The sequence below is a fragment of the Candidatus Nitrospira bockiana genome, assembly GCF_965152565.1.
Genome location: NZ_OZ224215.1, coordinates 3,217,185 through 3,273,683 on the forward strand (window position 1 = coordinate 3,217,185; position 56,499 = coordinate 3,273,683).

Sequence of the window (56,499 nt, forward strand, 5' to 3'; positions counted from 1 at the left end):
GGTTCGTGGACCTCGCCAAGCAACTCGAGGACATGGGCACGGATACGCTGTGCATCAAGGACATGGCGGGCCTGTTGGCGCCGATGGACGCCTATCAGCTCATGAAGCGGCTGAAGGCCGCCGTGCGCGTCCCCATCCATCTGCACACCCACTACACCTCCGGCATGGCCTCCATGTCCGCGCTGATGGCGATCCTCGGCGGGCTCGATATTCTGGATACCGCCATCTCGCCGCTCGCCGGCGGCACGTCGCATCCGCCGACGGAGACCTTGATCGCCGCCCTTCGCGGCACGCCGTACGATACCGGGCTGGAGTTGCCGAAGTTCACGCCGATCGCCGATCACTTCCGCGCCGTCCGGAAAAAGTACCATCAGTTCGAGAGCGATTTTAACGGCGTGGACGCCGAGATCCTCAATTCACAGATCCCCGGAGGGATGCTCTCCAACCTCGCCGCACAGCTCGCCGAGCAGAACGCTCTGGACAAGATGAAGCAGGTGATGGACGAGATCCCGCGCGTCCGAGCCGACATGGGGTATCCCCCGCTGGTGACGCCGAGCAGTCAGATCGTCGGGACTCAGGCCACGCTGAACGTGCTGACCGGCGAGCGCTACAAAGTCATCACCACCGAGACGAAGAACTATTTCTTGGGCCTGTACGGCCGCCCGCCGGGGGCGCTCAACCGCGAGGTGCTCGCACGGGCCGTCGGCGACGAGGAACCGATCAAGGGGCGGCCGGCGGACCGCCTGGACCCGGAGCTCGAGAAGGCCAAGAAGGAGTTGGGGGACAAAGCCGCCTCGATGGAGGACGTCCTCTCGTTCACCTTGTTCCCCTCGATCGCCGGAGACTTTTTCGAAGAGCGCGCGCGGGGTGAGCTCAAACCGGAGCAGTTGGTGCCGGCGCCGGAGAAGGGGCCCGCGGTCGCGCACGAGCTTCACCTGGCCCCCGTGGAATTCAACGTGACGGTGCACGGCGAGACGTACCATATCCAGGTGTCGGGATCCGGCCGCAAGACCGACGGCCGGAAGCCGTACTACATCCGGGTGAACGAGAAGCTCGAAGAAGTTCAACTCGAGCCGATCCAAGAGGTCTTGGCCGGGGTACCGGAGACGCAGGACACGGGCCCGCGCCAGGGGCCGAAGCGACCGCGGCCGTCGAAGCCGGGGGACGTGGCGCCGCCGATGCCCGGCCGGGTCGTCAAGGTCCTCGTCTCGGTCGACGATCAGGTCAAGCAAGGCGATCCGCTCCTGATCATCGAGGCGATGAAGATGCAGAGCCGGGTGCCGGCCCCGATCGGCGGGACGGTCCGGGCCGTCTACGTGAAGGATGGCGACGACGTCAAGACCGACGAGACGCTGATTCAGTTGGAGTAGCGCGTTGGATCGGCCGGACGCGCCCCTCTGGTGGTTTCTTCCCTCCCTCGCATTTCCGGTGGTCTTGGCTTTCCTGCTCTCGGCCTGCCGCAGCCACACCGACATCCCGGCCTGGTTCGACGGGATCCAGCGCCAGCCCCTGAAGACGATCCTCGTGCAGGGTCATCGCATCGCGTACCTGGACGCCGGGGACGGCCCGCCGGTGATCCTGGTGCATGGCTTCGGGGGATCGATGTGGCAATGGGAGTACCAGCAGGAGCTGGCCTCGACCCACCGCGTCATCACGTTGGACTTCCTCGGGTCGGGCCTCTCGGACAAGCCCGACCTCGCCTATACGCCGACCGAGCTCATCGAATTCCTGCGCGCGTTCATGGATGCGCTGAACCTGCCGCACGCGGCGCTCGCCGGCAACTCGATGGGCGCAGGGATCGTGATGGGGATGGCGCTCACGTACCCGGAGCGTGTCGATCGGTTGGTGCTGATCAGCGGACTGCCCGACCGTGTCCGCGACAGGCTGACGAGCCCGCTGATCAAGAAAGCCCTCGACAACTGGCTCCCGGTGTGGATGGTCAACCTCGGCAACCGCCTCTCGGGCCGTTCGGTGACGCGCCGGGTCCTCAGTGAGATGGTCTACGACGAGTCGCTCCTGACCCCGCTCGTCATCGATCGGTCCAATCGCAACCGCAAGCGGCCGGGGCTCCTCAAGCCCATCCTCACGATGGCGAAGCATCTCCCTCTCTGGGAGGAGGGGCTCGCGCGTCGGATCCACGAGATTCGCCACCCGACCCTCGTCGTCTGGGGAGACAAGGATGAAGTCTTCCCGCCCGGCGTCGGCGAGGACCTCCATCGACGGATCGCCGGCGCACGATTCACGCTCGTCCCCGCTGCCGGGCACATCCCCATGTGGGAGCGGCCGGAGCTCGTCAATCCCGAGCTCAGGCGCTTTCTCCAGCCGTGACGTGCGCGCCTTGACTTGCACGCCGGCCTCGTGACACGGTAATTGCCGTGAGATCCTGAGGAAGGAGGAGGACCCATGAACAAGACACTGCTCGCCCTCGTCGGTCTGATCGCCATGACGAGCGCCGGCTGTACGATGAGCTTCAACCGTTCCGCCGCGGACGGCTTCACCTATCAGAACATCCCGGTGGCCACGTCGACGGCGACGCCCGGCGAGGGCCACACGGTGACCTTCAAAGGCACGCCGCTGCCGCTCGAGGGGCCCGGCATCACGATCGGCGAGCCCTTGCGCGACGCGCGACTGGCCAAGGACGACCTCTCGCTCGTCAACATCGCCGACACCAAAGGGAAGGTCCGGATCATCAGCATCGTGCCCTCCCTCGACACGAAGGTGTGCGAGCAACAGACGCACTACCTGAGCGAGAAGAACAAGGGCTTGGATCAGCGAGTTCAACTGATCACCGTCAGCGTCGACACCCCGTTCGCGCAGAGCCGGTTCGCGAAGGAAGCGAAGATCAACAACGTCCTGTTCCTTTCGGATTACCGTGGCGCCGAGTTCGGCAAAACGTACGGTCTCCTCGTGAAGGATCCGCACGTCCTGGCCAGGACGGTCATGGTCGTGGATCGAGACAACGTCGTCCGCTATTTGCAGGTCACGCCCGAGCTTGCCCAACTCCCCGACATGGAGGCGGCCTTTCAGGCGGCGCAGCGGTTGGTCCAGGGATAATCGAAGAAGGTTACGGGTGAGGCTCAGGTTGAGGACGGATCGGGCTGAGCCGAGAAGAAAGAGGGGATAGGAAGAAGGGTGAGGGTGAGGCTCGAGGTTGAGGACCGATCAGGCTGGGGCAGGAGGAAAGGAGCGGAGAAGAAGGTCGAGGTTCAGGCTAAGGTTGAGCACGATTCAAGCTGGGGCGCAAAGAAGGGATGAGAAGAAGGCTCGGGCGGAGAAGAAAGTGAGCTGATCACTCGGCGTCGGAGGAAGTTCTCGTACTGCCGCTATTGCCAGATTGCGGTGCTGCGGTATGCTTCTCACTGGGAGACGTTCCTCACCCTCATCCTTAACCTGAGCCCGCTCCACGATGGCGCACTATGAGATGCTGGTGATCGGCACCGGCCCCGCGGGCCAGAAGGCTGCGGTCCAGTCGGCCAAGCTCGGCAAGAAAGTCGGCATCATCGAGCGCAAGCAGACGGTCGGCGGCGTCTGCATCAACACCGGCACCATCCCGAGCAAGTCCCTGCGTGAAGCCGTCCTCTACCTCTCCGGTCTCCATCAGCGCAGCCTCTACGGCGAGAGTTATCGGTTGAAACGGGACATCACGATGGAAGACCTCGCCTTCCGCTGCCAGCACATCATCACCGAGGAGATCCACATCATCGAGCACCAGATGGCGCGCAATCACGTAGACCTGATCCATGGGACTGCGGCGTTCGTGGACGCGCATCGCCTGGCCATCAGCCGCCCGGACGGCACCGTCATCGAGCATACGGCCGATCACATCGTGATCGCGGTGGGAACGCGGCCGGCCAGGCCGGCGGAGGTCCCGTTCGACGGTCGCACCGTGATCGATACCGATGAATTGCTGACGCTCAAATCCCTGCCCAGCTCCCTGGTCATCGTCGGCGGCGGCGTCATCGGCTCCGAATACGCCTCGATCGTCGCGACCATGGGCATCAAGGTGATGCTGATCGATCAGCGTCCTCGTTTACTGGAATTCGCCGACGGCGAGATCATCGAAGCGCTCCAATTCAACATGGTGAAAACCGGCGTGAGCCTGTATCTGAACGAACAGGTCGTCCGCATCCGTAAGGTGGCCGACGGACAGGTCGCACTCGACCTGAAGAGCGGCGAGCAGTTGTCGGCCTCGACGGTGATGTACTCCGCGGGGCGCGTCGGGGCGAGCGACGGCCTCAACTTGAAGGCGGTCGGCATCGTTCCGGACGCGAGGGGCCGCCTCAAGGTCAACGAGCACTTTCAGACCGCCGTGCCCCACATCTATGCCGCGGGCGACATCATCGGCTTTCCCGCCCTCGCCTCGACCTCGATGCAGCAGGGCCGGTTGGCCGCCTGCCATGCGTTTGGGCTGCCCTGCGAGGTCAAGTCGCAGTTGCTGCCGTTCGGCATCTATACGATTCCCGAAATTTCCATGGTCGGTCCGACCGAGGAGCAGTTGGGGCAGGACAAGGTTCCCTACGAGGTCGGGATCGCACGCTACCGGGAAATCGCGCGCGGCAAGCTGATCGGGGACGAGATCGGCATGCTGAAGCTCCTCTTCCACAAACAGAGCCGCAAGCTCCTGGGCGTCCACGCCATCGGCGAGGGCGCCACCGAGTTGATCCACATCGGACAGGCGGTGATGGCGCATGAGGGAAAAATTGATTACTTCGTCGACAACGTGTTTAATTACCCCACCTTAGCGGAATGCTACATGGTCGCCGCGCTGGCCGGCTTGAATCGACTGCCGCGCCCCTGGCTTCCACAATCCCTGGCGACCACGCAAGTCGGCACCGCCTGACCCTCAACGGTCCTCATCGTCGGCATGGCCAAGAAACCCAGCCGCAAGGCGTCCTCAGCCTCCGTCCCGCGTCCTCCCCGTCCCCGTGAGGCCGGCGGAGCACGTCCCCGCCCGCCACGGCCCTTGGTCACGCTCGCGCTCGAATGGTTCCTCAACCCCGATCATCTTCCGTTCGTCGTCGCCAAGGAGCACGCGTTTTTCCGGGACGAGGGCCTCGACCTGTCCATCGTCGTCCCGACGGTCCCGGAGGAGTCGCTGGACCTCGTGGCCCGAGGCAAAGCGGACTTCGGCGTCGGCGAGCAGACCAACCTGATCAAGGCCCGCGCGCACGGCGCCCCGCTGATCGCCATCGGCCCGGTGTTGAACGACACGGTCGTCTGCTTGATGTACCGGAAGGACGGCCCGATCCAACGCTTGGAAGACCTGCGCGGTCGCCGCATCGGCTGGCCCGGGCTCGAGATCGATCTCCCCGTGCTCGGGACCATGTTGAACGCCGCCGGCCTGACGCACGACGACATCCACCCCGTCGATGTCGGGTTCGCCTTGACGGACGCGCTGCTGTCGGGCCGGGCCGACGCGGTATTCGGGGCGTTCGTGAATTACGAGCAGGTCGAGGCACAGCTCCGGGGAGCGGCCATCGAGTTCGTCAGCCCCACTCGGTTCGGAGTCCCGCCGCTCTATCAACTCGTCCTCTTCACCTCGGACACCGTGCTGCGGCGACGGCCGGATCTCGCGCGCGGCTTCGCTCGCGCCGTGTCGCGCGGGCTCGCCTTGACCCATGAGCACCCGCACGAGGCGTTGGGCCTCTATCTCAAGGCCCATCCGCTCGCCGATCCGGCGCTCTCGGCCAAAACGTTTCAGGCCACGCTGCCGTACCTCCCCGAAACCTTGGACCAGGACGCGGACCGGTGGCAGAGGGTGCAGGACTGGCTGATCGCCCGAGGCGTCATCTCCCGGCCGATCCCGCTCCACCGCTTGTTTACGAACGCCTGCGTCCCGCGCAAGGGCTGAGTCACCCACTGGAGGAGAACCAATGTCGTTCAGCGACCAGCTTCGAAAACGCGCGCGGGCGATGTGGGACGCGCAATTGACTCATCCCTTCGTCGTCGCATTGGGCAACGGCACCTTGCCCGAGCGGAAGTTCAAATACTACATCCTCCAAGACGCCCGGTTCCTGGGCGACCTGGCCCGGGTCTTCGCCGCCGGAGCGCAGCGAGCGCCGGACGCGGAGTCGGCCTTGCGCTTCGCCAAGCTCGTCAACGAGACGATCATCACCGAGCGCGGGCTGCACGAGCGGTACGGCAAGCAGTGGAAGATGACGCCCAAAGCCATGGCCTCCGTCCCGATGGCGCCGACGAACTATGCGTACACCCGTCATATGCTGAGCGTGGCGCACACCGGGACGGCGGCTGAAATCACCGTCGTCGCGCTCCCCTGCGCCTGGATCTACTGCGTCGTCGGCCGACATCTCTTGCGCCACGGCCCGCCCAAATCTTCTCATCCCTATCGGGACTGGCTCCTGCTCTACGCCTCTCCGGAATTTGCGGAAGTACAGCGGTGGATGCGGGCGAAGGTCGACCAATGGGCCTCTGAGGCGGGCCCCGCGGAAAAGCGCCGGATGGAAGAGGCCTTCGTCATCAGCTCGCGCTACGAGTGGATGTTCTGGGAGATGGCGTGGAAGGAAGAGACGTGGCCGGTGTGATGCGGCGGGTCCTGTCGCGGACCAGCCCGGCCGTGCTCACTCCCGCGGATAAAGGTGGCGGCGGGGGCGGGGGCGCCTCTCCGCTCATGGGGCAGCGCACCGGGGGCTGATCGGACTTCCGCTTGGCGGATCAACTCGCGGTTTCCCCTGCTTCGCAGGAATACCGCTTCGGACAGGATCCGCCACCGCCGCAGCGGCGGTCGCTCCAGGTCGAGATCATTGACGCCCCCGATGCGCTGAGCACGCTTCGAGCGCACCCCGCCCCCGCCGCGATGGTGTTTGATGGAGCCCCACGAGAGAGAAGGTGACAATGGCGGCCTAGCGCCCCCGGTCGGCGCCGCCCGCCTGCTGGTCCCGGCCCGAAGGATGAGCACGCGCGGATGAAGGGGGTCAGCAGGCTGCACGACTCATCCCGCCTCGATGACGATTACTTACTGACGTGTTTGACAACGGCCAGTGAGAGAAGGTAAGGGTTCTCGGCTGTCACCACAAGCTGAGCCGGGAGCACAGCGGGAGAGCAGTCGCATGAGCGGTCAGCGTAGACAGGACAATTGATCACCAAAGCGGTGGCCCTATGGCGTTGAAACAAGTTCTCACCATCGCCGGCTCCGATTCGGGCGGGGGCGCCGGCATTCAGGCGGACATCAAGGCGATGTCGGCGAACGGCGTGTTTGCAATGTCGGTGATCACGGCGATCACGGCGCAAAACACGGAAGAGGTGACGGAGGTCTTCGAGCTGCCGGCCTCGATCGTCGAGGCGCAGTTGGACGCGGTGTTCGACGATTTCGAGGTCGCGGCGGTCAAGACCGGTATGCTGTCCTCGGCCCGGATCGTGACGACCGTGGCGAAGATGTTGCGGCCGCAGAAGGTGGTGAACCTCGTCGTCGATCCCGTCATGGTGTCCAAGAGCGGGCATGCGCTGCTCGAGCCCGACGCCGTAGAGGCGCTCAAGCGGGAGCTGATCCCGCTCGCGCTCGTCATCACCCCGAACGTTCAAGAGGCCGAGCGGCTGTCCGGCATGGCGATCAAATCGCTGGCCGAGGCGCGCCAGGCGGCGAAGGTGATCCACCGGCTGGGCTGCAAGAACGTCCTCATCAAAGGCGGCCACCTGCTGGCCGAACGGGCGACCGATCTGCTCTACGACGGCCGGTTCTTCAACATCTATAAGGGCGAGTACATCGACACGCCGCACACGCACGGGACCGGCTGCACGTATGCCTCCGCGATCGCCGCGCAGCTCGCCCGGGGCAAGTCGCTGCCGGAAGCCGTACAGACCGCGAAGGCGTACGTCACGGAGGCGATTCGGCACGGTCTCGCCATCGGTCACGGCAAAGGTCCCACCAACCACTTCTATTTCCTGCCTCAGTAGCCAGGAGGTGACATGAGGCACCTGCTGTTTCGTCCGCCGATGTTCTTGTTGGCCGGGTTTTTCTGGCTCTTCCTCTCGTCGATCCTCGGATTGGCCCTCTTCCTCGGCATCGTCACGGGAAGGCCGCTCCCGCCGGTCCTGCGTCTCATCCATGTGCACAGCGCCTTGGTCGGCGGGGTGGCCCAAATGATCCTGGGGGCCATGCTCGCCTTCATTCCTCCGCTGCTGATGACGGGCCGAACCCGGCCTGAAGCGCATCCCGTCCTGTTCACGCTCATCAACCTGGGGACGATCGTCATCCTGATCGGCTTCGGCCTCCATGACTACACGTTCGTCGGCATCGCCGGCGGGGTCATCCTCGTGGCATTCCTCACGCTGTTTCTCGACGCCGTCCGCCAGTCGCGATCGAGCCTGGTCTCGCCGCCCCTCAATCTCTGGTTCTACGGCGTCGCGCTCGTCGCGCTCCTTGCCGGCTTGGGCATGGGCGAAGGGATCGCCCTGCGCCTGTTTCCCTCGACCTTCGTGGGACAGGGACGGCTGGCGCACATCCACCTCAATCTCCTCGGCTTCGTCACGCTCACGATCATCGGGACGATGCACAATCTCTTTCCCACCGTGCTCAATACCCGCCTTCATAGCGCCCGGCTGGCGCAATGGACGTTTTTCTTGCTCCCCACGGGGATAGCGGTCCTCGTCCTCGGGTTCCTGACCGGCTCGACGTGGATCCAGATCGGCGGCGGGACCGTCGTGCTCTCGGCGGTCGTCCTCTACGGGATCAACATCTTCAAGACATGGACGGCGGCCGGACGACCCGGCGGGATCGTCTCCGACCATTTCCTCCTGGCCACGCTCTTCCTGTTGCTGGTCGTCCCTGTAGGGATCCTCGTGAGCGTCAATTCGCTGTGGGACCCGCCGGCGGTTCCCTTCGGCACCTTGCATCTCGTGGCTTACTCGCACCTCGCGCTCGTCGGCTTCATCGTTCAGACGATCATCGGGGCGCTCTCGCATCTCTTGCCGATCGGTCTCGCGCTGAACCGGGTGCCGAGCAACAAGAAGCGGGGGCCGTACCTCGCCCATCTGACCCGGATCGCGGAACGGTGGAGGATCACGCAGGTGAGCGCGGTGACGTTCGGCACCTTGGGACTCGCGATCGTGGCCGCTCTGGTCTGGCAGTTCAACCTGGGCTCCGTCACCGTCCAGGTGGCCGGGTGGATCAGCGCCGCGCTCTTGCTGCTCGGCCTCGGGCTGTTCGGCGCAAAAGTCGCCCTCCTCATCGCAGAGCCGCCGCCCGCGTGATCCATGTCCGCCGCCTTCATCCTCTACAGCGATTTCAACTGTCCGTTCTGCTACGCCTTCCAGGAACGGCTTGCTCTGATGGGAGCCGCCGCGCGGGTCGAGTGGCGCGGTGTCCAGCACGCGCCCCGGCTTCCCCTCCCCATGGTGACGGCGGGCCCGGCCTTTGCCCGAGAACTGGAACGGGAAGTGGCCGCAGTCCGGCGTCTGGCCCCGGAGATTCCGATTGCGCTGCCGCAAGGCAAGCCGAACACCGGTCCTGCGATTCAGGCCGTCGCGACCGCCTGCTTCCAGGACGCCCGCCGGGCCGAAGCGCTCGCGACCTCGTTCTATCGGGCGTTCTGGCGGGACGGAAAGGACATCTCGGATGCACAGGTGATCTCAGCATTGACAACGACGGCGGGCTTTCCGGCCCTCACGCCGACGACGGAGGCCAAGCGGACCGCGGGCCAGTGGTACGCGGCCTGGCTGGAAGAAGGCCGCGGCAGCGTCCCCGATCTCATCCGCCGTGACGGTGAAGCCTTGACCGGCCTCGTCGCTCCCGATGTCCTCGAGCGCTTTCTCTTCGCGTGGTGATGTCTATCAGGCGAGGGCGGAGGGTGTTAGAATGCGAAACATGGAACACGCCGTCACGTTCTACGATGCCGAGGGTCACCGCATTGCGGGTCTGCTCTCCACGCCTGCCGTCTCGACCGATCGCGTCGCCGTCCTCTGTCACGGCTTTCTTTCCTCGAAGCAGAGCACGACGAACAAGACGCTCACCCGCCTCTTGAACGAACGGGGCATCGCCACGTTCCGGTTCGATTTTTTCGGACAGGGCGAGAGTCAAGGGCCGTTCGAGGACATCACCGTGAGCGTGGCGCTCGGTCAGGCTTCAGCGGCGCTCGACCTGGTGCGTGAAAAGGGGTATCGGCGGGTCGCCCTGATGGGCTCGAGCTTCGGGGGGCTCGTCGCAATCCTTACGGCGGCCCAGCGCCGCGACCTGGCCGCACTCGCGCTCAAGTGCCCGGTGCCGGACTTCCCGGAGACGCTCCGGCTCGAGTTCGGCGTCGCGGGCATGCAGCACTGGAAGGAGTCCCACGAGGTGCCGGACGTGACCGGCGGCCCGGGGCTCGTCCGGTTGAAGTACCGACTCTATGAAGATGCGCTGACGTACGACGCGTACAAGGCGGCCGAGTCGATTCAGGCGCCGGTCCTGATCGTGCAGGGCGACTGCGACGAACTGGTCCCGCTGCATCAAAGCTGCCGGGTGTTCGAAGCGGTGCGGACGGAGAAGCACCTGGAGATCATCCCGGGGGCCGACCATGGATTTACAAAGGGTGACGACTTTCGTAGGATGACGACGCTCATCGCCGAATGGTTCGTCAAGCACTTGGGATAGGACGTTGAGTCAGTTAGGTCGGTTGAGTCCGTTGTGTCCGTTGACTCGTAACGGACCGAACCGACTAAACGGACTAACCCGACCAAACTGACCTAACGGACTCAACGGTTGTTTGCGTCTCTAAGGTGTTGCCATGCCGGGCATGTTGCGTGAAGAGCAGCTCGAAGTCCTGAAGGTCCTGTACCCCTGGTACAAGGAAGAGGTGTTCCGGCGGCGTGAGCAGATGATGCGGCTGACGGCGTTCGCGAGCGCGTTTCTCGTGCTGCTGCTCGTGACGATGCTCGCCGTGCCGGCCCGCCCCCGCCCCGACTTCACGACGGCCCTCTTTGCGATCACCGGCGTGGCGCTGTTCTCCGCGGTCTTCGCCTATCTCATCCTCCAGCAGCGGAGCCGGCACCGCATGGCGAAGCAGGCGCTGATCGAAATCGAGCGGATCCTGGGGCTCTACGACCAAGACCTCTATATCCTCGGCAAGACCCTCTATCCCGAGGATTGGCAGACTCAGTGGCTGAGCGACCGGAGCGTGACCATCTATCTGGTCGTGCTCACCGCGCTGACGGTGCTGGTCATTGCCGCCGTCCTCCTCCGGCCGTAACTCCTCGGCACGTCTTCTTCAACCTTAGCCTGAACCTTGTATCTTTCACCTGATCTTTTACTATGACGCGAGCATGAACCCCGGACGTGATAGGCCGATGAACCTTCGGTCCCGTAGACCGTGGTTGAGCGTGGTCGTCACGTCCTTGCCTCCCCAAGCTCGTACAGTTGCCTGGGCCGTGAGCCCGCATCGTGGCAAGGCCGAGCGAGTCGGAGGCCTTCACGAGGAGGAGCACCCATGACTGACACGCCTCGCTTTGTTGGCATTGACGTCTCCAAGGAGCAGCTTGACTGCGCCGAGCGGCCGTCGGGGGCGCGGCAGGTGGTGCCGTACACCGAGGCCGGTCTCAAGGCGTTGGTGGAGCAGTTCCAAGCCGCGCGTCCGGTCGCCATCGTGGTCGAGGCGACGGGGCGCCTCGAACTGCCGCTGGTGAGCGCCCTGGCGGCTGCGGGGCTGCCGGTCTGCGTCGTCAATCCGCGGCAGGTGCGCGATTTTGCCAAAGCCACCGGGCGGTTGGCCAAGACCGATGCGCTGGACGCCGCCGTCCTGGCGCAGTTTGCCGAAGCGGTCCGGCCGGCGCCCCGGCCGATCGCCGATCAGGCCACCCAGGAGCTGCGGGCGCTGCTGACCCGCCGGCGGCAGCTCCTGGACATGCGGACCGCCGAGCAGAACCGCCTGGGGACGGCGCCCCGGCGTGTGCAGCGCCAACTCGAGGCCCATCTCGCCTGGCTGGACCGCCACCTTGCCCAGGTCGATGAGGAGCTCTCGCAGTTGATCCAGTCGCTGCCGCTGTGGCGCGCAAAGGAGGATCTGCTGCGCAGCGTGCCGGGCGTTGGCCCGGTGATGAGCCGCACGCTCCTGGCGGAACTCCCGGAACTCGGCACCCTGAGCCACAAACACCTGGCGGCCTTGGTCGGGGTGGCGCCGCTCAACCGCGACAGCGGCACGCTGCGCGGCCGGCGCACCTGCTGGGGCGGCCGCGCCCCCGTGCGGCAGGTCCTCTATATGGCGACGCTGGTCGCGGTGAAGTGGAATCCGGTGATCAAGGCGTTCTATGGCCGACTCCGGGCCGTCGGCAAGGCGCCCAAGGTCGCCCTGGTCGCCTGCATGCACAAGCTCCTGACCATTCTCAACGCGATGGTCAAACATCAATCACCGTGGCGAGTCAGCTCGCCCGCTTGACAATCAAGACAGTTGCTCAACCTCAACCTTCGCCTTTGGCGCAGCGGAAGCCGATGTAGCTGTTCCGGGTGTTCGGCGGGAGCTTGAAGCGCCCAAACGTGAGGAGATATTTCGGCAGCTCCGACCACGCGCCTCCGCGGAGGACCTTGAACATGCCGTGCTCCGGCCCTTGGGGATTGCGCTCGGGGCTGGCCTCGTAGTAGCTCGCGCCGTACCAATCCTGTACCCACTCCCAGACGTTTCCCGCGAGATCGTGCACGCCGTACGGGCTCTTCCCTTTCTCGTAGCGCCCGACCGGCATGAGCGTTTGCGCATAACTGAACCGCGCGCCGATCGCGAAGTTCGCCAACTCGGGCGTCGGGTCGTGGTTCCCCCAGGGATAGCGCCGCTCGTCGGTTCCCCGTGCCGCTTTTTCCCATTCGGCCTCCGTCGGCAGACGCCGGCCGGCCCACCGACAATAGGCCTCGGCGTCCGCCCAATCGACCCCGATCACCGGCCGGTCGCCGTGCTGGGTGAGGTCCACCGTCTCCCAGAACAGCGGCACGGCCCGCCGGGTCTCCTTGAGGAACGCGGCGTAGCGCGCGGTCGTGACCTCGTAGAGGTCGATCCAATACACGTCCAACCAGACGCGATGGCGCGGTCGTTCGTCCTCCAGACCCCGGAGGCCGTCGACGCCCATCCAAAACTCACCCGCTGGAATCAGCACCATCGGCGCCTCGGCGGGCTGAGCCGGCGGCGCCTCTTTCTTGAGTTGCCGGAGACGATCGAGTTGGGCATGGGCCGGGACGAGCCCGGCGGTGACGGTCAGGACCAGCAGCAGGGAGGCGAGGATGAGCACGTGCATCGGCGGGGCGACGGTTCAGGGCGACGGCTTATCGAGCATCCAACACCTCGCGGATCTTCCTGGTCAAGGCCAGCGGGCTGAACGGTTTCTGGAGAAACGCGACGTCGGAGTCCGCGACCGCGCTGTGCAGGGCGGCGTCGTCCGTGTAGCCGGACATGAACAGCACCTTCGGAGTCCCCGGCTCGCCGGACAATCGCTCCGCCAGCTCGCGGCCGCTCATCCCGGGCATGACGATATCGGTCAGCAGGAGCTGGATCTCCCCGGGGTGTAAACGACAGATGCGAAGCGCTTCCTCCCCGTCCGACGCTTCCAGGACCCGGTAGCCGTTCAAGCGAAGGAGGTTCTTGAGAAAGCCTCTGACGCCCTGCTGATCCTCCACCACCAGGACGGTCTCGGAGCCCTTTTGCGGCTCCTGGGCCTCCCGTCTCTCGGGGGGCGCATCGACGGCCGCCTCACTGACCGGGAGGTAAATGATGAAGCTCGTCCCTCGGTCCGGCTCGCTCTCCACCGTGATCGCGCCCTGGCTTTGCGTGACGATGCCGTAGACCGTCGCGAGGCCGAGCCCCGTCCCCTTCCCCTGATCCTTGGTGGTGAAGAACGGCTCGAACAGGCGCGCCTGAGTGACGTCGTCCATGCCGCAGCCGGTGTCTCGAACGGTCAGGCGGACGTATGGTCCGGGCGCCAACCTCCCGAGCCCTTCGCAGGCCGTCCCATCGGATCGGACGTGCGCCGTTTCGATCCGGAGCAGGCCGCCGTCGGGCATTGCATCACGCGCGTTGATGGCGAGATTCAAGAGCACCTGTTCGAGCTGGCCCGGGTCCGTCTTCACGAAGGCCGGCCGAGGGTCGAGCGCCGTCTCGAGGACGATGTGTTCGCCGATGAGCCGCTGGAGCATATCGAGCAGATCGGTGATCACGGCGTTGAGGTCGAGCACCTCCGGGCGCAGCACCTGCTGCCGGCTGAACGCCAGCAACTGCCGCGTGAGCGCCGATCCCCGGTCGCCCGCGAGCTTCACCTGCTCGGCGTATTTCCAGAGCGTCTCGTTGCCGCGCAGGTGGTATTGGAGGAGCTCGCTATACCCCGAGATGACGGTCAAGAGATTGTTGAAGTCGTGCGCCACGCCCCCGGCCAGGCGACCGATCGCTTCCATTTTCTGCGCCTGCCGGAGCTGCTCTTCCAGGTACTTGCGCTGCGTGATGTCCAGGGCGATGCCCGCCAGGACCTTCTTGCCCGACCCGTCTTTGAAGGGAAACTTCAAGACGAGCCAGTGTCGGAGCGTGCCGTCGGCGGCCGGAGCCACCTCCTCCAGCTCGACCGGCTTGTCGCCCTGCAACACCATCCGATCGGTCTCGCGGAACTGCCGTGCGATGTCCTCCGGCCACAGCTCGGCATCGGTCTTCCCGATCCAGTCCCCGACCGGCTTTCCAAAGCACCGGGCGAACGGCTCGTTGACGTACAGATGCCGGCCCTCCTCATCCTTGATGAACGCGATCGCCGGGCTATGATTCATGAACACTTGGAAGCGCTCCTCGCTGGCTCGCAACGCCTCCTCGGCCTGTTTTCGATCCGTGATGTCGATGGAAATACCGCCGACGAGCATGACGCCGCCCGGCCGCAGGATCGGAAATTTGGTGACGAGCCCCACGTGCGGGCCGTCCTGGAGCAGGAAGGTCTCGGTCGTCCGGATCTCGTGGCCGCTCGCCAGGACCCTCCGGTCGTTCTCCACGAACTGGTCAGCGATGTCGGGCGGGAACACGTCGTGGTCGGTCCTTCCGAACCAACGCGCGGAATAGAGGGAAAACACCGACTCGAAATATTTGTTGGTGTAGAGATACCGGCCCGCGGCGTCCTTGATCCAGGCAAATCCCGGCAGATTGTCCATGAAGGAGGTGAACTGCTCTTCGCTGTGCCGGAGCGCCTGCTCGGCGCGCGTCTGCTCGGTGACGTCGCGCGCGAGGATCAGCTCGGCTCGGCGATCGCCGAAGGCCATCGTGTGGCCGGCGATCTCGACGTCGATGATCGTCCCGTCCTTCTTGCGGTGCCGCCAGAGCCCGGCATGGCCGTATCCCTCCTTCTCCCTCGCCACGCTCCGGAGCAGCGAGGGGACGTCCTCCGGAGGACGGATGTCCCGGATCGTCATCGCGAGAAACTCGTCGCGCGAGTAGCCGTAGTGGTACACGGCCGCCTGGTTGACCTCGAGGAACGCGAGCGTGTCCAGATCATAGACCCACATGGGATTCGGATTGCGTTCGAACAGGAGCCGATACCGCTCTTCCGAGGCCCGCAACGCTTCTTCGCTCCGCCGGCGATCGGTGATATCCATGGCGATGCCGATCATCCGCACCGGCGTCCCGGAGACACTCCGGTACAGCTTACCCTTCATGGCGATCCAGTGCACGGTCTCATCCCGCCACCGCGTTCGGAACTCGACGGCGTACTCGGTGTCGTGCCGGAGCACCTGCTCGACGGCCCGTGCGACCCCGTCGCGATCATCCGGATGGACGGCATCGAGAAACGCCGCGTACGTCACCTCGCTGCCCCCGGGCAGACCGAACAGCGGGGTCAGGTTGTCCGAGCACGTCACCCGGTCAATGACGATGTCCCAGTCCCACGTTCCGAGATTGGCCGCATCCATTGCCAGGCGGAAGCGCGCTTCGCTCTCACGGATGATCTTGTCGGAGCGCGTGAGCTCATCGGCCTGCCTCCGCAGCTCGGCGACGGTCTTGGCGAGCTGGTCCGCCTGCACGATGACGGTCTGCTCGTGGACCGCCAGGAGCTGCTCGAGCGCCTGGGCTCGGGCTTTCAACCGTTCCATCTCCCGGCCGATGTTCCCGGCGCCGCTCTCCGTCGGCCGCGGCTCGTTCATGAAATGTACGTCGCCTCCCCTTCGAACGGCAGCAGGGCGATCTTCGAGCAGAGCGCGATGGTCTTGAACAGGTCGGCGACCTCCCGGGACACCGTCACCCTGGCAAAGAGGATGACGGCGAAGATCTCGCCGGACGGCAGCAGGCTCCCGAACCCCAAGACCGAGCGGACCCCGTAGGGCACGACGAACTCCTCTTGAAGCGGAATATACGGGCTGTCGGACGCCTCGGCGACGTGGAACACGTTGAAGGCGGTCTCGTTCCGATCGACGAGGAGCTCGGACCCCGGCTGGAACCAGGCGCCGACGTCGACGCCGAACTGGGTGAGGAGTTGGGAGAACATGGGAAATTGCGCGACGAACTGGTCTCCCACGATGGGAATCGCCTTGAAGCGCGCCGAGTGCTCCCGGCTGTTCCACTCCGGCTGTTGCCCGGCGCTCGCCATGAGCACGAAGCACTTCCGATGGGGCTCGATGGGCGTTCCATTCACCTTGCGGGAGGCAAATTGCTGCAAGGCGGGACTGATCCGGTCATAGCGATGCGTTTTGAAGAACCGCACCAGCAGGCAGGCGGGCCGGCCCGCGGCATCGAGGAGATGATCCCGCAGATACCGGACGATCCGGCCCGCGACATCGTCGAAGGAGGTCGCCTCGCTCCCGAGCCTGCGGATCGCCGCTCCGCACTCGGTCATCTCCTTCAAACCGAACTGCTCGAGGGGATACATCCTATGGTCCGGGTCCTCGATCGGCTCGGGCCTCATCTGGCCCCCGACGACGGCGTGTGCGGCGTCACGCCTGCGGTTGGGCGGCCCGCCGGCGGCGCATCCACCCCCTCACTGAGCATAGCCGCCCACGATCCAATGCCGGTCGTCGAGGACGTCGACGAGGAGACGCGTCAGGTTCATTTCCGCAAGCTGGCCGGCCACCTCGTCTTCGGTGAACGCGGCCCGCAAGGAGTTGAAGAAATCACGCCGGAGAATCGCCGGCTCACCCGCCGCGTAGCGATCGACGATCGCCTGCGCGGCTTCCGGAGAGTCGGGGCGGATCAGGTCCATGATGAGGACGAGCCCGCCCGGCTTCGTCCATCGCTTGACGGCATACCAGAACTGCAGGGGATTGGCGAGATGATGCAGCAGGCTGTTGGAGATGACGGCGTCGGCGGGCTCCGGTAGGCACAAGCTCTGGACCCGCTGGCATTGCACCGTGATCCGGTCCGCCAGCTCGGCCTCCTCGACCGCCCGTTCCGCCAGACGGACCATGGGCGGGGAGGCATCGATGCCGGTGACTCGACAACCGGGAAGCGCCCGAGCGAGCCTGATCGGGATATCGGCGGGACCGCATCCGAGGTCGAGGACGTGGCCGGCCGTGAAATCGGGATAGGCGGCGAGGAAATAGTCGACGAAGGCCTGATTCTCGTGGCTGAAGTCGGCGGCCGCGTACGCCGCGGCCTGCTCGGGATCATCCATGACCTCCGGTTCCAGCTCCCGCAGCATCCCTACCTCATTGGTGACCTTAATCCTGCCATAATTTCAAGAAACGACAAGTGCCAAGTGGACGGTCCTTCCCCACATTCACCCCTATTCCTGCTAGGGGCAAACAGGCGGTGACGTCGCCGCCGGGCGCCGGAACGAGAGCGCCAGCCAGCCGTCGCGCGCCTGGAGCCACGAGGCCGCGAGCCCGACCTCGGCGAAAGCGGCGACGATCTCCTCCCGATCGCCCTCCAAGACGCCCGAGCAGGCGAGCCGTCCGTCGGCCGTGAGCACCGCGGCCAAGGAGGCACGCAGGTCCAGGAGGGTCCGGCGATCGAGATTCGCCAGCACCAGATCATACTCCCGCCCCCAATCCGTCCCCGTCCGCAAGGTCAATTCGGGACCGAACCGATTGTCGACCGCGTAGCCGTGCGCACAGTCGACCGCCACGGGATCGGTATCGACACCCACCGCCCGGGCGGCCCCCAGTCGCAACGCCACCATGGCGAGGATCCCGCTCCCCGTCCCCACGTCGAGCACGCGCTCGCCGCCGCGCACGTGGGCCTCGAGCCATTCCACCAACAACTGAGTGGTCGCATGGTGGCCCGTGCCGAACGCTTGCTTGGGATCGAGGATCAACTCGACGTCGCCGGGATGGAGCGACGCCGCCGCCCAGCTCGGCCGGATGACGATCCGGCGACCGATGCGGAACGGCTGGACCGACCGGGCCCAGACCGCATTCCAATCCTGGTCGGCAAGCGTCTCGATCGCGATGGGGAGATCCGCTGCGCCGGCCGTGAGTCGGTGCAGCGCGGCTTTGAGACCGTGCAGCCGATCGGGATTCCAGTGCTCGCGCGGCCAGTACAGATGCACGGCGTCCTGGTCCTGCCAGGCGCCGGACAGCGCGGGGTCTTCGAGCAGCCCCATGAGCTCGCCCGCATCGACCTGGCCGGTGATGCGGACGTCGATCCATTCGCGCGCCGGGGCGTTCCGGTTGACGCGCTCAGGGTGAACGGGTAAGGTCGTTTTCATGTCGGAGACGACGTCAGGAGACGCCCGCGAACGCCTGTTGCGGCGCACGTTGGCGCGCCTCGATCGGCTGCTCGCGCAAGGGGCGGCGGTCAGCAGCCGCTACACGCGTTGGCGCCTGGCGATCTTCCTCACCGGCGCCGCGGTCTGCATCACATTCTTTCATCAGCGGTGGTTTCACCTGGGGAACGCGTCGCTGGTCCTGTTCCTCGCGATCTTCTTGATCGTCGCGCGCTATCATAGCAGGCTCGAGGACCGGTTGCAGCGCCTGCGCGGCTGGCGGCACCTCAAAGCCGTCCATCTGGCCCGCCTCCATCTGGACTGGCCGGCCATCCCGTTTCGGCCGGTCCCGGTCCCCGAGGGCCACCCCTACGCGCGCGATCTCGATCTGGTCGGGCCGCATTCCTTGCTCCATCTGCTCGACACGACCCACTCCAGCAACGGGCGCCGGCGACTGGCCGCCTGGCTGCTGGAGCAACCGCCGCCGCCCATCGAGTGGACGGCGCGGCAGGCGCTCATCCGGGAATTGACGGGACTCCCCTTGTTCCGCGACCGCCTGGCCCTGGAGGCCATGCGCGTGAGCGAAGCGGAGTTGGACGGCGATCGGATTCACGCGGCCCTCACGCCGCCGATCGGCTTTCCGTTGCTCATCCCGCTCCTCGGCATTCAGGCCCTGCTCGCCGCGGCGACGCTCAGCCTGGCCTCGGCGGCCGCGATCGCCGGCGTCCCTCAGTACTGGGTCCTCACCTTCGGCCTCTACGCGGCGATCTATTTCTTGTCGTCGGACCGCATCGATCCCGTCTTCGGGCGAGCCCTCTCGCTGCATCAAGAGCTGGACAAGCTCGGCGCGGTCTTCCGCTACCTCGAACGCCGCCGCCACCTGACGCCGGCACTCGCGGACCTCTGCCGCGGGCTGACGACGGGCCGAGCCAGGCCCTCCGCCGCCATCGGCCGCCTCGCTCGGGTCGCACAGGCGTTGAGCATTCGTGCGCATCCGCTGGTGCACCTGGCCGTCAACGCCGTGGGCCCGTGGGATCTCTTCTTCACCCACCGTCTGGAGCGCGTGCGGGCCTCGGTGCTCCAACACATGCCGGGCTGGCTCGAGACGCTGGCGCAGCTCGACGCGGCCGCCGCGCTCGGCAACTTCGCCTACCTCCACCCCGCCTACGTTTGGCCGGCGGTCCGGTCCACCGAGGAGCCGGCCCGCAACGGCCATGGTCCAGGGGTCGCCGCCAAGGCCCTCGGGCATCCGCTGCTCCCCGCCGCACAACGCGTCGCGAACGATCTTCACCTCACCGGGGTTGGGACCGTGCTCCTGGTCACCGGCTCGAACATGTCCGGCAAGAGCACGTTTCTCCGCACGCTGGGCATCAACACGTGCCTCGCCCAAGCCGGGGGGCCGGTGTGCGCCGCCTCGTTCGAATGGACCTGGTTGCGGATCCGGTGTTGCATCCGGGTGGACGACTCGCTCGAAGCCGGCCTGTCGTTCTTCTACGCCGAGGTCAAACGGCTCAGGCAGATCCTCGACGCCGCGCGGGACTGGCGAAGCGCGCCGGTCCTCTTCCTCATCGACGAGATCTTCAAAGGGACGAACAATCGCGAACGGCTCATCGGAAGCCGCGCTTACATCCGTGCGCTGGCCGGCGGCCATGCCCTCGGGCTCGTCACCACGCACGACCTGGAATTGGCGGAGCTCGACGGCACGGTGCCGGGGCTGAAGAACGCGCACTTCCAGGAAACCGTCGCAGCGAATCAGCTCCGGTTCGATTATCTCCTGCGGCCGGGGCCGTGCCCCACCACGAACGCGCTGCGGATCATGGCGCTGGAGGGGTTGCCGATCGCCGAGGGCCGCGAGCCCGAACGCCCACCCGGCGAAGGCCCGGCACAGCCGGATCGGTGAGAAGAACCCTGTAGGCGCCGCCCGTCTTTACTGTCCCGGGCAGGGGCTGCTACCGTGAAGGCAAGGCTTTCACATGGCGAGGATGACGAGGATGAGGAGGCGATCATGAGAACGACCTGGCTGGGCGCTGGCCCGCTCATCGTGCTGCTCGCGCTCTCCGCGTGCACGCTGCGCGGGACGACTCAACAGATTACCGACACGACCCAGAACACCACGGTGAGCACGTCCGGACGGTCCTGGTTCACCGAAGACGGACTGGTGCGGCAGGGTGAGGCGGCGCAGGCGTTTGCCGCGTTGAACCGGGACAACCTGACGCAGGACATGGCGGCGGGCGGCGGCGAATATCTCGCCTCGCTGGGCGTCCTGTTGGGCGTCCCCGACAATGAACAGGCCGCATTCTTCCAGTCGGCCCAGAGAGACTACGGCCGCACAGGGGTCGAGCCGGCCCCCGCCGACCTGTTGGCCCGGCTGAGCCGGCACTGAGACCTACCCGCACCTCCTTGGCCTCGCAACGGAGGATGACTCGGACAGATACCAAGCCTGAAGCTCGTCACGCCGGCCTCCGGCCGGCGTGACGGGCCGGCGCATCGAAAGTGGATTCCCCCGCGTCGCGCGGCCGACCTTCATCCGTACCTCGGCCCGTGGGGCGCACGGAGGAGCGCACCACCACGCCGTCACGAAAGATCAGCTCGTTGACGCCCACGGCGGGGACACGAGGACCGGGCAGAAGGATTCCGGCCAGGTTCAACGGATCCGCGGCTGAGATCCTGATCTCGTGGGAGGCGCGCGGCTCCCCGCGCCGGAGCGCGCGCAACGCCTCGACCGCTTCCGGCAACGCGAACTGCTCGCCGATGAAGCCGCCGACGAACCGCCCGCCCCGAATGTCCCCCCGCAACTCCATCCGGCGGTACTGGACGAGCAGATCGCGCCACGCGGGCGCGATCGATTCCCGCGCCAGGAGATCGCGGAAGACGACGCCGTAGCGGCGCAAGAGCTGCCTGGCCATGCGCTCCACGCCCGCGCTCCGTTCCGCTGCACCGGCCGGCGACGGGCTCGGCAACGCCGACCAGCGGCCGGGCCCATAGCGCGGGCGCCGGCGACGTTCGCGGCCTTCGGCCCGCCGCCGCCTCGGGTCGAGCAGGGCCCGGAGACTGTCGAAGCCGTCCGCCGTCACCAAGCCGGCCGCGGCCAGCTCCCACAGGCCGTCTTCCACCTCCGCGTGCAGATGCCCGGTCGCTCCGACGAGGTCGGCGAAGAAGCTCGCGCCGTGCGCGCGAAGGTGGACGAGCAGGTCGCGGGCGACCCCGCTGACGGCCTCCGCGGGATCGCTCAGCCCGTCGGCGCCGTCCCGCCCCAGCGCCATCAACCAATTTGCCTCCTCCCGGGGAAACAGGCTGATCGGCGCGACGCTGGTCGGCACGATGCGGCCCGGCTTCGCGGCTTCGCCGGGCTCGAGACGTGGATGGGGAGACACGCGCCCCCACATCGCCGAGCCGGCCAGGCACAACCGGTCCAACCACTCCGGATCGTATGTGGACAGACGCGCCGGCAGGATCGCCCGCTCCCACGCCGAGGCCGGCGCCTCGAACCCGGCCAATTGCCTGATGACCTCCAAGAGGCCGGCTTCGCCGTGGAGCTTCGCGCCGGGTACCACGTGCTGCCATTGAAAGAGAAACGTCATGAACTGGGCCGCCGTCACCGGCTCGATCTCGCGCCGCAGGATCCCGATCGTCAGCCGGTGGATGCGGGCCAGCAGGCGCCGATCGCACCATTCGGCTTGGGACGGGCTCAGCGCGGCCGGCACGGAGGAGCGGCCCGCGGACGACGCGACCGCCGAACGCGTGAACTGCCCGCGCAGCACCTGACCGTGCGTTTCGAGCGCGAGCAGGCTGGACAAGACCTCGCCCTCGGGTAGTCGTAATCGGCGGGCCAATGCTGCGGCCGTCGTCGGCCCGGTGCATTCCATCCAGCCTTGGACGATCTTGGTCACCGCCTCGCCGCGATCCACGGCCGGCGCCCCTCCCGCCTCCTGGCCGACCTCCGAGTCCTCTCGCCGCCGATCGGCCAAGACCGGCTCCACGAGCGCACGGCGTTCGGCGGCCACCCATCCCGGTACGGCGCCCTCCGCCTCGCGCACCGTGACCACCGCCGCCCGCCCGCTCTCGAGCAACGGGGTGAGATACGGGCGCCACGGGGCCGCCTGGTCCTCGGGGACCCAGAACAAGGTGAGCAGCGCGTCATGCAATTCGTCGGGATCGCGGACGACCGGCCACGCCTCTTCCGCCACCTCTGCGATCGCATGGGGATCCAGGACCCCGAGCTCACCGGCCAGCTCCGGAGGCAGGCTCCGGCGCATCTCCACGGCCCGCGCGCGTCGCTCTTCGAGCGGCGCATCGTCCAGATAGGCGTAGGGGTTCGCGTTGAGGATCTCGTGGCTGAAGGCCGAAGGCATGGGCGTCTCGACGGCGACGCACCGGACGGCGCCGGACTCGATCCGTTGGAGCAGCGTGATCAACCCGTCCACGTCCATGGCTTCCGTCAGACAGTCCCGGATCGTCTCGTTCACCAAGGGATGGTCCGGCACGTCCCGGTGCTCATCGCCGGGATGGTTGTCTTGGCACGCCGTGGCCGCGGGGAAGACGGCGGCAAGGAGGTCCTCCGCGCGCATGCGCTGGATTTGAGGCGGCACGCGGCGACCGTTCGCGAACCGGAGCAGCGCGAGCGCGCGGGTCGCGTTCCAGCGCCAGCGGGTCATGAACATCGGGGCCTGCAGGACGGCCTGGACGAGGGTCTCGCGGACGGACTCGGAGCGGAGGAAGGCAAAGACGGTGGGGAGCGGGAAGCTGTGGCGTTCCCCCAGCGAGAGCACCAGCCCTTCATCGGTCGCCGCCGCCTGTAATTCGAAGTCGAAGGACAGGCAGAAGCGCTTGCGGAGCGCCAGCCCCCAGGCGCGATTGATCCGACCGCCGAACGGAGCGTGCAGCACGAGCTGCATGCCGCCCCCTTCATCGAAGAACCGCTCGGCGACCACCGTCTCCTGGGTCGGCACCACGCCGCCGAGGACCGCCCGGCCCGCGGCGATATAGTCGACGGCCTGCTCCGCTCCCCTCCGATCGAGCCCGCACGCCTGCTCGAGCCAGGCCACCGCCGCCGCGGACCGCGGAGCGGGCGCCGCGACAGGGGCCGTGTCCGGCGCCTGTCCGGTCGCACGCCCCGTGAACAGATCCTCCGCGCCCGAAAGCCGCGCCTCGGGAGGCGGCGACGGAGAGGCCGCGATCATGCGATCGACCTCGCGGCGGACCGCCGCGACCTCGGCCGACAGCTCGCACGTGCGGGACGGCGCTTCTCCGCGCCAGAACGGAATGGTCGGGGGCGCGCCGTGCGCGTCCTCCACGCGCACCTTTCCCATCTCCACCCCGCGGATCCGCCACGAGGCGTTCCCCAGGAGAATGATGTCCCCGGCCAGGCTCTCGACCGCGAAGTCCTCGTCCACCGATCCCACCACCGTGCCCTCGGGTTCGGCGACCACGGCATAGTTGGCCGTCTCCGGGATCGCCCCGCCGGACGTGATGGCGGCCAACCGGGCGCCGCGGCGCGCCCGGAGGCGATGGTGGATGCGGTCATGGTGCACGTACGCGCGCCCCCGACCGCGGTGCGTCGCAATCCCTTCCGCCAGCATCGTCACGACCGCCTCGAACTCGCGGCGGTCGAGATCCCGATACGGAGAGGCGCGGCGGCACAGAGCGAAGAGGTCCTCCTCCCGCCATTCCTGGGTTGCCGCGGCGGCGACGATCTGCTGGGCCAGAATGTCGAGGGGGGCCGCCGGGACCTCCAGACGGTCGAGCGTGCCGGTACGGATCGCGCGGACGAGCGCCGCACACTCGATCAGCTCATCCCGGGTGGTCGCGAAGAGCCGTCCCTTCGGGATCGCCCCCACCCAGTGACCCGAGCGGCCGACGCGCTGCAGGCACACCGCGATCGAGCGCGGAGACCCGATCTGACAGACGAGATCGACGGCTCCGATGTCGATGCCGAGCTCCAAGGAGGCGGTCGCCACCACGACCCGCGTCTGGCCGCGTTTCAGCCGCTCCTCGGCCGCCAGGCGGATCTGACGGGACAAGCTTCCATGATGGGCGGCCACCGCAGCCGGGCCGAGGTCCTGGAGGCGCTCCTCCAAGTGATGCGATACCCGTTCGACGAGCCGCCGGGTGTTGACGAACACCAGCGTCGATCGGTGTCCCCGTACGTGCTCGGCCAGCCGATCGTAGAGGTCGCTCCAGATGGCGTTCGTCGCCACCGCACCCAACTCGTCCTTCGGCACCTCGACGGCGAGGTCCAGACGGCGGCGATGGCCGACGTCGACGATCACGGGATCCGAATCCTCACCTGACCGCCGATCCGACGGGACGCCGCGCCGCCCGACCAGGAACTCGGCCACCGTCTCGATGGGCCGTTGCGTGGCGGACAGCCCGATCCGGACGGGGGCGGTGTCGGTCAGGGCCTCGAGCCGCTCCAAGGACAGCGCCAGGTGCGCGCCCCGCTTGTTCGGCGCCACCGCATGGATCTCGTCCACGATCACCGTCCGGACGTCCCGCAGGATGCGGCGGCTCTTCTCGGCCGTCAGCAGCAGGAACAGGGATTCGGGCGTCGTGATCAGGATGTGCGGGGGCCGGCGGAGCATTTGTTGGCGGTCCCAGACGGGCGTATCGCCCGTCCGCACCGTCACGCGGATCTCCGGCATCAAGCAACCCGCCGCCAGCGCGGCCTCCGCGATCTCGGCCAAGGGCTGCTGGAGATTCTTCTGGACGTCGTTGCTCAAGGCCTTGAGCGGAGACACGTACAGGACCTCGGTCCGATCCTCCAGCTCGCCGCCCAGCGCCTTCTTGAACAACCGATCGAGGCAGGACAGGAACGCCGCCAGCGTCTTCCCCGATCCGGTCGGCGCCGCGATGAGCACGTGGCGCCCGGAGTTGATCGCCGGCCAACTCTTCGCTTGCACGTCGGTGGGACGCCGGAACCGGCTCGTGAACCAGGCTTGGATGATGGGATGAAACGCGGAAAGCGGCATCCGCGCATCTTAGCATGCACCCGATCGGCTGTCCCAGCGTCGCGACCGCGGCCATTGACAAGCGCCGCCCAACCGTGTCGTAGTCCTCCGAAAAGGAGGCCATCATGCACCTGACAGGGATTATCACGATCAGGAGGGGGAAGTCCGGCGGCCGGCACGTGGGCTTGTCGAGACCGGCGCCGGTCCCATCGGTCATGTTCGCATGGGCGATCGCTCTCTTCTGGCTCCTCGTCCTGCCGGCTCCCGAGGGCCATGCGGCCGACCGGGAGAAGCTCTTGAGCGACCCGGGCGTCTTCGCGACGTTCGTCGCCGTGAAGATCGCTCCCGACTGGTGGAAGCTCGACAAGACGGCCAAAGAGTCGGCCGCGGCAGCGGTCAAGGCCGTGATCGACCGGCACGGCGCCACTGTCCTTGTTGAGACCGTGCTCCTGCGCGGCCTCTCCGATCATGCCGATCTGCTCTTCCGGATGCACTCGACCGACCTCGCGCAACACCAACAGTTCCTGCTCGATCTGTTCACGACGCCGCTGGGCCGCCACCTCCTCCCGGTCTATACGTTCAACGGGGTGACCAAGAAGGCCAACTACATCCCGGCGTTCTCCGATGATCTCAAAGCGGCGCTCAAGACACCGCCCGACCCGGGCCCGAAGACCTATGCGATCGTGATTCCGATCCGGAAGGACGCCGCGTGGTGGCTGCTGGACAAGGAGACGCGGACGAGCCTGATGAAGGAGCACACGGACGCGACCGTCGCCTACCTGAAGACGGTCAGGCGCAAGCTCTACCATTCGACCGGGCTGGACGACTTCGACTTCATCACGTACTTCGAGACGTCGAACCTCATGGACTTTCACTCGCTCGTCCTCGGTCTCCAACAGGTGAAGGAGAACCAGCACAACCGCCGCTTCGGGAGCCCGACGCTGCTGGGCACCATTCAGTCGGTCGATGCCGTCCTGGAGATCCTGGCGCGGTGAGGCCCCAGATGACACTTCCCCCCACATGGCCCCGCTGGTCATCCTAGGAGCGGGATACACGGGGCGCCGCATCTACCGGATCGCGCACGTGGAAGGCCGCGCCGTCATCGCGACCAGCCGAAATCCGGAGAGACTGCCCGCCGACGTCGCTCCATCGAGCCGCCGCCGCTTCGATCTGGAGCGCCCGGAGACCTGGGGTTCGGTCCCGGCCGGCGCGAACGTCATCTGGTGTTTCCCGGCGGCCCCGCCAGACCGGGTGGCCGCCTATGCGGATCGGGTGCTGCCCGGCTGCCGGCGCCTCGTCGTCCTCGGCAGCACGTCGGCCTATCTGCTCGACGGGGACGCACCGGACCAGGCGGTCGATGAATCCACCCCCCTCGATCCCACACGGCCGCGGGTGGCCGGCGAGGAGTATCTGCGGAGACGGCACGGAGCGACCGTGCTCCGGGTGGCCGGCATCTACGGTCCCGGCCGGCACGTGCTGAACTGGATCCGACGGGGACGCATCGCGGCCTCCCCTCGCGTCGTCAATTTGATTCACGTCGAGGACCTCGCCGCCATCTGTCTGACGGCGTTGGAGAAGGGCCGCCCCGGGGAGACCTACAATGTCAGCGACGGCCGGCCCCGTCGCTGGATCGAGGTGTGCCGGGAAGCCGCACGCCGATGGGGCGTCCCGGTGCCCGCGACCCGAGAAGACCCGCGCCCGGGCAAGCGCCTGTCGATCGACAAGCTGCGACGGGAATTCGGCTACGTGTTCATGCACCCCGATCTGTTCCATGCGCTGGGTGAGATCGAGGCGGCGGAGCAGGAACGGCTATCGGCGGGTGAGCGCCTTCGCGGCGGCTGACAGGGACTGGGTCGCTTCCCGCAGGCCCTGCCATGGGTCTCGGCGGAGTCGTGCCACGCGGGTCGGCACCGTCTGGATCGTCAACTCGCTCGGGACGACGTCCTCGAGCTCTTTCCAGTCGAGCGGCACGGCAACCGGGGCCCCGCGGCGGGCGCGCGTGGAGTAGGGAGCGATCGCCGTCGCCCCCCGGCTGTTGCGCAGGTAATCGATGAAGATCTTGCCGCGGCGCGCCGCCTTCGACATGGTGCTCGTGTAGGCGCGGGGGTCGTCACGGACGAGCCCCTCGGCGACCGACTGGGAAAAGCGCTTCACCTCGTCCCAGCCGTCCTCGCCGGTCAGCGGCACCGTCACGTGCAAGCCTTTTCCTCCGGTCGTCTTCACCCAACTGTTCAACCCGAGCTTCTCCAACCGATCCCGAACCAGGCGCGCGGTCTCGACGACCCGGGCCCACGGCAGCGCCTCGTCCGGGTCGAGATCGAACACCATGCGATCGGGGCATTCGAGCCGGTCTTGCCGCGCTCCCCACACGTGAATCTCGAGCACGCCCATCTGCGCGAGCGCGATGAGCCCCGCGCGGTCTTCGATCATCAGGTACCGCGCCTTCTTGCCGCTCTCCTCTTCGACCTCGGCGAAGCCGACGGCGCTCGGCACGCGGTCGTGACGATGCTTCTGATGGAAACACTCACCCCCGTGCCCGTCGGGACATCGCAGGACCATGAGCGGGCGGCCGGCGACGTGCGGCAGGATCCATTCCGCGATCGAGTCGTAGTAGCCGGCCAGGTCCCGCTTGGTGATTCCGAGCTCGGGATAGAGGACGCGATCGGGATGGGTGAGCCGGATCCCGGCGAGCTCCACCGTACGGCGCGCCGGGCGAGCGGCGGGCGGCTGGTCGGCCGCCGGGGGCAGGCCCGGGGCCTCAGCCGGCGTCTCCCGCCGCACCTCGTGGGCGGCCTTGTCCTCCCGAATGCCCTGGAACGAGGGGTGACGCAGGAATCCGTCCGCCGTCCATTCGGTGAACGCGATCTCGACGACGAGGACCGGGCGGACCCAGTGGAGGCTCCGGCGAGGACCGGGCACCCGATCCGCGAACGGCGAGCCCGTTTGCTCGAGCGGGGCGAGGCGTGCGAGGAGAGCGCGCAGCCCGCGCTCGGTAAAGCCGGTGCCGACGCGCCCGACATACCGGAGGCGCCTGTTCGCGCCCTCGCCCTCATACACTCCCAACAGCAGCGCGCCAAAGCCGTGACGAGAGCCCGACGGCTCGGTGAACCCTCCCACCACGAACTCCTGACGCCGAAGACATTTCACCTTCAGCCAATCCGCGCTCCTCCCAGGACGGTAGGCCGCCTCGCGCCGCTTCGAAATCATGCCTTCCAGACCCAACCGGCACGCTTCCCGATAGAACGGCTCGCCTTGCCCGACGATATGGTCGCTGTAGCGCAGGCGATCGTCGCCGGCGGCGGCGAGCAGCGCCTTCAAGCACTCTTTCCGGCTCTCCAGCGGCGCCGCGGCCAAGCGGTATCCATTCAAATACAGCAGGTCGAAGGCGTAGTAGGCCAGGGGCGCTCGTGCTTCCCCGCTCAGAGTCTGTTGCAGGAGCTGAAACGAGCTGTGGCCCGCGGGGTCGACCGCCACCAATTCGCCGTCGAGCAGCGCGGACCTCGCCGGCACCCGGCTTGCGGCTTCGACGACCGAGGGGAAGCGCGCCGTCCAATCTTGGCCGGTCCGGGTCAGCAACTGCACCCGGCCCTGCTCGAGCCGGCACTGCAGGCGAAAGCCGTCGAGCTTGATCTCGTGCACCCACGCATCGCCCACTGGCGGTTCCTTGACCAGTGTGGCGAGTTGGAACGCGGCCTCGGGCATCGGGCCCTTGCTGGCACCCTTCATCTGCGAGGGGTCGGGGATGCGCCCGCCGCCGGCCGCATCTCGGTCGCTGTGCCAGACGGCCTCCCGAGTCCCGCCGATGGACTCGATCGAGCGCCCGCTCGCGATGCTCTCCGGGCGGTCTTCGAGGATCCGCCCGCGGGCCTCCGGGACGACGTGCTCATCCTGCTCTTTGATCAGCAGCCAGTTCGGCTTGTCGCCCTCTTGCCGCCGCAAGCGCACCAGCGTCCACCCGCCGTGGAGCTTTTCTCCGTCCAGTCGGAACTTCAGTTTGCCTTTGCGCAATCCCTCCTCGGGATCGCCCTCCGGAGTCCAACGGCCGCGGTCCCACAACAGGACGGACCCGGCTCCGTACTGCCCTTCCGGAATCGTGCCCTCGAATCCGCCGTACTCGATGGGGTGGTCCTCCACTTCCACCGCCAAGCGCTTCTCCTTTGGATCGAGGCTCGGACCTTTCGGAATCGCCCAGCTTTTCAGCACGCCGCCATGCTCGAGCCGGAAGTCATAGTGCAGGCGGCGGGCGGCGTGCTTCTGGATCACGTAGGTCCGGTCCGCCCCGCCCGCCGTCCTGGTCGAGCCCGGCGGCTCCGGCGTCTTCTCGAAGCTTCTCTTTCGGCGATAAGCCTGGAGCCCCATGACTCCCATTCTACTGCCTCCTGCCACACCCGATCTGCGGGCATCTGCCGCCGGGTCCGACAGCCGGCCTTGCCGACGCTGTCGGATCACAACCGACCGGCGCTGACTCGAGGCGGCACGGTACAATGGTCTCACGACCGTTGAGCTCGACTCGACCCCTCTTCTCATGATCCCCCTCGCCTTGGATCCCGGCGCTCCTGAAGGACTTCGGTACTTGCGAGACGTCATATCCGTCGGTGAAGAGCAGCGCTTGCTCGAATGGATCCGTGCACTGGCGTTCGGGGAGGTGCGGATGAAAGGCGTGACCGCGAAGCGGCGGGTGGTGCACTTCGGCTGGCGCTATGGCTACGAATCCTGGAAGCTGACGCCCGCCTTGCCGGTCCCGGACTGGCTCTCACCCCTCCAGCAGCACGCCGCCACGCTGGCGAACGTGGCCGTCGAGACCCTCGGCGAGGCGTTGATCACCGAATATCCGGAAGGCTCGGGCATCGGCTGGCATCGCGATGCCCCGGTGTTCGGCCCGGCCGTCGTCGGCTTCTCGCTGCTGGGCCCCTGCCGCATGCGCTTTCGGCGCACCAGCGAGACGGGGCGCGCTACCTTCGTCCTGCCGCTCGACCCGCGGTCGGCCTACATCCTCAGCGGTCCGGCCCGGTCTCAATGGCAGCACATGATTCCGCCGACCCCCGGCCTTCGGTATTCGATCACGTTCCGCATGCTACGCCAGGCCATGAGGAGGGTCGAGACGGGCTCTTCTTGATCCGAGCGGCGGCGACTCTCCTGTGCAAGGAGAGCCAGCGTGTCGGGGCCGATCCGTGAGGCGACTGCGATGAGCGTGGAAGACGGGCTCGAGCTCGGCTCGAGCCCGCCCCGTCGTTACCGACCCTGGCTGGCGATGTATTTGGTCCCCTTCTGCAAGACGTCGCGCCATTGCGCTTCCAAGGCGGGGTCCCATTGAGGGTCGCACTCTTTGATGGCCTCGAGGAGACTGTTGATCCAGTACTCGTACAGATTGGGGTCGACGTTCATTCCCTTTCGCCCATGACTCTCCGCGATACGATCCAATGACCGCGTCCCGAAAGCATTGCCCTCGCCGTGCATCAAGACCATCGGCAATCCCTGGCGCAGGAGATTCTTCTGCTTCCCCATGTCGGTGTGCTGGAACATGGGTTTGATGGCGGGGTGGCTGCTCAAAAAGATTTCGTAAAAGCGGTCCAAGAACCTCGGGTTGACGCAGCAGCGGCCAAAACTCTCCGACACGTGTGATCCCATAGCCGTTCCTCCACTTGATCTGGCCATACACAGACCGCGGTGGGTCAGCCAGGAGGACGCACAGCGGAGGACCGGCTTGGGTTTCTTATCGGCACGACGGGCGCCATTCTTGAGGCTCAGGGCGGGCGATTGCTCACCGCCACGCTCCCGGTCCGGCTGTCCGCATCGATGGCCTAATACCCACCCCGTGCGTCAATCGGCAAGGAACAGGTCCAACTCCCGCCTGACCGCCCGGTAGCATTCACACGAGACCGATTCGAGCTGCCGCCGATCGATGATCCGAATTTGGCCTCGGCGGAGCTTGACGATCTTCGACTGCTCCAGCCGGCGCAGGGCCGTCGTGGCCGTCTGGCGCTGGATCCCCAACAGGTCGGCCAAGCTCTCGTGCGTGCACGGGAATTCATCCGTCCCCGCTCCATCGTGACTCATGAGCAGCCAACGCGCGCAGCGTTGTTTGACCGAGTGGAACAGGTTGCAGCCGGCCGAGCGCACGACCTGGACGAGGAACGCGCGGGTGTAGTGCTCGAGCAGCGCGCGGAGCGACGGGCTTCCGGCCACCTCCTCCTCGAAGCGTTCGGTTCTCATGGCATGGGCAATCCCGCCGAACTGCACGACGGCCTTGGCCACCGCGCCGGTGGCGGTATGGAGCACGGGTACGCCCAGGAGACCTTCCCGCCCGATCGCCGCCACGGCGACGGTTGTTCCGTCCTCCATGACATGGATCAGCGACAGGACGCCCGACTCGGGAAAGTACACATGGTCCATGCGCTCGCCCTGTTCATAGACGACGGTCCGGGGCTCGAACGACACGGATTTGAGTTTCGCGAGGAGCGCGGTTTGCTCCTGCACGGGAAGCGCAGCCAGGAGCCGGTTCCGGACGGCGGTATGCGGGGATGGATCTGCCACGGCTATCAAGCGGTTTATAGCACAGTGATTTTCAGGCGATTGTCATCGCGGCGACAGAAATCTTCGACAGGGAGTAGTACAAGGGCGTACGCAAAAAGGCATGTCGTTGCCAGCCGCCATCCTCATCATCGACGCCGACCCCGCCTCGCTGGCGGGCCTGGAAGGCCTCTTCAGGACCCGCCTGGCCGGCACCCGACTGGTCCTGCCTTCGACGCTGGCGGAGAGCCTTGACCACCTCGACACGGGCACGTACGACCTCATCCTCTGCGATCCCCGCGTGCCGGGCGCACAAGGCTTCGAGTTGCTGGCCAAGATCCGGTCGGTGAAACCCGAGACCCCGCTCATCGCCATGCTGGGGTCCTCCCGTCCTGATGCCGCACATCAGGCGCTCGGCGCCGGTGCGTCGGACGTCGTGCTCAAGCCGTTCGATCGAGAGTCGTTGCTGGCCAAGCTCGAGGACGTGCTCAAGCGAGCCCAGGGGGCACCCTAGCCGGCGCGGAATACGGGCCAACGGCTTCCGGGTTTCGTCCTGCCGGAACGGCTCCGACTGGGGTGCGTGTGCGGAGGAGAGGAGGGTGGTCTCAGGAGAGCGGCCGACTAAATTCCTTTCGCAGGACCTCGTAGCATTCGCAGGCCACCGCCTCCAAGCCGGTGCGGTCCAGGATGCAAATCCTGCCTCGCGACGCCCGGATCAGGCCGGCCTTTTCCAAGGACTGGAGCATCAGGCCGGCGCTCGGCCGCGTCACCCCCAACACCTCGGCCGCAAATTCATGCGTGACGGGAAACTCGTCCTGATCGATCCGGTCGTGCGTCGCGAGCAGCCAACGCGCCCCGCGCTGCTCGAGCGTGTGCAGTCGGTTGCATGCGGCGGTCCTCGTGATCTGGACGAGCAACGTCTGCGCGTAGCGGCGCACGGCCTCGGCCAGCGGCGGGCTCTGCTCGATCTCCTCTTGAAAGACGGTCGATCGCATCCGCCGGGCTTCCCCGGGGATGTGGACGATGCCGCGGGCGAACGCCGACTCCATCCCGAAGTACAACGGGAGCCCTAGGAAGCCCTCGCTCCCCACCGTCGCGACCTCTACCGACGCGCCATCCTGCATGATGGTCAGCAGGGAAATGATCGCCGAGCAGGGGAAGTAGGCGTACTCCATCGGCTCTTCGGGCTCATACAGCACCTGGCGCTCGGCCAGGTTGACGAGGTCCATTTTTCCAAGGAGCCTGGAATGGAGAGGTTCGGGCAGCGCCGCCACCAGGCGGTTCGGATGGGTTTCGGTCTCGGGATGCGGGACCATGCTCGCTTATAGCACAGTCCGCGCGTCTGCTCGCTCCACCTCGAAAAAATAGATTTCAGCCGACATCGAACTTCTTCCATTCCTACACGTGTAGGCCCGCACCGCGCGCACCGGCTCTGCTCGGCGGAATGTGCGCTCGAGGAGCGACGATTCGAGAGGCAGGGGATGAAGAGCGCCCGGCAGGATCATCATGGAGCAGCGCCGCTCCTCAGGCGGAGAGGCGGTCAACCGGAAGCGCCGCTCGGCTAGGTCTTCTGCGAGGTGAAGGCCTGCCGCTCCAGGTCTCGTCCCTCGACGGAGTCCCAGAGACACGCTTGGAGCTTCCCTCTCATCTCGGCTTTCAGCGCCATGATCGCTCGATCCGCCTCCTCGAGCGTGAAGTACTCGGCCACGCCGATCGGCCCGATTTTCGAGCTTTCGATCCTCAGACGCCGGGGCCGTCCCACTCGCTTGAGCAGCCCGGCCAGCTCCTGCTCGGTAGTGCCCTGCCGCAACCCGGTAATGTAGACCTTTGCCAGCATGACGGGTCGACCACCCGGAACGGAACGATGAGAATCGGAAGGCTGCCTCCGCCGCGATCAGGCGAGTGAGCATACGGCGGCGAGGCGATCTTGTCCATCATCGCCGATCCTACGCTGATCTCATTAAGTCGTCCTGTCGCTTCAGGCCCGGAGGAGAAGGAGGATGGACAGACAGACGAGCAGGTTGCTCAATCCATGCGCGATCATGTTCGGCAGCAGGCTGCCGGTCCGCTCGTAGATCCAAGCCCACAGCACGCCGCTCCAGAACACGCTGACGAATCCCAAGGCACCGTACCCATGCGCGACCGCAAACACCCCTGCGCTGACGGCCGCCGAGGTGGTCCAGCCGAACCGACGCCGAAGCGTGGCAAACAAGAGGCCCCGAAAGACCAGTTCTTCGAACACCGGCGCGAAGACGACGAACTCCAGCAGGGTGACGAAGACGACCGCCTGGTCCCCCCAGACCAGGTCGCCGTCGAACCATTCGGTCCAATGACTCGTCAACTTCACCCGTTCTGCGATGATCTCCAACACCCACTCCCCGATCAGTCCCGCGGCGAGCACCACCGCAACCGCCTTGACCAGAGCGCCGGCGCGACCACCGGACGGGACAAGCCCGAAGCCGCGGGCAAAGCCGAGGCCATGTGCACGGAGCAGGTGTCGGTGCGCCAGGAGCACGACGGGCACGGCCGCGGCCGGCATGCTGAGCAACCGCACGATCGGGGCGCCGACGTCGAGGACGAGAAAGGACACGGCGATGAGCAGTCCCAGGGCGCCGCCGCGTATGAGCACGGCGACGCCCAGCCGCCCGCGCCACGGCGGCGGGATCGGCGCCTCCCCGACCCGTCCCGCCGCTCGGTCCCGGAGGAAGGTCCCGAGCCAAATGAGCCCGAGCAGGATTGCCGCGAGCTCGACTGCGGACAAGATCCGGACGCGATACAGCAGCGGCCCGAGGCGAGCTTGGCGCTGGTCCGCCAGGGCCAGCAGGAAGGAGCGGTCTCCCGACCTGGCGGCGAGGCTCATGGCGAGTCGATCATAGAACCAGCCGGCCGATAAGGCCTCCGCCAGGCGAGCCTGGAGCGCCTGCCCTCGCTCCAATGGAATCCTCGGCACCAAATAGCCGGCCTCAACCAGTTCCGCGTAGGCGGGGAACGGCTCCTCGAGGGTTTTCCACTCATCGATCCGGGAGGCCACCTGCTTGAAGCCGCCCGCTTCCGCTTCGAGAATGGCCAATTCCAAATGACTCTCCGGTCGGCGGGTCGCATGGACCAACTCTTCATACCACGCCATGGCCTCCTGCAAGCTCTCAGCCCCGCTCACCAGCGTGGTTTGATGGAGCCACCGCTCCCAGACGGGCAGCCGTGCGATCCCCTCCTCGACATCTAAGGTCCGGCTGACCAGGAGCGACAGCGCCCGCTCGGGGAACAGGACCCGGTCCAGGCGGGGAATGGTCGCTTCGAGCCACACCAGGAAGCCGATGCCACCGGCGAGGATCACCCCCAGGAACAGGGTGACGGCGGGAGACAAACGCACCTGCGGCAACGGCGGACCGGCCTGTGCAGCCGCGGGCGGCGGGGCGTCCGGCTGCTCCGAGTCGGTCACGTGTTCCGGTCCTCCCATCGGCGGCGACTATAAACGATGCCCGCAGGCGACCGCCACCACTTCCACTCCGTAGCGGGAAAGCCGGCGCATTGGCTATAATGAGCGCCCCCTAGTAGGGAATGGAAGAAGGTTGAGGCTTAGAGGAATGGAAGAAGGTTAAGGCTAAGCAACTGTCTTGATTGTCAAGCGGGCGAGCTGACTCGCCACGGTGATTGATGTTTGAACATCGCGTTGAGAATGGTCAGGAGCTTGTGCATGCAGGCGACCAGGGCGACCTTGGGCGCCTTGCCGACGGCCCGGAGTCGGCCTCGCTCGGCCTTGCCACGATGCGGGCTCACGGCCCCGGCAACTGTACGAGCTCACTGGAGGCAAGGACGTGACGACCACGCTTAGCCACGGTCTACGGGACCGAAGGTTCATCGGCCTATCACGTCCGGGGTTCATGCTCGCGTCATAGTAAAAGATCAGGTGAAAGATACAAGGTTCAGGTTGAGGGGAAGAGCAAGACGAAGAGGGATCGAAGAAAGGTTCAGGTTCAGGTTGAGGTTGAGGGAAGAACGAGACGAAGAGGAGTCGAAGAAAGGTCGAGGTTGAGGAGGGACGAAGAAGCTGTCTCCTCGAGCTGGGTCTGGTCCGGCCCTTAACCTTAACCTCGACCTGAACCTTCACACCATGGTTGAACGCTACCGCGATCTGTCTCCGCCAGCCCGGCTCCTGCTCGGACCCGGTCCGAGCATGGTTCACCCGCGTGTGCTCACCGCCATGGGGACGCCGCTGATCGGGCATCTCGATCCGGAGTTCCTGAAGATCATGGACGAGATCCAACAGCTCCTTCGCTCGGTGTTCCGCACCCGGAATGCGCTCACGATCCCCATTTCGGGCACGGGATCGGCCGGGATGGAAGCGGCGCTCGTCAACGTGATCGAACCGGGGGACCGCGTGATCGTCGGCGTCAACGGGGTGTTCGGCGCGCGGATGGCGGCGATCGTGGAGCGCTGTGGAGGGGTGGCCGTACGGGTGGACGCGCCATGGGGCCGCATCGTCGAGCCCGCACGGATCGAGCACGCGTTGCAGGCCGGTCCGGTGAAGGCGGTCGCGATGGTGCACGCCGAGACCTCAACCGGGGTGCTGCAGCCGCTCGCCGAGGTCGGCCGCTTGTGCCGAGCCCATCGGGCGCTGTTCATCGTCGACGCCGTCACCTCGCTCGGCGGAACCCCCGTCGAGACGGATCGGTGGAACATCGACGTGTGCTACAGCGGCACACAGAAGTGTCTGAGTTGCCCGCCGGGGCTCGCGCCGGTCACGGTCGCCGACCGAGCCCTCGCCGCGATGCGCGGGCGAAAGACGCCGTGCCAGAGCTGGTATCTGGACTTCACCTTGATCGCCGAGTACTGGGTCGACGCGAAACGGGCCTACCATCACACCGCTCCCATCTCCATGCTCTATGCGCTCCGCGAGGCGCTGCGTCTCGTCGACGAGGAAGGGCTGGACGCGAGAGTCGCCCGGCACCGTACCAACAGCGACGCGTTGATGGCCGGTCTCTCCGCGCTCGGCTTCCAGCCGTTCGCCGACGCGCCCCACCGCCTCCCCACCCTGCACTGCGTCGTTCCGCCCGCGCACATCGATGAGGCCGCCGCTCGGCGGGCGCTGCTGCACGAGCACGGCATCGAAATCGGCGGGGGACTGGGACCGCTCCAGGGCAAAGTGTGGCGCATCGGCCTGATGGGCGAATCATCGACCCGCGCCAACGTCTGGTCGTTGCTGAGCGCCTTGGACACGATCTTCGTGGGAAAGAACTGGGTCGAGCGATCCGGGCTGGCGCTCGAAGCGGCCTCCCGCGTCTATTCGGAAGGAAAGGGGGCATCGGAGTCATGAAGCGGTTGTCGATCTGGAGCGTCGTGCTGATCGTGCTCGGCTTTCTCCTCGGATTGGCCTCGTGGGGGCTCTCGTCGATGATGAAGACCGACGCGCCGGCGATCCCGCCCGAGCGCGTCGCCGAACACCTCCACGCGATCATCCAAGCCAGCCGGACCGTCTATGCCACACACGTCGTGGACAAGCTGCAGGCGCGGGGCATCGTCGAGGCGGCGGAATATTGGAAGCAGGAGGACGCGCTGCCCCTCCCCGCGCAGTTCTTGATCGAGACGGGCCGACTCGCCGCGGAAGAAGGGACCGGGCTCAAGATCCGGCTGGTGAGCCTCTGGCCCATCTACGTCTGGAACAGCCCGTCGACGGACTTCGAGCGGAAAGGGCTGGAGGCCGTGGCGCGGGATCCCACTCAGCCGTTCACCGGCTTCGTCCGGGTCGGTCGGGAGCGCTACTTCCAAGCCGTGTATGCGGACATCGCGATCTCGCAATCCTGCGTCGACTGCCACAACACGCATGTCAACAGTCCCCGGCGCGACTTCAAGCTCAACGATGTGATGGGCGGGATCGTCATCACCGTCCCGGTCCAGAATTGACGCCGATGGCGCACTCGCGGGCGCGAGCGGACACGCGCGAGCCGGAGGCGATGACGGCGCTGCGCGGCGTCCGCCTCATCGACGGTCGCGGCGGCGTCCGCGAGCACGCCGTCGTGCTCGTGCAGGGCGGCCGGATCGCCGCAGTGGGAGACGAGGGCCGGGTCCGCATTCCCCGCGGCGCCAGGCAACCGGACGTGGAGGGCGCCACCGTCCTGCCGGGACTGATCGACTGTCACGTCCATCTCTGCCTGGGCGCCGAGGCGGACGTGGTCCGGACGATCGAGCAGGAGCCGCCGGCGCTCACGATCTTGAAAGCCGCGCAACACGCCCGGCGGACACTCGAGGCCGGCTTCACCACCGTGCGCGACCTGGGCTACCGCGATCATTCCATCTTCGCCCTTCGGCGTGCGATCGATTCCGGGCTCATTCCGGGTCCGCGCATCATTGCGGCCGGATTGGCTGTCTGCATGACCGGCGGCCATGCGCGCTTCATCGGGCGCCAAGCGGATGGACCGGTCGAGGTGGCCCGCGCCGTCCGCGAGCAAATCGCGGCCGGAGCGGAAGTCATCAAGGTCATCGCTTCCGGCGGCGTCCTGACCCCTGGCACCTCGCCCGAGTGCCCCCAGCTCACGATCGAGGAATTGACGGCGGGGATCGGCGAGGCGCGACGCGCCGGGCGCCGGGTCGCGGCGCACGCGCACGGGGCGGAGGGGATGAAGAACGCGATCCGAGCGGGGGCGCATTCGATCGAGCACGCGACCCTGCTCGACGAGGAGGCGGCCGGTCTCATGCGGGAGTACGGGGTGGTCATGGTGCCGACCTTGTCGGCGCTGGCGACGACGGCGGGCTGCTCCCCGCTCTGCGGCATCCCGGAATCCGCGCTCGCGAAGGCGCAAACCATGCAGGCCCGCCACGAGATCAGCTTCAAGAAAGCGCTCCGTGCCGGCATCGGCATCGCGCTCGGCACGGATGCCGGCACCCCCTTCAATGTTCACGGAGAGAATGCCCAGGAGCTGAGCCGGATGGTGTCGCTGGGGATGGGGCCGATGGACGCCCTCGTCGCCGCCACGTCGACGGCGGCGGATCTCCTGGGCCTCGGTCAGGAGCTCGGAACGGTGGAAGCCGGGAAACAGGCGGATCTGCTGGTCGTGGACGGCAACCCGCTCCGACGCATCGATCTGCTGCGTGATCGGGGCAAGCTCTTGGGAGTGATGCAAGCCGGGCGCTTCGTCAGCGGGCCGCTTGCCGGGGCACGGTAAGCCGCCCCTTCATGCTCCGGGTGTTGTCTGAAAGCCGCCCACGCACGTCTTCTCTTCTTCTCACCGCCTGACATAGAACATCTCGAGCGCCTGGGCGAACCCCTGGAGCTGGCCCCGGTCATACTGCCGTTCGAGCCGCTCCCGCAATCGCGCCTGCCCCGTTTCGTCGTGCTTCCCGACCACCCCTTGGGTGACCATCATCTGGACCGCCACGGCGATCAGGCGCCGCTTTCGCCCTTCGATCTCCGGGGTCACGAAGTCCTTGATCACCTCGCGCCCCCTGGCGAGGACGATGTCTTCTTTGAAACTGTCATAGCCTTGTGCCTCCACCGTCATCGTGCGGATCGCCGCCAACTCGGCCTTGATCCGGGCGACCTGCTTGATCAACACCGCGAAGAGCTCGCGACGGCCCTCGTCGGCCAACTTCTCCTCCATCTCGCGGAGCACGGCATCGAGATCGGGAGCTTCCCGCTCGAAGACCTCGCCGAACCGCAGGCGCTCATAGGACTTTCTGGTCTCCGGGTCTCCGATGACCTCATAGGCGGCGTTGATCTCGCGGATCTTCTCTTCGGCGTCCGTGCTGCCCGGATTGCGATCGGGGTGGTATTGAAAGACAAGCTTCCGGTAGGCCTTCTTGATGTCCTCGTCGGTCGCCTCTCGGGTCACGCCCAGGACCGCGTAATAATCTTGCTTCGCCATGGCCGGTCACTATAACAGCCGGCTGAAGAAGGCGGCAACTCGGGTCCGTTGAGTCCGTTGAGACCTGTGGGCCGTTAAGTCCGTTGGGTCTGGACTGAACCGCCCGATGGTTCTCTCTTCCAAACGGACCTAACTGACCTAACCGACCTGACGGACCAAACGCCCATCCCGGACATAACGGACACCTAACCGACCTAACGGACTCAACCGACCTAACGATGCTCCACCCATCCCTGACATAACGGAGCCCACCGACTCAACTTTCCCAAGGGCCTCGATCTTAGTGTCAACTTCGGCCCCCTCCCATTGTTGTCTGAAGCCCTTGATTTCTCGTCCACGCGGACAGACGGCGGTTATTGGCTTCTTACAAGGCCGGCGACGGAAAGCTTGACATCGATCACCGGTCCCGGCTGCTCCGGCTCCTTCACCGATCTGCACAATCAATGTGTTCAGGGCATGGCAGGGACTTTGCTCAAATCACTACGTGATTTTGAATGGGTACTTTTTGCCGGGTTAGAACCCCTAAGGAGTGGCACGGCCTCCCGGAAGGCCGCCGGTGGAGGCTATGGAGCGGGTCAGCATCGTCATCCCGACCTACAACCACGCTCACTTCCTACCCCAGTCGATCGAAAGCGCGTTCGCGCAGACCCGCCCTGCCGACGAGATCATCGTCATCGACAACGGCTCCGTCGACGACACCCCGCGCGTCGCCCGATCCTATCCCGTCCGTTATGTCCGGCAGACGAATCAAGGCATCTGCGGATCGACGAACCGCGGCATCGTCGAGGCCACGGGACGGTACCTCGTCATCCTGCACAGCGACGATCGGCTGCTTCCCCGCCACGTCGAAGCCGGGCTCGACGCGTTTCGGGCCCATCCGGAGGCGGGATTCGTTTGCGGCGATTATCGATGGTTCGGCGCGCCGGATACCTGGCATCGGCACCGCTGCGCGCCGCAACCCGACCACTATGCGACGCTCCTGCGCTCGAACTTCATCGGCCCGCCTGTCGTGGTCATGTTTCGGCAGGACGTGCTGCGCGCGGTCGGGGGGTTTCGGCGGGAGTTCGAGGGAGCGGACGACCAGGACATGTACCTGCGCATCGCGAGACAGTACCCGATCTACTGCCATCACGAAGTCGTCGCCGAATACCGGCGGCACGAGGGGCAGAATTCCCAACGCCTGGGGTTCATGCTCGCCGCCGCCCTTCGGGTGATGCAGGCGCAGCGCCCCTACGTCGACGGCCGACCCGAGTACGAGCAGGCATGGAAAGAGGGGGTCCGGCAGCGGCGCAGCCTGTACAGCGAGACGATTTTCTGGCAGGGCGTGCGCGCGGCGAAAACCGGACAATGGGGAGCCGCCTGGTCCTGCTTGGCCACGTTGATGAAGTACGACCGGTCGGCCGTGCTCCACCCCGCGTACCGGAGACTCCTCGGCGCGGTCCGGCGGCCGGTGCCCGCATCTCCACCTGACGTGAGGACGCGATGAAGGCGGTCATTCTGGCCGGCGGATTGGGGTCTCGACTCTCGGAAGAAACGGTCCTGCGCCCGAAGCCGATGGTCGAGATCGGGGGAAAGCCGATCCTCTGCCATATCATGAACATCTATGCTTCACACGGGATCAATGAATTCGTCATCGCCGTCGGCTACAAGGGCGAGGTGATCAAGGATTACTTTCTGAATTTCTATGCCATCAACAACGACCTCTCGATCGACTTGGAAACCGGCAATACGACGATCCACAACGGGAACAAGTTCAACTGGAAGATCCATCTGGTCGACACCGGTCTCCACACTCAGACCGGAGGCCGGCTCAAGCAGCTGCAGACCTGGCTGAAGTACGACGAGACGTTCTGCTTCACGTACGGCGACGGCGTGACCGATTTGAATCTCAAGGATCTGATCGCGTTCCACCACGCGCACGGAAAGCTCGCCACGATGACGACCGTCCGGGTTCCCGCCCGCTTCGGCCGCATCAGTTTCGACGGCGACGTCGTCACGTCGTTCTGTGAAAAGCCCCAGTCCGGGGAAGGGTGGATCAATGGCGGCTACTTCGTTCTGAATCGGAAGGTCATCGAATACATCGACGACGACGACACGCTCTGGGAACGGGAGCCGATCGAGCGCCTGGTGGCCGACGGGCAGCTCGTCGGCTACCGCCACACCGGCTTCTGGTCGTGCATGGACACCTTGAAGGAAAAGCAGGCCCTCGAAGAGCTGTGGAACGCCGGAGCGGCTCCGTGGAAGTGCTGGTGAGGCGAGCCGGCGCGCCAACCTAGGAGATCCATGACCGTATTGATCACCGGCAACATGGGCTACGTCGGGCCGTGGGTGGTCCGGCGGCTCCGGCAATCCTACCCGGCGGCCCGGCTTCTCGGGCTCGACATGGGGTACTTCAGCCACTGCCTGACGGGCACGGTCTGGCTGCCCGAACGGATGCTGGACGCCCAGCATTTCGGCGATGTGCGGCGCCCGTTGCCCGCCCACCTCCTCGAAGGGCTCGACGCCGTCGTGTACCTGGCGGCGATTTCGAATGATCCCATGGGGACCCGCTTCGAGGCGGTGACCGACCAGGTCAACCATCGCGCCGCCGTGGCGCTCGCAAGACAGGCCAAGGCCGCGGGGGCTCGGGCGTTCGTCTTTGCCTCGAGCTGCAGCGTGTACGGCCTGGGGGATGACCGGCCGCGTACCGAGGAGTCCGAGCTCGGCCCGCTCACCGCCTATGCCCGCTCGAAGGTGGCGGCCGAGCGGGACCTCGCCGTGTTGGCCGACGCGTCCTTTGCCGTGACGTGCCTTCGCTTCGCCACCGCGTGCGGGATGAGCGACCGACTCCGGCTGGACCTCGTCCTGAACGATTTCGTCGCGCACGCCGTGGCAGTGCGCCGGATCGTCATACTCAGCGACGGCTCACCCTGGCGTCCGTTGATCCACGTCAGCGATATGGCGCGCGCCGTCGACTGGGCCGTGGCTCGGCGACCCAGCGAGCCGTCGCCGTTCCTCGTGGTGAACGTCGGCAGCGACGACTGGAACGTTCAAGTACGCGACTTGGCGGAGGCGGTCGCCCGCGCGCTCCCCGGGGTCGCCATCTCCTTCGGCGAGCACGCGCAGCCGGACAAGCGCTCGTATCGGGTCAGCTTCGAGCGTTTTCGGCGGCTGGCGCCGGACCATCAACCGCGCATGACGCTTCCCGGCGCGATCGCGGAGCTGTCGGAGGGCCTCCGACGCTTGGGATTCGAAGACCAAGCCTTTCCCCGGTCCGGTCTGGTGCGCCTCGAGGTCTTGGAGAGCCTCCTGCACGGCGGTCTCTTGAACGCCGATCTGGAATGGACCGTCGAGCTGCCCGATCGTCATGCTCCCGTTCACCCCGCTCCCGGTGCCGCCGCGGAGGCCGCGAGGACCGTATGATTTTCACCGAGACCCCGATTCAGGGCGCCTTTGTCATCGACTTGGAAAAGCGGGAAGATGCACGCGGCTTCTTCGCTCGCGCGTGGTGCGCCGGCGAGTTCGAGGCGCACGGCCTGATCCCCCGCATGGCGCAGGCCAATCTGTCTTACAACCGACGACGGGGCACGCTGCGGGGGATGCACTTCCAGACGGCTCCGCATGCCGAGGCGAAGATCATCCGGTGCCTGAAGGGCGCCTTGTACGACGCGATCATCGATTTGCGGACGACCTCGCCGAGCTACGGCCGATGGTTCGGTCTCGAGCTCTCCGAATCCAACCGGACGATGCTCTACGTGCCGGAAGGCTGCGCGCACGGTTTTCAAACGCTCGCCGACGAGACGGAAGCCTTTTATTTCGTCTCGGCGTTCTACGCGCCGGGGTACGAGGACGGCATCCGATACGACGACCCGGCGTTCGGCGTCGTCTGGCCGCTCCCTGTTTCAGTGATTTCGGACAAGGACCTGCAATGGCCGGCGTACGGGACCCGGACCGCTGCATGCACGGCCCCGCACCCGGCGCTCCAGACAACGACCGTGGGCACCGAGGAGGGACGATGATCCTGGTCGATTCCGCACTCAAGCGCCGGGAAGCCGAGGGCCGGCCGATCCAAGTGGGCATGGTGGGGGCCGGCTTCATGGGCAGGGGGATCGCCCTCCAGATCGAGACGGTCGTGCCCGGGATGCGGCTGGCCGCCGTGGCCAGTCGGCGTCTCGAAGCCGCCCGCCGAGCCTATCGGGAAGCCGGGGTCTCGACCATCGCGGTGGTGGAAAGCGACGCCGAGCTGGAACGGGTCCTGGCCCGCGGCGGGTACGCGGTCACCGAAGACCCGCTGCTTCTTTGCCGAGCGCCGGGGATCGATGCGGTCATCGAGGTCACCGGCTCGATCGACTACGCCGCCGAGGTCGTGCTGGCGGCCATTCAGCACGCGAAGCACGTCGTCATGATGAATGCCGAGCTGGACGGCACGGTCGGACCGATCCTCAAAGTGTACGCCGATCGCGCCGGCGTGGTGATCACGAACGCCGACGGGGATCAGCCGGGCGTCACCATGAACCTGTATCGATTCGTCAAAGGCCTGGGCGTCCACCCCGTCCTGTGCGGCAACATCAAGGGGCTGCACGACCCGTATCGCAACCCCACCACCCAGGAAGCGTTTGCGAAGCGGTGGGGGCAGAACCCCTTGATGGTCACCTCCTTCGCCGACGGGACGAAGGTTTCCTTCGAACAGGCGATCATCGCGAACGGTACCGGCATGCGAGTGGCTCGGCGGGGGATGTGGGGACCGAGCGTCCCCCCCGGAACTCCGATTCAGGAGGCGATCGATCGCTTTCCGCAGGACATCCTCCTCGAGAGCGGGGGGCTCGTCGACTACGTGGTGGGAGCGGCGCCGAGCCCGGGCGTCTTCGTGCTCGGCAGGCACGATCACCCGATGCAGCAGCATTATCTCAACCTGTACAAGCTCGGCTCGGGGCCGCTGTACTGCTTTTATACGCCCTACCATCTCTGTCACTTCGAAGTGCCGAACACCGTCGCTCGGGCGGTCCTCTTCGGCGATGCGGCCCTCGCACCGGCCGGCCCGCCGATGGTGGAAGTCGTGGCGACGGCCAAGGTCGATCTGGAGGCCGGGCAGGTCCTGGACGGTATGGGCGGCTATCTGACGTACGGACTCTGTGAGAACGCCGATGCCGCGCACGCCGCCGATCTGCTGCCGATGGGCGTCGCGGAGGGATGCCGGATGAAACGTGCGGTTCCCCGCGATCAGGTCCTGACGTACGGGGACGTCGATCTCCCGCATGGGCGGCTGCGGGACAAGCTGCGGGACGAACAGCGGATCTATTTTGCGGACCGAGCGGTTGCCGAGCCCGGTACGCGCCGCCGGCCGGCCGGGGACCAGCCCACCTTCCGACCGGCGGCGTGATCGCCCAAGAATCGGAGCGGCTCATGTGGCTGGGGAAGGCGGTTCGCTTCGCACAGCGGGTCGGCCGCGCCGGTGCGAATGGAAACGGACCCGGCGCCTGGCGGACCGTCCTGGCCGATGGTCGATGGCTCTGGACACGATTCTGGATCCGATGGGCCGGGCTGACTCCGCTCGGCCGATTGGCGACCCGCCTGGCTATCCTCTTCACCCCGCCCTACTACGGCCGAAAGCTTTTGGCGCAGCTCTCTCCGGACGGGTATGTGTCGCCCCAGGCCGTCATCGCACACGCGCGGCTGTCCCGTGGTCGGCACACCTTCATCGGCGATCGCGTGACGATCTACCAGGACCGCGAGGGCGGACCGGTCCGGCTCGGGGACCGGGTGCATCTGTACGGCGACAGCTACCTCCAAACGGGTGCGGGCGGTTCCATCGAGATCGGGACGGACTCGCACGTTCAGCCCCGTTGCCAGCTCTCGGCCTACCTCTGCGACATCCGGCTCGGATGCGACGTGCAGGTCGGTCCCAACTGCGCCTTCTTCCCGTATGATCACGGTCTGGCGCCCGATGCGTCCATTCTCGGTCAGCCGCTCACCAGCAAGGGCCCCATCATCATCGAATCCGGCGCCTGGATCGGCACCGGGGTCATCGTGCTGTCGGGGGTCCGCATCGGCCGGGGGGCGGTCATCGGAGCGGGATCGGTGGTCACGAAGGACGTCCCTGATATGGCGATTGCCGCCGGCAACCCCGCCCGGATCATCGGCGCGCGCGATGCGAAGACGAAGATGTCCCCACCCTCCCCGCTGATGCCCGTCTAGACTACCCGCTTTTACCGTCGGACGATCGACCACCGCTCCTTTCGATTTCTCCCGATGGTACGGCAGGCTAAGGATAGCTACGCTGTCATCAGTCATGGAGCCGGGCCTGCGGTTCACCGCTCTTGAGGTCCCTTGAACGTCCTGCACATCAGCCTGACCGATGGACACGATGCCGGGGGAGCCGGCATCGCCATGGCCCGGCTGGATCGAGGTCTCCGGGAACGGGGCATCGAGACGCGGATTCTGTGCGGGGAGCGAACGACCCATTCCCCGCACGTGGCCGAAATCCCTCGCCTCTGGCGCATCGATGGGCTGCTGAGGCGGATCACCGAGCCGCTCGGTCTCAACGACATCCACCGCGTCGGGACCTTCTGGATCCCGCGGCACTGCTTTTACCGGGACGCCGACGTCCTCCACATTCACGGCACCCACACCGGGACCTTGTCCTACCTGGCTCTCCCGAAGCTCACCGCCGGAAAGCCGACCGTCTTCACGCTGCACGACATGTGGGCGATGACCGGACATTGCGCCTACAGCTTCGATTGCGAGCGATGGAGAATCGGATGCGGGCAGTGCCCCGATCTCGCGAGCCATCCGAAGGTCAGCCGGGACGCCACCCGTCTCGAGTGGTGGCTGAAGCAGTGGACCTACGGACGCTCCCGTCTCTCGATCGTCACGCCGAGCGTCTGGATGAAGCGGCTGGCGGAAGAAAGCATGCTCAAGCGGTTTCCGGTACACGTCATCCCGAACGGCGTCGATCTCGACATCTTCCGGCCCCACGATCCGGTGGTCTCGCGGCGGTTGCTCGGCCTCCCCGCCGACCGGATCGTGCTTCTGTTCTCGGCCAGGAACCTGCTCGACCGCCGAAAAGGCGCCGACCTGCTGCTCGACGCGTTGCGTCGCCTGCCGGCTTCACTCACGCGCGAGCTGATCTTGGTGACCGTCGGCTCTCAAGAGTGGGCCTTCCGAGACGTGGGAATCGACGCCCGACATTTCGGGTATGTGGCGGACGATTACCTCAGGGCAATCATCTATTCGGCGGCCGATGTCTATCTGTTTCCCACCCGGGCGGACAATGCCCCGTTGGTGGTCTTGGAAAGCCTCGCGTGCGGGACCCCGGTGATCGCCTTCGACACCGGCGGCCTGCCCGAGCTCGTCCGGCCCGGCATCTCGGGGTTGCTCGCACGAGCGGACAGCGCCGTCGATTTTTGTGGGCGCATTCTTCAATTCGTCGATGGCAAGTCCCTGCGCCTCGCGATGCGAGAACGAGCCCGCCGCTTGGCCGTCAAAGAATACTCACTCGAAATCCATGTGCGCCGGCACCTTGCGCTGTACCGGATGCTGACCGGGACCGAAGGGGCCGGTCCGCCGTCGTCCGAGGGGGAGGCCGCCGCCGAGCGGTGTCCCGAAGAGCACGATCGGGCGAGCCTCTCCCCCACCGCTCCAACCGGCCACGGAGGGGAGCGGGAGCGTTAAGACTTTGGTCCTAGTGGCCGCGTCTTGTATCCTCCATGCGGCTGCTTCATACTCCCAACAGAGGAGGTGACGCCATGAGAAACACAGCACTCATCTGCCTGACGGGTTGTCTCACCGCCCTTGTCGCCTTGGCTTCCACGGACGCCGTTGCCGCCGACCAGATGTACAAGTGTGAAGATGGAACCTTCACCAATGTGGCCGAACGCCTCTGTCCGCCGTACGAGCCGCAGGGGACGGTTCTCGTGATGCCTGCAGGGGCGACGCTCGCGTCCGTGCGCGCCACGCTCGGCGAAGCGGCTCCCAAGAACAGGATTCCCGATCCGCCCGGCGTCTGCAGTCTCTATCAAGAGTGGATGGCGCTGAACTTGAAGACCGGCGGCGGTGTGACGTTTCCGACGACGCAGGACGTCCCGCGTTGGCTCTCGCTGTCACGGATCTTCACCGCGATCGGAGCGCCGCATTGCCCTTGAAGCCGGCGAGGCCGACGCGATGCGGCAGGCGAAGCGGATGGTGCGGATCTCGAACGGGCGGGGACCGCGCCTCGTCCGCTCAGGGCAGCGCGGACAAGCGGAGCGTTCCGGTCGCAGGCGGGTTGGCGGGGTCGGTGACGTCGATCGTATCGGCGATCTTACGAATGAGCATGTCGGGCGAGAACGGCTTGGGCAGGAAGGCGATGCCTCGATTGAGCATGTCGAGCTGATGCTTCGCGTCGGTGACGCAGCCGGACAGGAACAACACCTTCATCTCGGGCCGCAATTCGGTGAACCGCCCGGCCATCTCGAGCGTCACGTTCCCCGGCTTCCCTACGTCCGTGAGCAGCAAGTGGATCGGAAATTTGTACGCCCGGCAGATCGCCGTCGCTTCGTTGGCCGTCGCCGCGCTCAGCACGGTATAGCCGTGCTGCTGGAGGAGCGTGCGGGTCAGACCGAGCACCGTCTCCTGAGACTCGACGATGAGCACCGTCCCCGATGAGTCGGGGCGGTAGGGTTGCTCCAAGACCTGGTTGAGCTCCGCCTCGAGCCGCTGGCGTTCGAGGTGCAGCTTCGTCTCCTGGCGCTCCGCATCCTGCCTGAGCTGCTCCTTCTCCTGCTCGAGCTTCTGTTCGATCTCACGTTCCAGGCGGTGCCGCTCCTCGCTCAAGCGCTCGACCTGCTGCTGGTATTCCTGTCTGAGCTGAGCCTCACGCTCCTTGTACTGGCGCTCCAGCTCCAGCTCCAGATGCGTCTGTTCCTGCTTGAACCGGTCTTCCCGCTTCTGGAGCTCTTCCCGAAGGAGCTCTTCTCGCCGCTGCAGCTCCTGACGGCGCTCCAACTCCACCTGCATCTCGGATTTCAGCCGATGATGCTCCTCGGTGAGCTGCTCTTCACGCCGGCGAAGCTCCAGCTTCAATTCCTCTTCGCGTCGCTGCAGCTCCTGGCGGCGCTCCAGCTCGTGCTGCATCTCGGCCGTCAGCCGCTGGTGCTCTTGGGCCAACTCCGACTCCCGGCGCTGAAACTCCGACTGCAGCTCCTGCTCACGCCGCCGCAGCGCGTCCTCGATCTGTCGTTCCCACTCGTGGAATTCCTTGCCGAGCTGTTCTTCGCGCTCCCGGAACTGCTGCCGCAACTGCATCTCCCGCTCCTGGATCGCCCGTTTGCGGCCTCGGATGTCCCGGATCACGCCGACCGTCCCGAGGATCTGCCGCTGCTGGTTGTAGCGGCCCATGGCGGTCAGCTCGACCTCGATCACGTCCTCCGCAGCCTCCGTGCCTTTCGGCTTTAGGCGAAGCTCGAGGTTCCGGGTGGCGCGGTCGCCCGTCCGGCGCTCGTTGAGACGATGCTCGGCCAATTGCCGCTCCTCTTCGGGGACGACTTTCGAGAAATGCATCCCGATCAATTCTTCAGGGGTGTAGCCGAGCAGTCTGGTGACGCCGGGCCCCACGTTCACGAAGCGGCCCTCGCTGTCGAGCTCATAGACGATCTCGGTCATCTCTTCCGAGAGCCGGGCGTAGGGATCGTTCGACCGGTCCAGCAGGGCGGGAGGCTGCTCCCGCTTCTCCACCAGGACCTTCGCGGCCGCAGGGAACTCGGTCGCGAAGGTGGGCGACTTCTTATAGAAGCAATGGTCGGCGCCGGCGCGGATGGCCTGCATCGCCACCGCGATCTCGTTGCGGTCCGTTTCGAGGATGATCGCGGCGCGCGGAAGGCGTTTGCGGACTTCCGGAATCACCGAGAGCCAGCCGCTCTGGAGGAGCGGCTCGTCGAGGAACACGATCTGCCACTCGTGGCGTGCGACCCACTCCATCAGTTCGTCGCCGGCATAGATGGCTTCCACCCGGCACCCAGGGAACACGCTCCGGATGCCGATGGTGATCTGCTTCACCTCGGCGGCGTCGGCGTTGGCGATGAGCACGGAGATCTGCGGACCGGCGGTCATGAAGGCGTATAACTCGTTGAATTCCGTATGCCTCTGAAACTATCCCCGGCATTCGACAATTTGTCAATTTCCGATGAGGCAGGAAATTCCAACGGCATCGGACCGAGCGCCGGCGGCCAGGTGAGCGATGACCGGCAGTCTGACAGCGCCGCGCCCATCTCTAAGTCCGTCCACCGCGTTATTTTTCCACCTTTCTCGCTTTCGAGCCGGATCAGCGGAGGGGAGCCGCTTCCAGAGGGGGTGCTCCAAACGGGAGGGGCACGGCGCCACCGGTCAGGCGGTGGCACGAGCACGGCAAACTGTGAAAAGCAGAAAAGAAGAGAATTCAGACCGGGGCGTCTGGTCAGCGGTCTCGCCCCGAGCGGTCCAGGCGTTCCGGGCGCTCAGGGCGATCGGACGGCCCCGAGCGATCCGGGCGCTCGATCCGGTCCGGCCGGAGCTCTCCCCGAGCCCCGCGATCGTCACGCATCCGCTCCCCGCCGTCCCGCCCTCCCCGATCCGGCCGATCGCCGCTCCCGCGTCCGCTGCGGTCGCTCCCGGCCCCTCTGAAGATCCTCTCGGGCCGCTCTCCACGCCGCACCGCGTCCTGGACCTGCGTGAGGCTGAGCGTTCCGTCTTGGATCTCGCGGCCGCGCCGTTTGATCTCACGTGCGAGCTCGAGCAGGTCCGCCGAGCGGAATCCTTGTTTCAGCGCTTCAGCCTGCAGCGAGGCGCCATCCTTGAACGGGACTCCGGCCTCCTTCATGACCGCCACGCCTTTGGCCGCCGCGGCAAACGCCTCCTCTGACGTCCGAATCTTCGCCTCCCGGGTCTGGCGCACGAGCTCGCGCGCGTCGTCGGCCGTCATGCCCCGCGCCATGGCGTCCGCCAGCATCTCGACCGCACGGCGTCGCCCGGAGTCGGCCGGGCCTTCGCGGCGTCCGAGCTCATCGAGCACGGCCTGGGCGGTCTCCATTCGCGCAGCCATGTCCCGCAGCACCGTTTCAATGCGCTTCGGCTCGACGCCCTTTGCCAACCCTTCCTTGACCTTGTTGAGGAGCGGCTCATCGGGGAGCCCGCGCTCGGCGGCTCGCGTCACCTGGCCCAATAACGCCTCGACGTCCTCGGCCGGCCGGTTGTGAGCGGTCCGCAGCCGCTCGATCTCGCCGCGATCTTGCGGCGAGATCGGCTCCGCTTGGCCGACGGCCGCCGAAGCCAGGGAGAACACGAGCGTGAGGACCGCGGCACCCACGCGGCCGCGGCGGCACGTCACATTATGGGACGATGACGACGCCATTGGTCTGCCCAAATCCATCCTCAACGTACTCATCGGCCGCCGGGGGCGTCAGCCACCGGACCCCGTCGACGACGTACATGAATGCATGCTCCCCGGGAGGCAAGCGAACGGTGACCGTCCAGAGACCGGACCCGTCGCGTACCATCCGCTGGGCCGCGGGCGACCATCCGTTGAACGATCCCGCCACGGCGATCGACCGCGCCGTGGGATGGTGGAGGGTGAAGCGGACCCCTTCCGGCCCTCTGCTGGGGGCGGACGGAACGGCCGGGCCGGCGCAGCCGATCATGAGAAGCCCGGCGACACACCATCGCCATACTCGATGCATGGACGTCAGTTCCGAGGACGGTTGTGGCGAGAGAGTAGCCCAGCCCGTGTCCCGGTGCAACTCGCGGCATGATCGTCCTCATAGCGGCGGCTCGATGTCCAACACCGCGTTCTCGGCGCCGAATCCGTCCACGCTCACGTCGGCGGCGAACGGATCGCTGAGCCAGTGGCGGCCGTCGACGACGTACATGTAATGGTAGCGGCCTGGTTTGAGCGGAACCGTCGCCGTCCAGACCCCGTCGGCGCTCCGCACCAAGGGCGTGCGTTCAGGATTCCAGCCGTTGAAGTCGCCGGCAACGGCCACCGACGCCGCATCCGGTTGGATCATGACCAGTCTGACGAGGACCGTGGGGTCGGACGGGACAGGCGCCGGGGTCCGGCCGGGGTGGAGCCCCAGCCGCCCGAACAGCCCGCCGAGGATAAGCAGCAGCAGGGCGGACGCGAACACCCCGGCGGGACGCCAGAAGAGCGGGCGTGGCACCGTCCATGCGTGGACGAGCGGCCGCCAGCGCGAGCGCGTGGCGGGCAACCGGCGGACCACTTGAGCGACGCAGGCGGGCGGCGGGGTGAGCCGCGGCAGCGCGGCCGCGGCGGCCGCGATCGTTTCGAGCTCGAGCACGGCCAGGCGGACCTTCTCGTCGTCGCCGACCGCCTTGAGGAGCTGGATACGCTCTTCGGGTGTCGATTCGCCGTCGATGAAGCGTTGGATGGCTCGTTCACGATCGGTCATGGCAGTGCCCCATCATCGTCGGCCTCCGGCGTCAGAGCTGCGCGCGCCATGCGTGCAGGTCCCGGCGCAACTGCACCCGCGCCTTGTAGACGCGCATCTTCAGCGCGTCTGGGTTCACGCCGAGGATCTCGCTCATGTCCTCGTAGCTGAATCCTTCCACGTGCTTCAAGAGGAAGGCCTCGCGATAGAGAACGGGCAGTCGCTGGATCGCTTCGTCCAGGTGGTCTGCGATCTCCTTTTGCGACAGGGCCGTCTCGGGCGTCCGCTCCTCGACGGGCCCCACGCTCGTTTCCTCCTCCCCTGGCTCCTCGATCGGCGCAACACCGGCCCGATGAGCCCGCAGCCAATCCTTGGACTTGTTCACCGCGATGCGGTACAGCCAGGTCGAAAACTTGGAGTCGGCCCGGAAAGCCGGCAAGGCTCTGAACGCCGCCAGACAGGCCTCCTGGAACAGGTCCTCCGCGTCGGTCCGGCTGCCCACCATTCGCGCGATGATATTGAAGGCGGGGGCCGCATGGCGCTCGAGCAGGAGGCCGAACGCCTCTCGATCGCCCTGCAGGCTCCGCTTCAGCAGGTCCGCTTCACCGACCGTCTCGTTGATTGGACGAATCACAGGCGGAACGGTAAACGATCAGGAACGCGGAGGGCTCGGGCCGAGCATCGGGAACCGAACCCTCCTGCGCCAAAGAGACATGGAGAGGCAGACCGCCTTCTTGCTCCACATCCCTGAACCTGAACCTCAGCCTGAACCTGTCTTTTCAGAAGCGGTAGCTGACGCCCCCGGTCAGGCCGTAATCCGGCGCCCCGTTGGACAGACCGACCTGCACCGAGGCATTCATCCGGAACGCCGCCGTCGCCCGGTAGTTGACGGCGAACAGGAAATCGCGCGGGTTCTGAAGGCCTGAGACCAGCGATCGATACTCTTCGTAGTAGACGCTGCCCAGGAGGTCCTTGGTGAAGTAGTAGCCCGCTCCGACGTCGTAGTTCCATTGGTTCCGCAGATTGAATCCTTCGGGCTTGCCGATGATCGTATAGCCGCCGTCGAGGAAGACGATGACCTTCTTGGTCACCAGCTTCGACACCTCGATCCCGGCCCCCTCGTCGAACTCCCCGGTGCCGAGGCCTTCGTCCGCGTCCGCCGTGGGAAATTTGATGCGGCCGGTCAGGGCGACGGTCGGGATGAACGGACCGCGCTCATCGATCACGTAGTAGCGCCCGCGTAGGATGACGTCGCCCAGCCCGCTGTTCGTCACCCGTCCGCCGGGCGGCACACCGGCAGCCAAGATCGAATCGTCTTCTTTCTTGCCACTTCCGCTCCCTCCGCTGCCGCCGCTCCCGCTGCCCCGGCCCCGCCGATCGATCCGGTTGGGGACGCCACTCACCAACGTCACGCGGCCGTCGGTCGTCACGCTGACATAGGGGATGGTCAGCGAGACGTCGCCGTCCCGGAAGAAGCGTCGCACGACGAACGGGACATAGAGAAAATCCGTCCGTGTATCCGTCCCGAAATTGCCGCTCGTGTAGGTCGGCGACAGACTCACCTGCCACTGCTGCTCGGCGGCCGAGCTGTGATGAACACCGGCGATCAGATCGAGCACAACCACCACGAGCCCGCCGAGCGCGGGCAGAACCCGACTGTCCATGGTCACCTACTGAGCAAGATGTGAGGGGGACGACGAGCACGAGGGGTCAGCGGCCCGGCCGTTCGGGACGGTCCGGCCGGTCCATCCGCTCGGGTCGCTCGGGCCTTTGTGGACGCTCGGGCCGCTCCGGCCGTTGCGCGCGCTCGAGGCGATCCGGCCGTTGCGCACGCTCCCCGGTCTTCTCCTTGGCCGGTCCGCGCGCCTCGTCTCCTTTGAGCCTCGATGGATCCTGCGTTCCGGTCGTCACTTTGGTTTCCGCCCGCAGCTCTTGCCGCACGCGATTGACCTCGCTCACGAGCGGCCCAAGCTTGAACCCGAGATCATTGGCGATCTTCCCCCATCCCATTCCCGCCGACCGGAGATCGCCGACCTTCGCGAGCGCCTCGGTCATCGTCGGATACGCCTTCGGATCGGCCTTCGTCAGCTCTTGAGCCAGCGCCATCCGGATCGTGATCTCCCCCCACCCTTGTTTGGCCGCCCGCAACTCCTCGACGACCTTGGGCTGGACTTGAAACTGCTTCGCCAAGGCCTCGGCGTTGGTCTTCTGGACCTTGGCGGCGGCATCCTCATCGACCTCCTGTTGCAGCACTTGAAGCCGGACGTCGTCCGACGCGACCTGAGCCTGAGCGGGCACGAGCCCCCCTTGCAGCATGAGCGCCGTCGCCAGCGCTCCGATCCACCTCCGAGACGTCATCGTAGACCTCCCTACAGCTAGTGGAACCCTCCTACCTACCGGGATCATGGTCCCCTGTCAACGTCCGGTCACGGTCAGCTCAATTTCGGCCGCTCCGTTCCGGACGGACGGATCGGTCCGGACGATCGACCTGCTCGGCCGTTGAAGGCGCTCCATCCGTTCGATCCGATCGGCGCGCTGGCCCGCATCGAGCCGCCGGTCTATCCGACGATCTTCGCGCTGGCGATCCTCGTGCCGGTCGACTTGGCGGTCCATCCGGCGATCTTCTTGCCGGTCGACTCGGCGGTCGTCCCGCCGGTTGAACGGACGGTCATCACGCGGCTCGTCGGCTCCCGGCTCCGCCTGCATCTGCGCCCGATCACGGCCCCGTTCGCCGCGGGTCTCGTGTTTGACCAGCCCTTTGTCCGATCGAAATTCCAAGCGGATGTCCCTCCCCTGGGCATCGACGCCCTCGATCCGCACGCGGTCGAACCCGGTCCGGGTGCTCAGGTCCTGCACCAGCCGTTCCCGCTCGGCCGTGCTCATCTCGTTCACGCGCACACCGTCGATTCGCATGGCAACGCGCCGTCTTCCTGCCGTTGCACCCGGGCGTCGACCCGTTGGCCGTCCACGCTCCCTCGAAGCGCCACCTGCCGCTCGACGCCGTCCTGTGGAATCCCGTCGGCGAGCTGTCTCAACAGATTGTCGCTCCGATCGACGGCAAGCAACAGCGCGCGGGCCTCCGCAGGGGACAGCGAGAAGTCTCGGACATGCACCTCGCGCGCCCCTTCCGCGATTCTTGCGGCAACCGCCTCCCGTAGCGCAACGATGTCGACGGCCCCGGCTTCGGTTCGAGGCAATGCGCCGGAAATCTCTTGGCCCCCCGCCGCATGTCCGGGGGACGGCAAGGCGGCCCCATGGAGCAAGACCACCCCGACGAGGACGGCGTGCAGGCAGAAGCTGAATGGATTCATGGCGCTCTCCTTTCGCGTCGTTCACCCGGTTAGACGAAGCGGGCTTGAAAAGGTAAACGGACGGAGAGGTCAGCGGATATCCTGAAAGAAGGCTCGGGGAAGGACCGGAAGCCGGAACTGAACGTGCAAGATGATCAAGAGGACCCGTGCCAAACTGCGCCAGATCCCCATTTTGAGGAACTTGCGGGCGTCGGTGACGACCGGCGGCGAAAGCAGAATCGGCTGGACGACCCGCACGAGGCGTTCACAGAAGGCCACGTCCTCGAGGATCGGCTGCTCGGGGAAGCCGCCCAACCGCTCGAAGAGGGCACGGCGGACGAACAAGGCCTGGTCGCCGTAGATGATCCGGCTGTGGCGGCAGCGGAAGTTGTCGAGTCGGGAGATCAGACGGAGACGCCAATCATCGCCGGAAAAGCCATGGTGGAAGCCGCCGGCTTGAACGGCCGGATCGTCCTCGAGCGCATTGAGTCGGGCCAATGCTCCGGCGGGCAGGAATGTATCGGCGTGGAGGAAGAGGAGCCAATGCCCCCGGGCCAGCCGCGCCCCGGCATTCATTTGGCTCGCCCGGCCCTTGGGCGCCGTCACCAGCCTGATCTCGGCGTACCCTTCCGTGATCGATCGCGTTCGATCGGTGCTCCCCCCATCGACGAGGATCACCTCGTACTCGCCCTGTTGCGCGAACAGGTGCCGGAGCGTCGCGGGCAGCACACGTTCTTCATCGAGCGCCGGGATGATGACCGAGATCATGGGCGGCGACGCTTCTCCTATCCCCATACCCCACTATCCCACTATCCCTCTACCCCTCTATCCCTACCCAATCCCCACTCGCGGGCAGCCACGCGGGCCAGCGCTGTCGCGCCCCGCGGAGATACAGGCCCGGATCTTCATCGATTGAATCGAACACGTCGGCCAGGCCGGAGACCATGCGGTC

At 66.3% G+C, this 56,499-nt stretch carries 52 protein-coding genes and 2 pseudogenes (2 of these 54 running past the window's edge); 29 read left to right on the forward strand and 25 right to left on the reverse strand.

Annotation, left to right across the window (positions count from 1 at the left end; translation table 11 throughout):
* The 12 genes from oadA to ACWHYV_RS15685 all read left to right on the forward strand — a co-directional run.
* On the forward strand, positions 1 to 1,370 hold the 3' portion of the coding sequence (gene oadA, locus ACWHYV_RS15630; RefSeq protein WP_447977421.1) for a sodium-extruding oxaloacetate decarboxylase subunit alpha. Its footprint begins 586 nt before the window's first position; 1,370 of the gene's 1,956 nt are visible here — the last part of the coding sequence; the start codon falls outside the window, past its left edge; the stop codon is at positions 1,368 to 1,370.
* 4 nt (positions 1,371 to 1,374) lie between these two features.
* Positions 1,375 to 2,328, forward strand: coding sequence for an alpha/beta fold hydrolase (locus ACWHYV_RS15635; RefSeq protein WP_447977422.1), 954 nt, complete (start codon positions 1,375 to 1,377; stop codon positions 2,326 to 2,328).
* A 75-nt stretch (positions 2,329 to 2,403) separates the two neighbouring features.
* A complete protein-coding gene (gene tpx / locus ACWHYV_RS15640) occupies positions 2,404 to 3,054 on the forward strand; it encodes a thiol peroxidase (RefSeq protein WP_447977423.1) in 651 nt (216 codons plus the stop codon).
* A gap of 352 nt (positions 3,055 to 3,406) precedes the next feature.
* Positions 3,407 to 4,840, forward strand: a complete 1,434-nt coding sequence (sthA, locus tag ACWHYV_RS15645; protein ID WP_447977424.1) for a Si-specific NAD(P)(+) transhydrogenase — start codon at positions 3,407 to 3,409, stop codon at positions 4,838 to 4,840.
* 24 nt (positions 4,841 to 4,864) lie between these two features.
* Entirely contained in the window at positions 4,865 to 5,851 is a 987-nt protein-coding gene (locus tag ACWHYV_RS15650) for an ABC transporter substrate-binding protein (RefSeq protein WP_447977425.1), read from the forward strand.
* A gap of 22 nt (positions 5,852 to 5,873) precedes the next feature.
* Complete coding sequence (gene tenA / locus ACWHYV_RS15655; protein WP_447977426.1) at positions 5,874 to 6,542, forward strand: thiaminase II; 669 nt, start codon at positions 5,874 to 5,876, stop codon at positions 6,540 to 6,542.
* A 574-nt stretch (positions 6,543 to 7,116) separates the two neighbouring features.
* A complete protein-coding gene (gene thiD / locus ACWHYV_RS15660; protein ID WP_447977427.1) occupies positions 7,117 to 7,911 on the forward strand; it encodes a bifunctional hydroxymethylpyrimidine kinase/phosphomethylpyrimidine kinase in 795 nt (264 codons plus the stop codon).
* Between the two features lie 12 nt (positions 7,912 to 7,923).
* Entirely contained in the window at positions 7,924 to 9,207 is a 1,284-nt protein-coding gene (locus ACWHYV_RS15665; protein ID WP_447977428.1) for a hypothetical protein, read from the forward strand.
* Positions 9,208 to 9,210: 3 nt separating this feature from the next.
* Positions 9,211 to 9,780, forward strand: a complete 570-nt coding sequence (locus ACWHYV_RS15670) for a DsbA family oxidoreductase (protein ID WP_447977429.1) — start codon at positions 9,211 to 9,213, stop codon at positions 9,778 to 9,780.
* Between the two features lie 40 nt (positions 9,781 to 9,820).
* Complete coding sequence (locus ACWHYV_RS15675; protein WP_447977430.1) at positions 9,821 to 10,585, forward strand: alpha/beta hydrolase; 765 nt, start codon at positions 9,821 to 9,823, stop codon at positions 10,583 to 10,585.
* Positions 10,586 to 10,718: 133 nt separating this feature from the next.
* Complete coding sequence (locus ACWHYV_RS15680) at positions 10,719 to 11,180, forward strand: hypothetical protein (RefSeq protein ID WP_447977431.1); 462 nt, start codon at positions 10,719 to 10,721, stop codon at positions 11,178 to 11,180.
* Between the two features lie 237 nt (positions 11,181 to 11,417).
* Positions 11,418 to 12,362, forward strand: coding sequence for an IS110 family transposase (locus ACWHYV_RS15685; protein WP_447976880.1), 945 nt, complete (start codon positions 11,418 to 11,420; stop codon positions 12,360 to 12,362).
* Positions 12,363 to 12,384: 22 nt separating this feature from the next.
* On the opposite strand, the gene ACWHYV_RS15690 is transcribed toward ACWHYV_RS15685, so the two are convergent.
* The 5 genes from ACWHYV_RS15690 to ACWHYV_RS15710 form a co-directional block, all read right to left on the reverse strand.
* Positions 12,385 to 13,206, reverse strand: a complete 822-nt coding sequence (locus ACWHYV_RS15690; protein ID WP_447977432.1) for a formylglycine-generating enzyme family protein — start codon at positions 13,204 to 13,206, stop codon at positions 12,385 to 12,387.
* Between the two features lie 28 nt (positions 13,207 to 13,234).
* Complete coding sequence (locus ACWHYV_RS15695; protein ID WP_447977433.1) at positions 13,235 to 16,072, reverse strand: PAS domain S-box protein; 2,838 nt, start codon at positions 16,070 to 16,072, stop codon at positions 13,235 to 13,237.
* Positions 16,069 to 16,830 (reverse strand): hypothetical protein, encoded by a 762-nt coding sequence (locus ACWHYV_RS15700; protein ID WP_447977434.1) that lies wholly within the window; start codon positions 16,828 to 16,830, stop codon positions 16,069 to 16,071. The genes ACWHYV_RS15695 and ACWHYV_RS15700 overlap by 4 nt, the downstream gene beginning before the upstream one ends.
* A gap of 72 nt (positions 16,831 to 16,902) precedes the next feature.
* Complete coding sequence (locus ACWHYV_RS15705) at positions 16,903 to 17,562, reverse strand: class I SAM-dependent methyltransferase (protein WP_447977435.1); 660 nt, start codon at positions 17,560 to 17,562, stop codon at positions 16,903 to 16,905.
* Positions 17,563 to 17,655: 93 nt separating this feature from the next.
* Complete coding sequence (locus ACWHYV_RS15710) at positions 17,656 to 18,570, reverse strand: 50S ribosomal protein L11 methyltransferase (RefSeq protein ID WP_447977436.1); 915 nt, start codon at positions 18,568 to 18,570, stop codon at positions 17,656 to 17,658.
* Here ACWHYV_RS15710 and ACWHYV_RS15715 point away from each other — a divergent pair.
* Positions 18,569 to 20,467 carry a MutS-related protein gene (locus ACWHYV_RS15715; RefSeq protein ID WP_447977437.1) on the forward strand — a complete coding sequence of 633 codons (1,899 nt, stop codon included), beginning with the start codon at positions 18,569 to 18,571 and terminating at the stop codon, positions 20,465 to 20,467. The two genes, ACWHYV_RS15710 and ACWHYV_RS15715, sit on opposite strands and share 2 nt — an antisense overlap.
* A 105-nt stretch (positions 20,468 to 20,572) precedes the next feature.
* Positions 20,573 to 20,950 carry a DUF3015 family protein gene (locus tag ACWHYV_RS15720; RefSeq protein ID WP_447977438.1) on the forward strand — a complete coding sequence of 126 codons (378 nt, stop codon included), beginning with the start codon at positions 20,573 to 20,575 and terminating at the stop codon, positions 20,948 to 20,950.
* Between the two features lie 67 nt (positions 20,951 to 21,017).
* Here the strand turns inward: ACWHYV_RS15720 and ACWHYV_RS15725 are convergent, their stop codons facing one another.
* On the reverse strand, positions 21,018 to 25,535 hold the full coding sequence (locus tag ACWHYV_RS15725; RefSeq protein ID WP_447977439.1) for a DEAD/DEAH box helicase: 4,518 nt from the start codon (positions 25,533 to 25,535) through the stop codon (positions 21,018 to 21,020).
* Between the two features lie 104 nt (positions 25,536 to 25,639).
* Here ACWHYV_RS15725 and ACWHYV_RS15730 point away from each other — a divergent pair, with 104 nt between their 5' ends.
* Complete coding sequence (locus tag ACWHYV_RS15730) at positions 25,640 to 26,509, forward strand: chlorite dismutase family protein (protein ID WP_447977440.1); 870 nt, start codon at positions 25,640 to 25,642, stop codon at positions 26,507 to 26,509.
* A gap of 25 nt (positions 26,510 to 26,534) precedes the next feature.
* Positions 26,535 to 27,356 (forward strand): NAD-dependent epimerase/dehydratase family protein, encoded by an 822-nt coding sequence (locus tag ACWHYV_RS15735; protein WP_447977441.1) that lies wholly within the window; start codon positions 26,535 to 26,537, stop codon positions 27,354 to 27,356.
* Here ACWHYV_RS15735 and ligD read toward each other — a convergent pair.
* On the reverse strand, positions 27,324 to 29,882 hold the full coding sequence (gene ligD / locus ACWHYV_RS15740; RefSeq protein WP_447977442.1) for a DNA ligase D: 2,559 nt from the start codon (positions 29,880 to 29,882) through the stop codon (positions 27,324 to 27,326). The two genes, ACWHYV_RS15735 and ligD, sit on opposite strands and share 33 nt — an antisense overlap.
* Positions 29,883 to 30,087: 205 nt before the next feature.
* Here ligD and ACWHYV_RS15745 point away from each other — a divergent pair, with 205 nt between their 5' ends.
* Complete coding sequence (locus ACWHYV_RS15745; protein WP_447977443.1) at positions 30,088 to 30,630, forward strand: alpha-ketoglutarate-dependent dioxygenase AlkB; 543 nt, start codon at positions 30,088 to 30,090, stop codon at positions 30,628 to 30,630.
* Between the two features lie 116 nt (positions 30,631 to 30,746).
* Here the strand turns inward: ACWHYV_RS15745 and ACWHYV_RS15750 are convergent, their stop codons facing one another.
* Complete coding sequence (locus tag ACWHYV_RS15750) at positions 30,747 to 31,142, reverse strand: globin (protein ID WP_447977444.1); 396 nt, start codon at positions 31,140 to 31,142, stop codon at positions 30,747 to 30,749.
* Between the two features lie 192 nt (positions 31,143 to 31,334).
* Positions 31,335 to 32,048, reverse strand: a complete 714-nt coding sequence (locus ACWHYV_RS15755) for a Crp/Fnr family transcriptional regulator (protein ID WP_447977445.1) — start codon at positions 32,046 to 32,048, stop codon at positions 31,335 to 31,337.
* A 100-nt stretch (positions 32,049 to 32,148) separates the two neighbouring features.
* Here ACWHYV_RS15755 and ACWHYV_RS15760 point away from each other — a divergent pair, with 100 nt between their 5' ends.
* Complete coding sequence (locus ACWHYV_RS15760) at positions 32,149 to 32,538, forward strand: response regulator (protein ID WP_447977446.1); 390 nt, start codon at positions 32,149 to 32,151, stop codon at positions 32,536 to 32,538.
* 91 nt (positions 32,539 to 32,629) lie between these two features.
* Here the strand turns inward: ACWHYV_RS15760 and ACWHYV_RS15765 are convergent, their stop codons facing one another.
* The 4 genes and pseudogenes from ACWHYV_RS15765 to ACWHYV_RS15780 form a co-directional block, all read right to left on the reverse strand.
* The gene (locus tag ACWHYV_RS15765; RefSeq protein WP_447977447.1) at positions 32,630 to 33,340 is read right to left on the reverse strand and encodes a Crp/Fnr family transcriptional regulator; all 711 of its coding nucleotides are present in this window, start codon (positions 33,338 to 33,340) and stop codon (positions 32,630 to 32,632) included.
* A 245-nt stretch (positions 33,341 to 33,585) separates the two neighbouring features.
* Positions 33,586 to 33,861, reverse strand: a complete 276-nt coding sequence (locus ACWHYV_RS15770; RefSeq protein WP_447977448.1) for an RNA recognition motif domain-containing protein — start codon at positions 33,859 to 33,861, stop codon at positions 33,586 to 33,588.
* Positions 33,862 to 34,002: 141 nt separating this feature from the next.
* Positions 34,003 to 35,463 (reverse strand): CPBP family intramembrane glutamic endopeptidase, encoded by a 1,461-nt coding sequence (locus ACWHYV_RS15775; protein WP_447977449.1) that lies wholly within the window; start codon positions 35,461 to 35,463, stop codon positions 34,003 to 34,005.
* 182 nt (positions 35,464 to 35,645) lie between these two features.
* Positions 35,646 to 35,768: pseudogene (locus tag ACWHYV_RS15780) on the reverse strand (IS110 family transposase); the annotation flags it as partial.
* Positions 35,769 to 36,198: 430 nt separating this feature from the next.
* Here ACWHYV_RS15780 and ACWHYV_RS15785 point away from each other — a divergent pair.
* From ACWHYV_RS15785 to ACWHYV_RS15795, 3 genes are read left to right on the forward strand one after another with little or no spacing between them, the layout of a single operon-like run.
* Complete coding sequence (locus ACWHYV_RS15785; RefSeq protein ID WP_447977450.1) at positions 36,199 to 37,338, forward strand: pyridoxal-phosphate-dependent aminotransferase family protein; 1,140 nt, start codon at positions 36,199 to 36,201, stop codon at positions 37,336 to 37,338.
* Entirely contained in the window at positions 37,335 to 37,925 is a 591-nt protein-coding gene (locus tag ACWHYV_RS15790) for a Tll0287-like domain-containing protein (protein WP_447977451.1), read from the forward strand. The genes ACWHYV_RS15785 and ACWHYV_RS15790 overlap by 4 nt, the downstream gene beginning before the upstream one ends.
* Before the next feature lie 5 nt (positions 37,926 to 37,930).
* Entirely contained in the window at positions 37,931 to 39,184 is a 1,254-nt protein-coding gene (locus tag ACWHYV_RS15795; RefSeq protein WP_447977452.1) for an amidohydrolase family protein, read from the forward strand.
* A 495-nt stretch (positions 39,185 to 39,679) separates the two neighbouring features.
* Here ACWHYV_RS15795 and ACWHYV_RS15800 read toward each other — a convergent pair.
* Positions 39,680 to 39,883: pseudogene (locus ACWHYV_RS15800) on the reverse strand (DnaJ domain-containing protein); the annotation flags it as partial.
* Between the two features lie 565 nt (positions 39,884 to 40,448).
* Between ACWHYV_RS15800 and ACWHYV_RS15805 the strand changes: the two are divergent.
* From ACWHYV_RS15805 to ACWHYV_RS15840, 8 genes are all read left to right on the forward strand, one after another.
* Positions 40,449 to 41,369 (forward strand): glycosyltransferase, encoded by a 921-nt coding sequence (locus tag ACWHYV_RS15805; RefSeq protein WP_447977453.1) that lies wholly within the window; start codon positions 40,449 to 40,451, stop codon positions 41,367 to 41,369.
* Positions 41,366 to 42,136 carry a glucose-1-phosphate cytidylyltransferase gene (gene rfbF / locus ACWHYV_RS15810; protein WP_447977454.1) on the forward strand — a complete coding sequence of 257 codons (771 nt, stop codon included), beginning with the start codon at positions 41,366 to 41,368 and terminating at the stop codon, positions 42,134 to 42,136. Before ACWHYV_RS15805 ends, rfbF begins: the two co-directional genes overlap by 4 nt.
* A gap of 30 nt (positions 42,137 to 42,166) precedes the next feature.
* On the forward strand, positions 42,167 to 43,285 hold the full coding sequence (locus ACWHYV_RS15815; protein WP_447977455.1) for an NAD-dependent epimerase/dehydratase family protein: 1,119 nt from the start codon (positions 42,167 to 42,169) through the stop codon (positions 43,283 to 43,285).
* A complete protein-coding gene (gene rfbC / locus ACWHYV_RS15820) occupies positions 43,282 to 43,881 on the forward strand; it encodes a dTDP-4-dehydrorhamnose 3,5-epimerase (RefSeq protein WP_447977456.1) in 600 nt (199 codons plus the stop codon). Before ACWHYV_RS15815 ends, rfbC begins: the two co-directional genes overlap by 4 nt.
* Complete coding sequence (locus ACWHYV_RS15825; RefSeq protein ID WP_447977457.1) at positions 43,878 to 45,242, forward strand: NAD(P)H-dependent oxidoreductase; 1,365 nt, start codon at positions 43,878 to 43,880, stop codon at positions 45,240 to 45,242. Before rfbC ends, ACWHYV_RS15825 begins: the two co-directional genes overlap by 4 nt.
* Before the next feature lie 23 nt (positions 45,243 to 45,265).
* Complete coding sequence (locus ACWHYV_RS15830; RefSeq protein WP_447977458.1) at positions 45,266 to 46,057, forward strand: acyltransferase; 792 nt, start codon at positions 45,266 to 45,268, stop codon at positions 46,055 to 46,057.
* Positions 46,058 to 46,189: 132 nt separating this feature from the next.
* A complete protein-coding gene (locus ACWHYV_RS15835) occupies positions 46,190 to 47,533 on the forward strand; it encodes a glycosyltransferase (RefSeq protein ID WP_447977459.1) in 1,344 nt (447 codons plus the stop codon).
* A gap of 74 nt (positions 47,534 to 47,607) precedes the next feature.
* Entirely contained in the window at positions 47,608 to 48,003 is a 396-nt protein-coding gene (locus tag ACWHYV_RS15840) for a hypothetical protein (RefSeq protein ID WP_447977460.1), read from the forward strand.
* A gap of 79 nt (positions 48,004 to 48,082) precedes the next feature.
* On the opposite strand, the gene ACWHYV_RS15845 is transcribed toward ACWHYV_RS15840, so the two are convergent.
* The 11 genes from ACWHYV_RS15845 to ACWHYV_RS15895 form a co-directional block, all read right to left on the reverse strand.
* Complete coding sequence (locus ACWHYV_RS15845; RefSeq protein WP_447977461.1) at positions 48,083 to 49,948, reverse strand: response regulator; 1,866 nt, start codon at positions 49,946 to 49,948, stop codon at positions 48,083 to 48,085.
* A gap of 343 nt (positions 49,949 to 50,291) precedes the next feature.
* Complete coding sequence (locus tag ACWHYV_RS15850; protein WP_447977462.1) at positions 50,292 to 51,179, reverse strand: hypothetical protein; 888 nt, start codon at positions 51,177 to 51,179, stop codon at positions 50,292 to 50,294.
* A 22-nt stretch (positions 51,180 to 51,201) separates the two neighbouring features.
* On the reverse strand, positions 51,202 to 51,549 hold the full coding sequence (locus ACWHYV_RS15855; RefSeq protein WP_447977463.1) for an isoamylase early set domain-containing protein: 348 nt from the start codon (positions 51,547 to 51,549) through the stop codon (positions 51,202 to 51,204).
* 78 nt (positions 51,550 to 51,627) lie between these two features.
* On the reverse strand, positions 51,628 to 52,278 hold the full coding sequence (locus tag ACWHYV_RS15860; RefSeq protein ID WP_447977464.1) for an isoamylase early set domain-containing protein: 651 nt from the start codon (positions 52,276 to 52,278) through the stop codon (positions 51,628 to 51,630).
* Positions 52,279 to 52,309: 31 nt separating this feature from the next.
* A complete protein-coding gene (locus ACWHYV_RS15865) occupies positions 52,310 to 52,891 on the reverse strand; it encodes an RNA polymerase sigma factor (protein WP_447977465.1) in 582 nt (193 codons plus the stop codon).
* 145 nt (positions 52,892 to 53,036) lie between these two features.
* On the reverse strand, positions 53,037 to 53,921 hold the full coding sequence (locus tag ACWHYV_RS15870) for a transporter (RefSeq protein ID WP_447977466.1): 885 nt from the start codon (positions 53,919 to 53,921) through the stop codon (positions 53,037 to 53,039).
* Between the two features lie 46 nt (positions 53,922 to 53,967).
* Positions 53,968 to 54,615: a hypothetical protein gene (locus ACWHYV_RS15875; RefSeq protein ID WP_447977467.1), complete on the reverse strand. Its 648-nt coding sequence runs from the start codon at positions 54,613 to 54,615 to the stop codon at positions 53,968 to 53,970.
* A gap of 57 nt (positions 54,616 to 54,672) precedes the next feature.
* On the reverse strand, positions 54,673 to 55,170 hold the full coding sequence (locus ACWHYV_RS15880) for a hypothetical protein (protein ID WP_447977468.1): 498 nt from the start codon (positions 55,168 to 55,170) through the stop codon (positions 54,673 to 54,675).
* A complete protein-coding gene (locus ACWHYV_RS15885) occupies positions 55,146 to 55,568 on the reverse strand; it encodes a hypothetical protein (protein ID WP_447977469.1) in 423 nt (140 codons plus the stop codon). Before ACWHYV_RS15885 ends, ACWHYV_RS15880 begins: the two co-directional genes overlap by 25 nt.
* A gap of 69 nt (positions 55,569 to 55,637) precedes the next feature.
* Entirely contained in the window at positions 55,638 to 56,315 is a 678-nt protein-coding gene (locus tag ACWHYV_RS15890; RefSeq protein ID WP_447977470.1) for a TIGR04283 family arsenosugar biosynthesis glycosyltransferase, read from the reverse strand.
* A gap of 49 nt (positions 56,316 to 56,364) precedes the next feature.
* On the reverse strand, positions 56,365 to 56,499 hold the final stretch of the coding sequence (locus ACWHYV_RS15895) for a hypothetical protein (protein WP_447977471.1). Its footprint extends 210 nt past the window's final position; the window shows 135 of its 345 coding nt (coding positions 211-345); its start codon lies off the right edge, out of view — the gene reads right to left on this strand; its stop codon occupies positions 56,365 to 56,367.

Bases quoted from the DNA above. Each gene is read 5' to 3' on its own strand.
- tpx (WP_447977423.1), top strand. From the start codon at position 2,404: ATGAACAAGACACTGCTCGCCCTCGTCGGTCTGATCGCCATGACGAGC.
- sthA (WP_447977424.1), top strand. From the start codon at position 3,407: ATGGCGCACTATGAGATGCTGGTGATCGGCACCGGCCCCGCGGGCCAG.
- ACWHYV_RS15650 (WP_447977425.1), top strand. From the start codon at position 4,865: ATGGCCAAGAAACCCAGCCGCAAGGCGTCCTCAGCCTCCGTCCCGCGT.
- tenA (WP_447977426.1), top strand. From the start codon at position 5,874: ATGTCGTTCAGCGACCAGCTTCGAAAACGCGCGCGGGCGATGTGGGAC.
- thiD (WP_447977427.1), top strand. From the start codon at position 7,117: ATGGCGTTGAAACAAGTTCTCACCATCGCCGGCTCCGATTCGGGCGGG.
- ACWHYV_RS15665 (WP_447977428.1), top strand. From the start codon at position 7,924: ATGAGGCACCTGCTGTTTCGTCCGCCGATGTTCTTGTTGGCCGGGTTT.
- ACWHYV_RS15670 (WP_447977429.1), top strand. From the start codon at position 9,211: ATGTCCGCCGCCTTCATCCTCTACAGCGATTTCAACTGTCCGTTCTGC.
- ACWHYV_RS15675 (WP_447977430.1), top strand. From the start codon at position 9,821: ATGGAACACGCCGTCACGTTCTACGATGCCGAGGGTCACCGCATTGCG.
- ACWHYV_RS15680 (WP_447977431.1), top strand. From the start codon at position 10,719: ATGCCGGGCATGTTGCGTGAAGAGCAGCTCGAAGTCCTGAAGGTCCTG.
- ACWHYV_RS15685 (WP_447976880.1), top strand. From the start codon at position 11,418: ATGACTGACACGCCTCGCTTTGTTGGCATTGACGTCTCCAAGGAGCAG.
- ACWHYV_RS15690 (WP_447977432.1), bottom strand. From the start codon at position 13,206: ATGCACGTGCTCATCCTCGCCTCCCTGCTGCTGGTCCTGACCGTCACC.
- ACWHYV_RS15695 (WP_447977433.1), bottom strand. From the start codon at position 16,072: ATGAACGAGCCGCGGCCGACGGAGAGCGGCGCCGGGAACATCGGCCGG.
- ACWHYV_RS15700 (WP_447977434.1), bottom strand. From the start codon at position 16,830: ATGAGGCCCGAGCCGATCGAGGACCCGGACCATAGGATGTATCCCCTC.
- ACWHYV_RS15705 (WP_447977435.1), bottom strand. From the start codon at position 17,562: ATGCTGCGGGAGCTGGAACCGGAGGTCATGGATGATCCCGAGCAGGCC.
- ACWHYV_RS15715 (WP_447977437.1), top strand. From the start codon at position 18,569: ATGTCGGAGACGACGTCAGGAGACGCCCGCGAACGCCTGTTGCGGCGC.
- ACWHYV_RS15710 (WP_447977436.1), bottom strand. From the start codon at position 18,570: ATGAAAACGACCTTACCCGTTCACCCTGAGCGCGTCAACCGGAACGCC.
- ACWHYV_RS15720 (WP_447977438.1), top strand. From the start codon at position 20,573: ATGAGAACGACCTGGCTGGGCGCTGGCCCGCTCATCGTGCTGCTCGCG.
- ACWHYV_RS15725 (WP_447977439.1), bottom strand. From the start codon at position 25,535: ATGCCGCTTTCCGCGTTTCATCCCATCATCCAAGCCTGGTTCACGAGC.
- ACWHYV_RS15730 (WP_447977440.1), top strand. From the start codon at position 25,640: ATGCACCTGACAGGGATTATCACGATCAGGAGGGGGAAGTCCGGCGGC.
- ACWHYV_RS15735 (WP_447977441.1), top strand. From the start codon at position 26,535: ATGGCCCCGCTGGTCATCCTAGGAGCGGGATACACGGGGCGCCGCATC.
- ligD (WP_447977442.1), bottom strand. From the start codon at position 29,882: ATGGGAGTCATGGGGCTCCAGGCTTATCGCCGAAAGAGAAGCTTCGAG.
- ACWHYV_RS15750 (WP_447977444.1), bottom strand. From the start codon at position 31,142: ATGGGATCACACGTGTCGGAGAGTTTTGGCCGCTGCTGCGTCAACCCG.
- ACWHYV_RS15760 (WP_447977446.1), top strand. From the start codon at position 32,149: ATGTCGTTGCCAGCCGCCATCCTCATCATCGACGCCGACCCCGCCTCG.
- ACWHYV_RS15765 (WP_447977447.1), bottom strand. From the start codon at position 33,340: ATGGTCCCGCATCCCGAGACCGAAACCCATCCGAACCGCCTGGTGGCG.
- ACWHYV_RS15770 (WP_447977448.1), bottom strand. From the start codon at position 33,861: ATGCTGGCAAAGGTCTACATTACCGGGTTGCGGCAGGGCACTACCGAG.
- ACWHYV_RS15785 (WP_447977450.1), top strand. From the start codon at position 36,199: ATGGTTCACCCGCGTGTGCTCACCGCCATGGGGACGCCGCTGATCGGG.
- ACWHYV_RS15790 (WP_447977451.1), top strand. From the start codon at position 37,335: ATGAAGCGGTTGTCGATCTGGAGCGTCGTGCTGATCGTGCTCGGCTTT.
- ACWHYV_RS15795 (WP_447977452.1), top strand. From the start codon at position 37,931: ATGGCGCACTCGCGGGCGCGAGCGGACACGCGCGAGCCGGAGGCGATG.
- ACWHYV_RS15805 (WP_447977453.1), top strand. From the start codon at position 40,449: ATGGAGCGGGTCAGCATCGTCATCCCGACCTACAACCACGCTCACTTC.
- rfbF (WP_447977454.1), top strand. From the start codon at position 41,366: ATGAAGGCGGTCATTCTGGCCGGCGGATTGGGGTCTCGACTCTCGGAA.
- ACWHYV_RS15815 (WP_447977455.1), top strand. From the start codon at position 42,167: ATGACCGTATTGATCACCGGCAACATGGGCTACGTCGGGCCGTGGGTG.
- rfbC (WP_447977456.1), top strand. From the start codon at position 43,282: ATGATTTTCACCGAGACCCCGATTCAGGGCGCCTTTGTCATCGACTTG.
- ACWHYV_RS15825 (WP_447977457.1), top strand. From the start codon at position 43,878: ATGATCCTGGTCGATTCCGCACTCAAGCGCCGGGAAGCCGAGGGCCGG.
- ACWHYV_RS15830 (WP_447977458.1), top strand. From the start codon at position 45,266: ATGTGGCTGGGGAAGGCGGTTCGCTTCGCACAGCGGGTCGGCCGCGCC.
- ACWHYV_RS15840 (WP_447977460.1), top strand. From the start codon at position 47,608: ATGAGAAACACAGCACTCATCTGCCTGACGGGTTGTCTCACCGCCCTT.
- ACWHYV_RS15845 (WP_447977461.1), bottom strand. From the start codon at position 49,948: ATGACCGCCGGTCCGCAGATCTCCGTGCTCATCGCCAACGCCGACGCC.
- ACWHYV_RS15855 (WP_447977463.1), bottom strand. From the start codon at position 51,549: ATGCATCGAGTATGGCGATGGTGTGTCGCCGGGCTTCTCATGATCGGC.
- ACWHYV_RS15860 (WP_447977464.1), bottom strand. From the start codon at position 52,278: ATGACCGATCGTGAACGAGCCATCCAACGCTTCATCGACGGCGAATCG.
- ACWHYV_RS15870 (WP_447977466.1), bottom strand. From the start codon at position 53,921: ATGGACAGTCGGGTTCTGCCCGCGCTCGGCGGGCTCGTGGTGGTTGTG.
- ACWHYV_RS15875 (WP_447977467.1), bottom strand. From the start codon at position 54,615: ATGACGTCTCGGAGGTGGATCGGAGCGCTGGCGACGGCGCTCATGCTG.
- ACWHYV_RS15880 (WP_447977468.1), bottom strand. From the start codon at position 55,170: ATGCGAATCGACGGTGTGCGCGTGAACGAGATGAGCACGGCCGAGCGG.
- ACWHYV_RS15885 (WP_447977469.1), bottom strand. From the start codon at position 55,568: ATGAATCCATTCAGCTTCTGCCTGCACGCCGTCCTCGTCGGGGTGGTC.
- ACWHYV_RS15890 (WP_447977470.1), bottom strand. From the start codon at position 56,315: ATGATCTCGGTCATCATCCCGGCGCTCGATGAAGAACGTGTGCTGCCC.